The 56885-nt window shown below is 63.3% G+C and carries 51 protein-coding genes (1 of these 51 running past the window's edge); 22 read left to right on the top strand and 29 right to left on the bottom strand.

Translation table 11 applies throughout. The annotated features are described in order from the left end of the window. From HH302_RS18670 to HH302_RS18620, 11 genes are all read right to left on the bottom strand, one after another. A protein-coding gene (locus HH302_RS18670; RefSeq protein ID WP_172203874.1) for a TonB-dependent siderophore receptor crosses the window boundary here: on the bottom strand, nucleotides 1-943 show its start. 1247 nt of this gene lie to the left of the window's left edge; only the first 943 of its 2190 coding nucleotides appear in the window; it begins with the start codon at nucleotides 941-943; the stop codon falls past the left edge of the window. A 165-nt stretch (nucleotides 944-1108) separates the two neighbouring features. Continuing rightward, nucleotides 1109-3826 carry an ATP-binding protein gene (locus HH302_RS22800; protein WP_172203872.1) on the bottom strand — a complete coding sequence of 906 codons (2718 nt, stop codon included), beginning with the start codon at nucleotides 3824-3826 and terminating at the stop codon, nucleotides 1109-1111. Nucleotides 3827-3927: 101 nt separating this feature from the next. Further along, a complete protein-coding gene (glgX, locus tag HH302_RS18660; protein ID WP_172203870.1) occupies nucleotides 3928-6063 on the bottom strand; it encodes a glycogen debranching protein GlgX in 2136 nt (711 codons plus the stop codon). A gap of 156 nt (nucleotides 6064-6219) precedes the next feature. Continuing rightward, nucleotides 6220-8880, bottom strand: a complete 2661-nt coding sequence (locus HH302_RS18655) for a polysaccharide deacetylase family protein (protein WP_172203868.1) — start codon at nucleotides 8878-8880, stop codon at nucleotides 6220-6222. A gap of 93 nt (nucleotides 8881-8973) precedes the next feature. Then, on the bottom strand, nucleotides 8974-9681 hold the full coding sequence (locus HH302_RS18650; protein ID WP_172203866.1) for a protein-methionine-sulfoxide reductase heme-binding subunit MsrQ: 708 nt from the start codon (nucleotides 9679-9681) through the stop codon (nucleotides 8974-8976). Then, nucleotides 9681-10619 (bottom strand): protein-methionine-sulfoxide reductase catalytic subunit MsrP, encoded by a 939-nt coding sequence (msrP, locus tag HH302_RS18645; RefSeq protein WP_172203864.1) that lies wholly within the window; start codon nucleotides 10617-10619, stop codon nucleotides 9681-9683. The genes HH302_RS18650 and msrP overlap by 1 nt, the downstream gene beginning before the upstream one ends. A gap of 130 nt (nucleotides 10620-10749) precedes the next feature. After that, nucleotides 10750-11535: an anti-sigma factor gene (locus HH302_RS18640; protein ID WP_172203862.1), complete on the bottom strand. Its 786-nt coding sequence runs from the start codon at nucleotides 11533-11535 to the stop codon at nucleotides 10750-10752. Nucleotide 11536: 1 nt separating this feature from the next. Next, a complete protein-coding gene (locus HH302_RS18635) occupies nucleotides 11537-12040 on the bottom strand; it encodes an RNA polymerase sigma factor (protein WP_343073438.1) in 504 nt (167 codons plus the stop codon). 15 nt (nucleotides 12041-12055) lie between these two features. Next, on the bottom strand, nucleotides 12056-12439 hold the full coding sequence (locus tag HH302_RS18630) for a hypothetical protein (RefSeq protein WP_172203860.1): 384 nt from the start codon (nucleotides 12437-12439) through the stop codon (nucleotides 12056-12058). 86 nt (nucleotides 12440-12525) lie between these two features. Continuing rightward, nucleotides 12526-13155 (bottom strand): lytic transglycosylase domain-containing protein, encoded by a 630-nt coding sequence (locus HH302_RS18625; RefSeq protein ID WP_172203858.1) that lies wholly within the window; start codon nucleotides 13153-13155, stop codon nucleotides 12526-12528. A gap of 14 nt (nucleotides 13156-13169) precedes the next feature. Then, nucleotides 13170-14915 (bottom strand): proline--tRNA ligase, encoded by a 1746-nt coding sequence (locus HH302_RS18620; RefSeq protein ID WP_172203856.1) that lies wholly within the window; start codon nucleotides 14913-14915, stop codon nucleotides 13170-13172. Nucleotides 14916-15029: 114 nt separating this feature from the next. Between HH302_RS18620 and HH302_RS18615 the strand changes: the two genes are divergently transcribed. Both HH302_RS18615 and coq7 read left to right on the top strand, forming a co-directional pair. Then, on the top strand, nucleotides 15030-15569 hold the full coding sequence (locus HH302_RS18615) for an RNA pyrophosphohydrolase (protein WP_172203854.1): 540 nt from the start codon (nucleotides 15030-15032) through the stop codon (nucleotides 15567-15569). Next, the gene (gene coq7 / locus HH302_RS18610; protein WP_172203852.1) at nucleotides 15562-16182 is read left to right on the top strand and encodes a 2-polyprenyl-3-methyl-6-methoxy-1,4-benzoquinone monooxygenase; all 621 of its coding nucleotides are present in this window, start codon (nucleotides 15562-15564) and stop codon (nucleotides 16180-16182) included. The genes HH302_RS18615 and coq7 overlap by 8 nt, the downstream gene beginning before the upstream one ends. Nucleotides 16183-16258: 76 nt before the next feature. Here coq7 and HH302_RS18605 read toward each other — a convergent pair whose 3' ends face one another. Then, on the bottom strand, nucleotides 16259-16675 hold the full coding sequence (locus HH302_RS18605; RefSeq protein ID WP_172203850.1) for an OsmC family protein: 417 nt from the start codon (nucleotides 16673-16675) through the stop codon (nucleotides 16259-16261). 485 nt (nucleotides 16676-17160) lie between these two features. Between HH302_RS18605 and rplM the strand changes: the two genes are divergently transcribed. The 3 genes from rplM to HH302_RS18590 all read left to right on the top strand — a co-directional run bounded on the left by rplM (nucleotide 17161) and on the right by HH302_RS18590 (nucleotide 19241). Beyond that, nucleotides 17161-17589, top strand: a complete 429-nt coding sequence (gene rplM / locus HH302_RS18600) for a 50S ribosomal protein L13 (RefSeq protein ID WP_172203848.1) — start codon at nucleotides 17161-17163, stop codon at nucleotides 17587-17589. A 12-nt stretch (nucleotides 17590-17601) separates the two neighbouring features. Then, nucleotides 17602-18000, top strand: a complete 399-nt coding sequence (gene rpsI / locus HH302_RS18595; RefSeq protein ID WP_172203846.1) for a 30S ribosomal protein S9 — start codon at nucleotides 17602-17604, stop codon at nucleotides 17998-18000. A gap of 176 nt (nucleotides 18001-18176) precedes the next feature. Beyond that, a complete protein-coding gene (locus HH302_RS18590) occupies nucleotides 18177-19241 on the top strand; it encodes a porin (RefSeq protein ID WP_172203844.1) in 1065 nt (354 codons plus the stop codon). Between the two features lie 111 nt (nucleotides 19242-19352). Here HH302_RS18590 and HH302_RS18585 read toward each other — a convergent pair whose 3' ends face one another. The 4 genes from HH302_RS18585 to HH302_RS18570 form a co-directional block, all read right to left on the bottom strand. Continuing rightward, nucleotides 19353-22211, bottom strand: coding sequence for a valine--tRNA ligase (locus HH302_RS18585; RefSeq protein WP_172203842.1), 2859 nt, complete (start codon nucleotides 22209-22211; stop codon nucleotides 19353-19355). 94 nt (nucleotides 22212-22305) lie between these two features. After that, nucleotides 22306-22890: a hypothetical protein gene (locus tag HH302_RS18580; RefSeq protein WP_172203840.1), complete on the bottom strand. Its 585-nt coding sequence runs from the start codon at nucleotides 22888-22890 to the stop codon at nucleotides 22306-22308. Further along, the gene (locus HH302_RS18575; RefSeq protein ID WP_172203838.1) at nucleotides 22887-23318 is read right to left on the bottom strand and encodes a DNA polymerase III subunit chi; all 432 of its coding nucleotides are present in this window, start codon (nucleotides 23316-23318) and stop codon (nucleotides 22887-22889) included. The genes HH302_RS18580 and HH302_RS18575 overlap by 4 nt, the downstream gene beginning before the upstream one ends. Before the next feature lie 16 nt (nucleotides 23319-23334). Continuing rightward, entirely contained in the window at nucleotides 23335-24828 is a 1494-nt protein-coding gene (locus HH302_RS18570; RefSeq protein ID WP_172203836.1) for a leucyl aminopeptidase, read from the bottom strand. A 92-nt stretch (nucleotides 24829-24920) separates the two neighbouring features. Here HH302_RS18570 and lptF point away from each other — a divergent pair, with 92 nt between their 5' ends. Both lptF and lptG read left to right on the top strand, forming a co-directional pair. Then, on the top strand, nucleotides 24921-25997 hold the full coding sequence (lptF, locus tag HH302_RS18565; RefSeq protein WP_172203834.1) for an LPS export ABC transporter permease LptF: 1077 nt from the start codon (nucleotides 24921-24923) through the stop codon (nucleotides 25995-25997). Beyond that, a complete protein-coding gene (gene lptG, locus HH302_RS18560; protein ID WP_172203831.1) occupies nucleotides 25994-27067 on the top strand; it encodes an LPS export ABC transporter permease LptG in 1074 nt (357 codons plus the stop codon). The genes lptF and lptG overlap by 4 nt, the downstream gene beginning before the upstream one ends. A gap of 20 nt (nucleotides 27068-27087) precedes the next feature. Here the strand turns inward: lptG and HH302_RS18555 are convergent, their stop codons facing one another. From HH302_RS18555 to HH302_RS18540, 4 genes are read right to left on the bottom strand one after another with little or no spacing between them, the layout of a single operon-like run. Further along, nucleotides 27088-27537, bottom strand: coding sequence for an RDD family protein (locus tag HH302_RS18555; RefSeq protein ID WP_246479816.1), 450 nt, complete (start codon nucleotides 27535-27537; stop codon nucleotides 27088-27090). Between the two features lie 47 nt (nucleotides 27538-27584). After that, nucleotides 27585-28166 carry a DUF3106 domain-containing protein gene (locus HH302_RS18550; RefSeq protein ID WP_172203829.1) on the bottom strand — a complete coding sequence of 194 codons (582 nt, stop codon included), beginning with the start codon at nucleotides 28164-28166 and terminating at the stop codon, nucleotides 27585-27587. Beyond that, nucleotides 28136-28516, bottom strand: a complete 381-nt coding sequence (locus HH302_RS18545; RefSeq protein ID WP_172203827.1) for a DUF3619 family protein — start codon at nucleotides 28514-28516, stop codon at nucleotides 28136-28138. Before HH302_RS18545 ends, HH302_RS18550 begins: the two co-directional genes overlap by 31 nt. Further along, on the bottom strand, nucleotides 28513-29067 hold the full coding sequence (locus HH302_RS18540; RefSeq protein WP_246479889.1) for an RNA polymerase sigma factor: 555 nt from the start codon (nucleotides 29065-29067) through the stop codon (nucleotides 28513-28515). The genes HH302_RS18545 and HH302_RS18540 overlap by 4 nt, the downstream gene beginning before the upstream one ends. Nucleotides 29068-29211: 144 nt before the next feature. On the opposite strand from HH302_RS18540, the gene HH302_RS18535 reads away from it, so the two are divergent. From HH302_RS18535 to HH302_RS18515, 5 genes are all read left to right on the top strand, one after another. Then, nucleotides 29212-30921, top strand: a complete 1710-nt coding sequence (locus tag HH302_RS18535) for an acetolactate synthase 3 catalytic subunit (RefSeq protein WP_172203825.1) — start codon at nucleotides 29212-29214, stop codon at nucleotides 30919-30921. Nucleotides 30922-31062: 141 nt separating this feature from the next. Then, the gene (gene ilvN / locus HH302_RS18530) at nucleotides 31063-31554 is read left to right on the top strand and encodes an acetolactate synthase small subunit (protein ID WP_172203823.1); all 492 of its coding nucleotides are present in this window, start codon (nucleotides 31063-31065) and stop codon (nucleotides 31552-31554) included. A gap of 34 nt (nucleotides 31555-31588) precedes the next feature. Continuing rightward, a complete protein-coding gene (gene ilvC, locus HH302_RS18525) occupies nucleotides 31589-32605 on the top strand; it encodes a ketol-acid reductoisomerase (RefSeq protein ID WP_172203821.1) in 1017 nt (338 codons plus the stop codon). 182 nt (nucleotides 32606-32787) lie between these two features. Then, a complete protein-coding gene (gene pssA, locus HH302_RS18520; protein ID WP_206255676.1) occupies nucleotides 32788-33552 on the top strand; it encodes a CDP-diacylglycerol--serine O-phosphatidyltransferase in 765 nt (254 codons plus the stop codon). Between the two features lie 67 nt (nucleotides 33553-33619). After that, entirely contained in the window at nucleotides 33620-35164 is a 1545-nt protein-coding gene (locus tag HH302_RS18515) for a 2-isopropylmalate synthase (RefSeq protein ID WP_172203817.1), read from the top strand. A gap of 32 nt (nucleotides 35165-35196) precedes the next feature. Here HH302_RS18515 and HH302_RS18510 read toward each other — a convergent pair whose 3' ends face one another. Further along, nucleotides 35197-35562, bottom strand: a complete 366-nt coding sequence (locus HH302_RS18510) for a DUF2069 domain-containing protein (RefSeq protein ID WP_172203815.1) — start codon at nucleotides 35560-35562, stop codon at nucleotides 35197-35199. Further along, on the bottom strand, nucleotides 35559-36161 hold the full coding sequence (gene wrbA / locus HH302_RS18505; protein ID WP_172203813.1) for an NAD(P)H:quinone oxidoreductase: 603 nt from the start codon (nucleotides 36159-36161) through the stop codon (nucleotides 35559-35561). Before wrbA ends, HH302_RS18510 begins: the two co-directional genes overlap by 4 nt. Before the next feature lie 60 nt (nucleotides 36162-36221). Between wrbA and HH302_RS18500 the strand changes: the two genes are divergently transcribed. Then, on the top strand, nucleotides 36222-37418 hold the full coding sequence (locus HH302_RS18500) for a YihY family inner membrane protein (RefSeq protein WP_172203811.1): 1197 nt from the start codon (nucleotides 36222-36224) through the stop codon (nucleotides 37416-37418). Here HH302_RS18500 and HH302_RS18495 read toward each other — a convergent pair. Next, nucleotides 37406-38890: a hypothetical protein gene (locus HH302_RS18495; RefSeq protein ID WP_172203809.1), complete on the bottom strand. Its 1485-nt coding sequence runs from the start codon at nucleotides 38888-38890 to the stop codon at nucleotides 37406-37408. The two genes, HH302_RS18500 and HH302_RS18495, sit on opposite strands and share 13 nt — an antisense overlap. A gap of 182 nt (nucleotides 38891-39072) precedes the next feature. On the opposite strand from HH302_RS18495, the gene rpsP reads away from it, so the two are divergent. The 6 genes from rpsP to erpA all read left to right on the top strand — a co-directional run bounded on the left by rpsP (nucleotide 39073) and on the right by erpA (nucleotide 42724). Then, nucleotides 39073-39321 carry a 30S ribosomal protein S16 gene (rpsP, locus tag HH302_RS18490; protein ID WP_172203807.1) on the top strand — a complete coding sequence of 83 codons (249 nt, stop codon included), beginning with the start codon at nucleotides 39073-39075 and terminating at the stop codon, nucleotides 39319-39321. A gap of 23 nt (nucleotides 39322-39344) precedes the next feature. Beyond that, a complete protein-coding gene (gene rimM, locus HH302_RS18485) occupies nucleotides 39345-39851 on the top strand; it encodes a ribosome maturation factor RimM (protein WP_172203805.1) in 507 nt (168 codons plus the stop codon). Then, entirely contained in the window at nucleotides 39833-40657 is an 825-nt protein-coding gene (gene trmD / locus HH302_RS18480) for a tRNA (guanosine(37)-N1)-methyltransferase TrmD (protein WP_172203803.1), read from the top strand. The genes rimM and trmD overlap by 19 nt, the downstream gene beginning before the upstream one ends. A 76-nt stretch (nucleotides 40658-40733) precedes the next feature. Beyond that, complete coding sequence (gene rplS, locus HH302_RS18475) at nucleotides 40734-41114, top strand: 50S ribosomal protein L19 (protein WP_172203801.1); 381 nt, start codon at nucleotides 40734-40736, stop codon at nucleotides 41112-41114. Nucleotides 41115-41218: 104 nt separating this feature from the next. Further along, nucleotides 41219-42247, top strand: a complete 1029-nt coding sequence (gene argC / locus HH302_RS18470) for an N-acetyl-gamma-glutamyl-phosphate reductase (RefSeq protein WP_172203799.1) — start codon at nucleotides 41219-41221, stop codon at nucleotides 42245-42247. A 126-nt stretch (nucleotides 42248-42373) separates the two neighbouring features. Beyond that, entirely contained in the window at nucleotides 42374-42724 is a 351-nt protein-coding gene (gene erpA, locus HH302_RS18465; RefSeq protein WP_172203797.1) for an iron-sulfur cluster insertion protein ErpA, read from the top strand. 225 nt (nucleotides 42725-42949) lie between these two features. On the opposite strand, the gene folE2 is transcribed toward erpA, so the two are convergent. The 4 genes from folE2 to HH302_RS18445 all read right to left on the bottom strand — a co-directional run bounded on the left by folE2 (nucleotide 42950) and on the right by HH302_RS18445 (nucleotide 46958). Then, the gene (folE2, locus tag HH302_RS18460; protein WP_172203795.1) at nucleotides 42950-43777 is read right to left on the bottom strand and encodes a GTP cyclohydrolase FolE2; all 828 of its coding nucleotides are present in this window, start codon (nucleotides 43775-43777) and stop codon (nucleotides 42950-42952) included. Nucleotides 43778-43920: 143 nt separating this feature from the next. Next, nucleotides 43921-45798, bottom strand: coding sequence for a 1-deoxy-D-xylulose-5-phosphate synthase (gene dxs, locus HH302_RS18455; RefSeq protein ID WP_172203793.1), 1878 nt, complete (start codon nucleotides 45796-45798; stop codon nucleotides 43921-43923). A gap of 33 nt (nucleotides 45799-45831) precedes the next feature. Beyond that, nucleotides 45832-46725, bottom strand: coding sequence for a polyprenyl synthetase family protein (locus HH302_RS18450; RefSeq protein ID WP_172203791.1), 894 nt, complete (start codon nucleotides 46723-46725; stop codon nucleotides 45832-45834). After that, nucleotides 46722-46958, bottom strand: a complete 237-nt coding sequence (locus HH302_RS18445; protein ID WP_172203789.1) for an exodeoxyribonuclease VII small subunit — start codon at nucleotides 46956-46958, stop codon at nucleotides 46722-46724. Before HH302_RS18445 ends, HH302_RS18450 begins: the two co-directional genes overlap by 4 nt. 151 nt (nucleotides 46959-47109) lie before the next feature. On the opposite strand from HH302_RS18445, the gene HH302_RS18440 reads away from it, so the two are divergent. Further along, entirely contained in the window at nucleotides 47110-48207 is a 1098-nt protein-coding gene (locus HH302_RS18440) for an aromatic ring-hydroxylating dioxygenase subunit alpha (protein WP_216661985.1), read from the top strand. A 69-nt stretch (nucleotides 48208-48276) separates the two neighbouring features. Here HH302_RS18440 and HH302_RS18435 read toward each other — a convergent pair whose 3' ends face one another. Continuing rightward, on the bottom strand, nucleotides 48277-50112 hold the full coding sequence (locus HH302_RS18435; protein WP_172203787.1) for a TolC family outer membrane protein: 1836 nt from the start codon (nucleotides 50110-50112) through the stop codon (nucleotides 48277-48279). A 267-nt stretch (nucleotides 50113-50379) separates the two neighbouring features. On the opposite strand from HH302_RS18435, the gene HH302_RS18430 reads away from it, so the two are divergent. Then, on the top strand, nucleotides 50380-51069 hold the full coding sequence (locus tag HH302_RS18430) for a transglutaminase-like cysteine peptidase (protein ID WP_371814732.1): 690 nt from the start codon (nucleotides 50380-50382) through the stop codon (nucleotides 51067-51069). A gap of 9 nt (nucleotides 51070-51078) precedes the next feature. Beyond that, entirely contained in the window at nucleotides 51079-53025 is a 1947-nt protein-coding gene (locus HH302_RS18425) for an EAL domain-containing protein (RefSeq protein ID WP_172203785.1), read from the top strand. Between the two features lie 84 nt (nucleotides 53026-53109). Here the strand turns inward: HH302_RS18425 and HH302_RS18420 are convergent. After that, nucleotides 53110-56885: S-layer family protein (locus HH302_RS18420; RefSeq protein ID WP_172203783.1), on the bottom strand; the 3776-nt coding region annotated here is incomplete at its 5' end.

Raw genomic sequence — 56885 nt, 5'->3', positions numbered from 1 at the left:
CCTGGTCGGGTATCGCCGACTGCGGCGTGCCGGGGGCTGCCGACCCGATCGGCTTGGTGCCGAACACCTTGTGCTCCCAAGCCAGCTCCTCGCCACCCCGGGTATAGCGCAGCCAGGCGCGGAAGTTGTCGAGCTGGTAGTCCGCATGCAGCTTGAGCTTGGGTTGCCCGCGGAAGGCTGCATGGTTGTCGGGGTAATCGAACGGGGCGGGTTCGCCGGCCTTCACCTGCTGGCCCCAGGCGGTATTGAAGGTGTTGCCGTACACCACTGGCGCATCGTCGGGTTCGGCGCCTTCGTAGTTGGCGATACCGGCATACAGCAGCAGGCCGTGTCGTTCGCCGATCGCGATGGTCTTCTTCGCTTCCAGGCTCTGGAACTGCTCGATCGCACCGAGTTTCACCGTGGCGGCGTCGCCGCTCGCGTCACTGAAGCTTTCCGTCTGGATGCTGATCACCATCGACACCGCACCCGGGCCGTACACCACCGAGCCGGGGCCGCGCACGACGTCGATGCGCTGGATATCGTCGAGCATCGGCAGATCGCGTTCGCTCATGGCACCGAAATGGGTCCGCTCGTTCAAGACGCGCCCGTTCAGCACGATCAGGTACTTGTCGTCGCGGTCACCGATCAGCCCTCGCATGCCCATGTGGGGGGCTTCCCAATGGTGCGGCAGGTAGTGGAAGCTGGGTACGTAGGTCTCAAGCAGATCGAACAGATTGCGCGCCCCGGTGTCGCGGATCATCTGGCGATCGATCACGGTGACCGAGGCTGGCACGCGACGCGAGGTGGTCGGCGTGATCGTTGCGCTTTGTGGAACCGTTACGTTGCCAAGCTGGCCAAGGTCGAGTTCCAGCACTGAAGCATCGTCGGGGGCTTGCGCAGCGGCGCAGCAGGCATGAGCGGCCAGCGCGAGCAGGCCCAGCCGCGGTATGTGATGTCCCATGCTCCCCCTCCCGGATTGGCGTCGTGGTTGCGGGCTGTTTGCCGATGCGAGTCGGGACAGCGAATCTCTTTGTATTTGTCCGCAAGCTTAACTAACGGCAAGGTGGCGATGCACTTGAACCGGCACCCGCAAAGTGGTGGCGGCGCGAGGGCGCGGCTTCGGTGATCAGGGCGCGGCGAGTGGTAGTTCGAGCGTAACGATGCAACCGGCGCCGGGTGCGCTGTCCAGCGTCACGCTGCCGCCCAGTACATCGCACACGATGGTGTGCACGATGTAGAGCCCGAGGCCGCTGCCGCCAGTGCCAAGGCGGGTGGTGAAGAAGGGCTCGAAGGCGCGCGCCAGTTCCCGGTCGCTCATGCCGCGGCCGTTATCGCGCACGACAAGGCGCACGTGGTCGGCGCCACTGCGGTGTGCAGCGATTTCGAGCTCGCCGTCGGCGCGGCCATCGAAGGCGTGGATCAGCGCATTCATCGCAAGGTTCTCGATCACCTGCTCCAGCGCGCCGGGGTAGCCATCCATCTCGATATCCGGGGCGATCGCGATGGTCAGCGCCACGCCCTGCGGCCGAAGGCGCGGCTGCAGCAGGCTGAACAACTCGTCGGTCACCTGGTGCAAGAGGTAGTGGCGACGCCCCTCGGTCGACTGGTCGACCGCCACCTGCTTGAACTGCTGCACGATATGCGCGGCGCGCGAGAGCGACCGTTCGATCAGGCTCACCGTCTGCTGCGCGAGGTTGGTGAAATCCTGAAGTGCGCTGCGGCGCAGGCTACCGCCTTCGATCGTCCGGCCGAAGTCGCGCAACTCGCCGGCCAGGCTGCTGGCTGCGGTGATGCCGTTGCCGAGCGGCGTGTTGAGTTCGTGTGCGACACCTGCGACAAGGCGCCCAAGCGAGGCCAGCTTCTCGCTGCGCATCAGCTCCTGTTCGGCGCGCTGCAAATGCTGCTGGGCCACGCGGCGCTCGGTTACGTCGATGCCGACGCCGCGGTAGCCGACGAAGCGGCCGTGCAGGAACTGCGGCGCACCGGAAAGCTCCAGGTAGCGCAGCGGCCCGTCGGGCTGGGTCTGGAGCCTGAGTGCCACCGCATGGAAGGGCGCGTGGCGCGTCATGCGCGCGAGCAGCGGGGCGAGGCCGCTTGCGTCGTCCGTGCTGAGCGGCAGACCCTCCAGCGTGTGCCCGACCCAGTCCGCGGGGCGAATATCGGCGTCGGCGAGGCCCTTGCCGACGATCTCGACCAAGCGCAGATCGGCATCCATCGTCCAGTACCAGTCCGACGAGAGTTCGGTCAGCTCGCGGAAACGTGCCTGCTTGTCGCGCAAAGCCCGCACCAGGGGGCGGATCAGCGCGGTCAGCAGCCAGCCGCCGAGCAGAATCGTGGGCAGCGCAAACAGCAGCACGCGGTGCAACAGCCGGCGCAGCGGTGCATAGAATTCCTGCGCATCAACGGTGATCAACATCATCAAGCCATTGCTGCTGACCTTGCGCGATAGATTCAAGCGCCCCATCGGCCGATAGGCGATTACTGCCGTGCGCCCTTGCTCGTCGCGCAGCAGTTGTGGCGTGCTGGAGTCGCCCGCCTCGCCGTATAGCGTGGCGGCGTCGATGAAGCTGCGTACGGCGGTATCGCGCGGCATCCACAGCGCTTCCGGATTACGCGAGCGGAGGCAGCGCACAGCCCCTTGATAGAGCCCGCAAATGGCCATCTGCCCGGTGTTGCCGAGGTCGAAATCGGTCTCGGCGAGTTGCTCCCACGCCGGCACCGCGTGCTGGATCACGATCTCGCCGACGCGATTGCGTTGGGCGTCCTCAATGTCCAGCCGTTGCAGCGCGAACGGCACACCCTGATGCCACAGCAGGCTGACATCACTGCGCCGGCGGGTTGTTGACCACAACACGGTGCCATCCAGAAAGTCGCCATGACGCGCCAGTTCCTGCCCCCGCGCATTGCGGATCGACACCGCGCGCGCAATGCTGGCGCGGGCGGTTTGCGACGGGTTCGCCGGCGGTAGCAGTTCGTCGACCATTTGCTGCAGCTTGGCCACGGTCGCGGCGTCAGGCTTGTCGGCTTCATGCGCCAGCAGCGCACCGATCTGGCGATCGCGAACCAGCGGCGCCGAGTTCAGATGCAGCGCGTCGAGTGCCGAATAGAAGACGAACTGCCGGGTCTGCAGCGTCGCCTCAAGATGCTGGTAGAGCGCCGTCTCCAGCTCTGCCTGCAGCGCCGCGAAGCTGATCAGCCCGGTGGCGAAGGCGATCATCGTCAGCAGCCCGAGGCCGATACGGCTGATCAGCGACTCTTCGCGCTGCTCCCCTGGCCGCATCCGCGAACGCTCGCGCAGCAGCAGGATCGCGAGCATGAACATCGCACCGGCGAGCGGAAGCGCTTGAGGGCGCAGCGCGCGCTGCCCGTACATCAGATCGAGGTGGATGTGGTTGCTGGCAATGACAAGCGCGCCGCCACAGACCAGCGTCACGGCGGCCGGGGTCAGTAACCGGGCAAGCCGCGGAGCGGGGCGCTGAAGCGTCCAGGCCCAGATAGCCCACGCCGCGGCGCAAAGGATGGCCGGCCACGAGCGAGAAGCTTCCGGCCACAGGCGGCTTGCCAGGCTGGCAGGCGGCCAGGCGAGCACCAGTGGAACGAGCGTTAGAGCCACCACCAGAAGGGTCGCAGCGCGCAAACGCGGGGCATTGGTAATACGCGAACTGAGGGCCAGCGCCGCAGCCAGCGCCATGCCGCCTGCGCTTGGGTTCAGCCACAGTTCGCTGTGTGCAGGTGCTGGCAGCAGCAACGCCAGCGACGCTCCTAACACCAGCACGCCATAGAGTGCCAGCAGGGCCATCGTGCCGCGTCTGAGGACATCGAATGGCTCTGTGCTGACTGCCACTCACCGCGCTCCTGTCTGATCGGGCATGCCGAACGCTGCCCGTTACCGCAAGGCTATCGGCAAGGCGGCGCGCGACTTGAGCCGCGCGCCGCCGGCACGCGTCAACGTGAGATCAGCACGACTGTGCAACGCGGGTTGGCGAGGTAGTGGTCGTCGGGCTCAAGCAGCACTTCGGCACCTGCTTCGGCGAAATCCTCGTCGGCCGGAAGACTCGTGTCGATGATGCGATACCAGCGCATGCCGTCGCCCGCTGGCGGCAAGCGAACGTCTTGCAGTTGGCTGTCGGCGTTGAGGATGAAGAAGAGGTAATAGCGGCCGGCAGGCGAGATGATCTCGCCACCGTCGAGCCTGTAGCAGAGCGTGCGGGCTTGCGGGTCGTCCCAGCGCGGCGGGTTCAGGTCGGTGCCGAACCAGCTGATATCGGCGACACCGTCGCAGTTCATGTCGCGCCCGAGCAGGAATTTGCGCCGTTGCAGCACGGTGTAGCGCCGCGTCAACGCAATCGCGTTGCGGGTGAAGCGCAGCAGGCTGGCGTTGCGTTCGACCGCACCCCAGTCGAACCAGGCGAGCGGGTTGTCCTGGCAGTAGGCGTTGTTGTTGCCACGCTGGGTGCGGCGCACCTCGTCGCCCGCCAGCAGCATTGGTGTACCGAGCGAGAAGAACAGCGCACACAGGTGGTTGCGGATCAACTGGCTGCGCAAGCGCTCGATCGCGGGGTCCTCGGTGGGGCCTTCCACGCCACAGTTCCACGAGATGTTGTCGCTCGCGCCGTCGCGGTTGTCTTCGAGGTTGGCCTCGTTGTGCTTCTGGTTGTAGCTGACCAGATCGTTCAGCGTGAAGCCATCGTGGCAGGTGATGAAGTTGACGCTGTTGTAGGCCGAACGCCCATCATCGCCGTAGAGGTCGGCGGACCCGGTGACGCGTCGGCCCATGCTGCCGAGCTGGCCGGGATCGCCGCGCATGAAGCGGCGCATCGTGTCGCGGAAGCGGCCGTTCCACTCCGACCAGTCCACCGGAAAGTTGCCGACCTCGTATGTCCCCAGATCCCAGGGCTCGGCAATCAGTTTCACGCGTGAGAGCACCGGATCCTGCGCTACGGCATCGAAAAACGACGCCGAGCGCTGGAAGCCGCCGCGTTCGCGGCCGAGCACGGAGGCAAGGTCGAAGCGGAAGCCATCGACATGCATCACCTTGACCCAATAGCGCAGCGAATCCATCACCATGCGGATCACCGCAGCGCTGAAGAAATCGAGCGTGTTGCCGCAGCCGGTGGTGTTGTCGTAGAAGCGGGCGGGTGCGTCGGCCGGGCCCAGCAGGCCGTAGTAGCTGCGGTTGTCGATGCCGCGCATCGAGAGCGTGGGCCCAAGTTCGCTGCCTTCGGCGCTATGGTTGTAGACCACGTCGAGAATCACTTCGATGCCGGCTTCGTGCAGCGCCTTCACCATGGTCTTGAATTCGGCTACTTCACAACCGGGCGTGTGGCGGGTGCTGTAGCTTGGCTCGGGCGCGAAGAAGGCGAGCGTGTTGTAGCCCCAGTAATTTGTCAGCCCCCGCGCGGTCAGGAAGTCCTCCGCATGGAAGGCGTGCACCGGCAGCAGTTCCACTGCATTGATACCGAGCGACTTGAGGTAGGGGATCTTCTCGATGAAGCCAAGGTAGGTGCCCGGTGCTTTGACGCCGGACGCGGGGTCTGCGGTAAAGCCCTTCACATGCGCTTCGTAGATCACCATCTGCTCGAAGGGTATCGCGGGCGGTCTGTCCTTGCCCCAGTCGAAGTGCGAGTCCACGACAATCGCTTTGGGCATCGCCGCGCTGCTGTCCCGCGCGTCGAACGACAGATCCTTCAAGGGCGAATGCGGGTCGTAGGCGAGCAGTAGGTTGTCCGTATTCACCGGCTTGCCGGTGATCGCGCGTGCGTAGGGGTCAAGCAACAGCTTGTACGGGTTGAAGCGCATGCCATTGGCGGGGTCGAACGGGCCATCGACGGTGTAGCCATAGCATTGGCCCGCCTTGATCCCCGCCACGAATCCGTACCAGACGTAGCGTTCGCGCTCTGTCAGCTCGAGCACGGTGGTGACCGGGCCATTCGGTTCGTCGAACAGGTGCAGCAGCACGCGGGTGGCGTTGCGTGAGTAGAGGGCGAAGTTGACGCCTTCCGGCGTCAGCGTGGCGCCCAGCGGGTACCAACGGCCGGGTGAAACGGTGGGCGGCGCGTCCGGGCGGGCAGTTTCGGACATGAGACGATCCTCGTCAGGGCAGGCCATCGCCTGCAGCTACCTTGATCGTAGAAGGCCGGCGTGCCCCTCGCCATGCGATTCGCGTCCCCGCCGGACGGGAACCGCCCGCGGGCGCTCGGGGCGGCCCCTGGTCCGGCGCGCCCCGGGATCGTCAGATCAGAGCTGGCTGAGCTGTTGGCGGGCGTAATCCGAGCCGCTGCCGCTGGGGGCGAGTTCCAGGTAGGTGCCGAAGGCCTTGCGCGCACAGTCCTTGTCGCCCGATTGCGCGCAGGCGTCGCCCAGGTTGCGGTAGGCAATCGCGCGTGAGGGGTCCATCTTGATCGTGTTCTCGAACCAGCGCGCCGCCTCCTTGTACTTCTGCTGCTTCAGGTAAATGAAGCCGAGGTTGTTCGCGGCCAGTGCGAAGTCCGGGCGCTGCTTGAGTGCTTCGGTGAACTGCGCCTCAGCGGCGGCGTACTGCTGCTCGCGGTACAACTGCAGCCCGCGGTCGTTGGCGCGTTGCGCCAGTTGGCGAGCGTTCGCCGCGACCGGTTTCGGTACCGCCAGCTTGGTTTCGTTGCCTTGCAGATCCTTCACCACGACCGGCGCGCTGCTGGCAACGGTGGGCGCGGCTTCGGCGAGTTTCTGGTTCAGCGCAACGGCGTCGCGTGGCAGCTGTTCGGTGCTCGGGCTGAGGAACTCGTTGCCGGACTTGAGCTGGAACACGAACTCACCGCCCTGCGAGCCGGGCAGGCTGCCGAAGGCTGGTGTCTGCTGCGAGATACCGGCCACGGCCGGGGCGATGTAGGCCGCCAGTTCGGTGCCGGTAATGAAGCCGTCGCCGTTCAGATCGGCCTTGCCGCCCAGCGCTTGCAGCAGCGTCCAGGTAAACACCGAATGCCCGCCGGGGCCACCGTCCGCCACCAACTGGTCGGCACCGCCCGCGGTGAGCATCTGGCGGCCAATGCGACGTGCGTTCTCCTTCAGGAAACTGTTGTTGCCGCCGCCTCGGGTGAGCCCGAGCCCGCTGTAGCACGCATCCATCACGAACAGCACATGCTTGGCCGTGAGGCTCTCGGCGATGTTCTGGATCTCGGTCATCGGGATCGCGTCGGACGCCATCTGGGCCGGGTCGGAATCAACCGGGATGATGTAGCCCAGATCGCGGCCGGAGCTGAGCTTGCGGGTCGCGCCGTGGCCGGCGAAGAACACGAAGATGCGGTCGTTCTTCTTCACGCCGCCGTGGGCGAGCCGGTCGTGGAACGTCGAGAGGATCGCGTTGCGCGTTGCCTCGCCGTTCTTCAAGCTGAAAACCCGTTCGCTGGCGAAGCCGAATTCGTCGATCAGCGTCTGGCGGATCGCGTCGGCGTCGCGTGCGGCGTACTGCAGCTTGGGCCATTTGGCGTAGTTGTCGATGCCGACGACGACTGCCCATGAATCCTCGTAGCCGGTCGTGACGGTGGTCTTCTCCTCCGCCTGCGAGGCGGGCGCGCTCGCGGCGGTAAAGCCCTTGCCATCCCAGCCGGCGAAGCGGTAGCCCTCGGCCGTGAGCTGTTCGAGGATCTTGGGCAGCGCGGTGACGGTGCGCTCGTGGATGTCGTGGAACAGGATGATGCCGCGACCTTCCTTGGCGACACTCTTGAGCACGCGGTCGGCGATCGAGTTGGGCACCGGGTCGGCCCAATCCAGCGAATCGATGTTCCACATGATCGAACGCAGTTTCAGCGCGGCCAGTTCGTTCATTGCCTCGCGGCTGCTTGCCCCATACGGGAATCGGAAGAGGCCGGACGGCGCCGGGTCGACTGCCTTCAGCAGCAGGTCGGTGCGGCTGATCTCGGCTTTCAGCGGGTCGCCCGACGCTTTCGACAACTGTGCATGGCTGTAGCTATGGTTGGCCAGCACATAGCCATCCGCCTTCAGCCGCTTTGCGACGCTCGCACGCGCACCGAGCTGGGCCTTGCCTGCGTCGGACACCGTGCCGAGGTTGTTGCCGACCTCGAAGAACACCGCTGGCGCGTTGTATTGCTTGAGGATCGCGGCGATCTCTTCGGTGTAGGCGTTGTGCGGGCCATCGTCGAAGGTCAGCACCAGCGTCTTGGGCGGCAGGTCGTAACCGAATACGGGCTTTTCCTGGTCGTCATCATCCCCCTTGGCGGCGGGGTAGGGCACGATCTGCCCGTAGTCCTTCATGATCTGTTCGCGCGAGTACAGCTTCTTAAGGTGCGCGAGGTAGTCGTCCCACTTCTCGCGTTTGAGCGTGATCGCGCGCGTATCGAAACGGTCGAAGACCTGCCGTAGCTCCTTGTCGTACTGGTGTTCGATCTCCTGCATGGCGTCGAGGTCTTCGCCGACGCGTTTGTGCAGTTTGATCGCCGGCAGCGTGGAATCCTGCTGCAGGCTGAGCTCCAGCGCCTTGAGCAGTTCGCGGTAGGCGAGGCGGTCGGCATCGAACAGCCCTTTGCCGGATTCAATCTGTGCCAGCAGCGCTTCGAAGGTCTCGAAGCGACGGTCGTTGCCGGTGGTCGTTAACTCGGCGATCTGCGCTTCCAGTTTCGCGCGGTCGGCGAGGTTCTCGTGGAACAGCGCCTGGCCGACCTGATTGGCGGCGGCGCGCTCCTTGTCGCTCATTGCGCGCTCGTCCGCCAGCAGCACGATCAGCTTGCGATAGCGCTCCAGCAGCAACTGTGCGCCTGGCAGCAGATCGACGACCGGGGCGGCGCTGCTTGCCGGCGCAGTGGTCGTGGCCGGTGTGCTCGTGGCGGAGGCGTTGGGCTTGCAGGCGGCAAGCAGGCCGGCGCTCAGCAAGAGCGCGAGAACAGCGTGAGGGGCGAGGCGCATGGCGGCTTTGAAAAAAAAGAGTCGCCGCGGAGTGTACTGCGCCGCGGCGCCATGCATTGCGCATTGCGTCGCGGCTGCCGACCAGCGCTGAACTCAGCGCTGCACGATCGGGATGATGCGTTTGCCCAGCGGTGCGGCACGCGGCGCCAGTTGCCGGCGGCGTTCCTGCTCGCGCCACCAGGCGCGGGCGCCGAGCAGCAGCGCGAGGATCAGGCCATAAATCAGCGGCTCGGTGACGTCGCGCTTTACCAGCCACCAGAAGTGCAACACCGCCAGCACGCCGATCGCGTAGACCGAACGATGCAGCGCCTGCCAGCGCCGGCCGCCAAGTCGGCGGATCGCGAAGTTGCTGGAGGTTGCGGCGAGCGGCACCAGCAGCACGAAGGCGGCAAACCCCACGGTGATGAAGGGGCGCTTGACGATGTCCTTCGCGATCGCAGCCCAGTCGAAGAACTGGTCGAGCCACACATAGGTGGCCAGGTGCAGGCTGGCGTAGAAGAACACGAACAGGCCAAGCATGCGGCGCAGCCGGATCAACCAGTGCCAGCCGGTGAGCCGGCGCAGCGGGGTGACCGCGAGGGTGGCGAGCAGCAGGCGCAGCGTCCATTCGCCGCTGGCGCGCGTGATGGCTTCGATCGGGTTGGCGCCGAGCTGGTCGTGCCACAGCCCGTTCAGATACCAGCCAAGCGGCAGCAGGCACAGCATGAACAGCGCAAGTTTGGCGAGCGTGAGCTGTGCGTTGCTTGGCCCGCGGGGGGCGTTGCGGGCCGGGGCCGTCGGGCGGCGCGTTGCGGTTTGCATCAGTAGAACTTCCTCAAATCCATGCCGGCATAGAGTTTGGCGACTTGCTCGGCGTAGCCGTTGAAAGGCAGTGTCTTGCGCTTGCCGAACTCGCCCAGGCGGCGCTCGCTCGCCTGACTCCAGCGCGGGTGGTCCACCTCGGGATTGACGTTCGAATAGAAGCCATACTCGTTCGGCGCCGCCTTGTTCCAGGCCGTGCCCGGCTGTTTGTCGGTGAGGCGGATCCGAACCAGCGACTTGGCGCCCTTGAAGCCGTATTTCCATGGCACGACCAGCCGCAACGGCGCGCCATTCTGCGCCAGCAACTCTTCGCCATAGAGGCCCAGCGCAAGCAGGGTCAGCGGATGCATGGCTTCATCCAGCCGCAGGCCCTCGGTGTAGGGCCAGTCGAGTACGGGCAGTGCGAGGCCCGGCATGCTGGCGCGATCGGCGGCGCTTGTGAACTCGACGAACTTTGCACTTCCGAGTGGCTCGACCTGCTTGAGCAGGCTCGCGAGCGGAAAGCCGTTCCACGGAATCACCATCGACCAGCCTTCGACGCAGCGCATCCGGTAGATGCGTTCCTCAATCGGCGCCAGCTTCAGCAGATCGTCGATCGCAAAGGTGCGTGGCTTGGCGCAGAGCCCTTCGACGCGCACCGTCCACGGCCGCGTCTTGAAGCGGCCCACGTTGCGCGCCGGGTCGTCCTTGCTGGTGCCGAACTCGTAGTAATTGTTGTAGCTGATGATGCTGTTCTGCGGCGTGGGCTTCTCATCCGTGGAAAACGGACTCTTCTGGACGCTGCCGAAGGGCGCGGCGCCGAAGGCGGTGGGCGCTGCGAACGCAATGCCGCCAAGGCCGGCGGCGCGGACGAAGTCTCGCCGGCCGCGATAGAGCGATTCGCTGGTGATTTCGGACGGCGCGATCGGGTGCGCGTCGTCCTGAATGCGGATGAGCATGGGTGTCTCCGTGACGTCGGTAGGGCGGTGCAGCAGGCCTGGTGCAGGCGCGCAGGCGGATCCTGCTTAAGATGACCGGCGCTGGGGCCGCGACCTTACATCCCCTCCGACCAGAGCCTCGCGATTGCGTTCAACCCGGCGCGCCGCCCCGTTGCAGCTGGCGATAGACCAGTTCGGCAATCTGCAGCAGCGCTTCACGCGGCAGCTTGGCCGAGAGTGCATAGCCCATGCCGCCATCGACCCAGTAGAACACCGACAGCTCCTTCTCCGCCGCGAAGCGGAAGGCGGTCTCCGGCGACGCGGCGTTGTGCCGCACATACAGCGTAAGCCGTTGGCCGGCCTCGTTCTGGTACATGAACTGCGCCACTGCGCCGCCTTCGCTGCCGGGCAGCAGGCGCCCGCCGACCAGCATGAACCCGCTTGCGCCCAGTTCGGGCACGGTCAGCGGGCTGCCGAGCCGTTTGCTGAGCCATGCGACCAGATGCGTCTGCTGTTCGGCGCCGACCTCGACCGGATGCCGCACCTCTGGCACATACACCGCATGCGCGATGGCGGCCGCCCGTGGCAGGCCGGCAAGCGGGTCGCCTGCAGCCGGTGTGGCGGCCGGGCGGGGCAGTGCATAACCCAGTACGCCACCGAGTGCGACACAGGCAAGCGCGGCGGCAAGCTGCAGCGGCCAGCGTGGCCGTGGCGGGCGGGCGGCATCGAGCAAGCGTTGCGGAATCGGCTCGTCGAGCGTCGCGTCATAGGCTGCATGCAGCGCGTTGCGCTGGCTGGCCCAGGCGCTGGCGCGTGCGGCCAGTACGGCATCCTGCGCAACGATCGTGGCGATACGGGCCGAGGCCTCGGCATCGGTCTGACGGTCGACCCAGGCTTGCAGTTCGTCGGTGGAAATTGGGGTGTCTTGCTGGCTCATATCACTTCACCCGCTTGAGAGCAGGTTGCGGGAGCGCTTCGCCGCCAAGTAGGCGGCGTAATTGTTCGCGCGCACGGAACAGGCGGCTCATCACGGTGCCGACCGGAATGCCAAGTACCTCGGCCGCCTCGTCGTAGTGGAACTCCTCCAGCGCCACGAGCAGCAGTACCTCGCGCTGGGTATCGGGCAGCAGCGCGAGCGCCTGCTCCAGGTCGCGCCTGTCACCCCAGCGGTCCTGCAAGGGGCTGATTGGTGAATCGGGCAAACCGTCTTCACCCTCGTCCTGTTCAATCGCAGGACGGCGGACCTGGTTGAGCCAGATCCGGTGCATCACGGTGAACAGCCAGGCACGCGCATTACCGCCTTGCCATTGCCCAGCGCGCTCTAGTGCGCGTTGCAGCGTGTCCTGCACCAGGTCGTCGGCGCGCGTGCGGTCGCCGGCCAACGCCCGCGCGTAGCGGCGCAGGCGCGGGATTTCGGCGACCAGTTCTGCGTGCGACAGCACGAGCGCCGCTTCAGCTCAGGGTTTCACGACATGCCAGAGGCCGTTGAAGCCGTCGCCTGTGCGGTCGCCGGCCTTCGCGTCCTTGCTCCAGAAGTACAGCGGTTTGCCCTTCCAGGCCCACTGCGGCTTGCCGTCGTCGCGCTTGATCACACTCCAGTCGCCACCGCCCTTGGCGTCGGGCGCGGCGTACATCGGCGGCCAGTTGGTGGCGCAGGGGCCATTGCACACGCTCTTGCCGCTGTCGGCGCCATCCTTGTCAAAGGTGTAGAGCGTCATGCCGGAATGGCTGGTCAGGATGCCGTCCCGCACGGTTGCGGGCGTCGGTGCCTTGGTAGTCGTCGTGGCGCAGCCGGTGAGAAGCAGGGCTGCGGTGCAGAGGCAGGCGAGAGCTGTGCGCATGGCGGTGTCCTTCCGTGGGTGGGTACCTCACAAACACCTGGGGGCGCCGGTTTATTCCATCGCCGCCCCAAGTTCTGGCCGGGCTTCTAGTTCCGCGTTGGCAGCGTCTGCTGCGCGACCTTGCCGACCGGCTGCCAGCCCCACTGCCGCTCCCAGGCCGCCCGCACCATGTTCGGGTACTCTGGCCGCCCGAGGCTGCCGTTGTAGCGCCCGAGCGCGCGGTACAGGTCGCCCTTTTCGATGTCGAGGTAGTGGCGCAGGATCGTGCAGCCGTAGCGCAGGTTCGTGCGGATATGGAACAGATTCTGATCCGGCGTGCCGATCTGGCGCACCCAGAACGGCATCACCTGCATGTAGCCGCGCGCGCCGACACCCGACACCGCGTACTTCTTGAATCCGCTCTCGACCTGGATCAGGCCAAGCACCAGTTGCGGATCGAGGCCCGCACGCTGTGCTTCGTAGTAGACCGTCTTGAGGAAGTCGATCCGCTCTTTCGGATCCGGCATGCGCTTGATCAGGCGTTGCGACATCTCGCTGATCCAGGTCACGCGTTCGACCGGGCTCGGGAAGATCGGCTCCGGCGCGGCGCGGTCCGACACCGCGCCGTGCAGCGCCGCGCGCACGCTCGCCGATAGGTCTTCTTCCCGCTGTGCACCGGCGAATGCGGCCGGAGCGAGCAGGGCGATTACCAAGGGCAGGGCGTGGAGCGGTTTCATGCGCATAGCTTTGTTTACGACCCGACGCGCGCTTTCACGAAGGCCGCCAGCTCGGTGACTGCGACTTTCGTCGCTTCGGCGTCACGACGGCCCTGGTATTCGGCCTGGCCTTCCTTGAGCCCACGGTCGGAGAGCACCACACGGTGCGGCACGCCGATCAGCTCCCAGTCTGCAAACATCGCGCCCGGGCGCTCGCCACGGTCATCCAGGATCACGTCGATGCCGGCAGCCGTGAGTTCCGCGTATAGCGCATCGGCCGCGACCTTCACGTCTTCCGCTCGGTCGTAGCCAATCGGGCAGATCGCGACGGTGAAGGGCGCGATCGAATCCGGCCAGATGATGCCGCGGGCGTCGTGGTTCTGTTCGATCGCAGCACCGAGGATGCGGGTCACACCGATGCCGTAGCAGCCCATCTCAAAGTGCTTCGGCTTGCCGTCCTCGTCGAGGAAGGTGGCGTTCATCGCCTTGGAGTACTTGGTGCCGAGGTAGAACACATGACCTACTTCGATGCCGCGCTGGATCGCGAGCGTGCCCTTGCCGTCCGGCGAGGCGTCGCCTTCCACCACGTTGCGGATGTCGGCAACGACGTCCGGTTCCGGCAGGTCGCGACCCCAGTTCACGCCAGCGATGTGGAAGTCGACTTCGTTCGCGCCGGTGATGAAGTCGCTCATCAAGGCCACCGTGCGGTCGGCGACGATCTTGACCGGCTTCTTGAGTCCGACCGGACCGAGGTATCCCGGTTTGCAGCCGAAGTGCTCGACGATTTCGGCTTCGGTCGCGAAGCGGAAGCCGTCCTTCAATCCGTCGACCTTGCCGGCCTTCACTTCGTTCAGATCGTGGTCGCCGCGGACAAGCAGCAGCCAGACGGTGCTCTTCACGATTGCGCCGGTCTCGTCGACCTCATCGGTCGCCAGCACAAGGGACTTCACGGTGTTGGCGAGCGAGGTGCCCAGCAGGGCGGCTACATCGGCGCAGGTGCTCTTGCCCGGCGTCGGCACCTTGTTCAGGGCTTGCGTGGGCGCCGCGCGCTCTGCCAGCAGCGGCAGGGCTTCGGCGAGTTCGATGTTGGCGGCGTAATCCGACTGCGGGCAGTAGACGATCGCATCTTCGCCGGTTTCGGCGATCACCTGGAACTCATGCGAACGATCGCCGCCGATCGCGCCGGTGTCGGCCGCCACTGCGCGGTAGGTCAGGCCCAGGCGGTCGAAAATCTTGCGATAGGCCGCATACATGTTCTCGTAGCTCTTGCCTGCGGCTTCCACGTCACGGTCGAAGGAGTAGGCATCCTTCATCATGAATTCGCGGCCACGCATGATGCCGAAACGCGGCCGGCGTTCATCGCGGAACTTGGTCTGGATCTGGTACAGGTTTTTCGGCAGCGCGCGATAGCTCTTCAGCTCCTGGCGGGCGATGTCGGTCACCACCTCTTCGGAGGTCGGCTGCATCGCGAAGTCGCGTTCATGGCGGTCCTTCAGGCGCAGCATCTCCGGGCCCATCTTGTCCCAGCGGCCCGTCTCCTGCCAAAGCTCGGCCGGCTGCACCAGCGGCATCACCAGTTCGACCGCGCCGGCGCGGTTCATTTCCTCGCGAATGATGTTCTCGACCTTGCGGATCACCCGCAGGCCCATCGGCATGTAGTTGTAGATCCCGGCAGAGAGCTTGCGGATCAGGCCCGCCCGCATCATCAGTTTGTGGCTGACGATTTCTGCGTCGGCGGGGGCTTCCTTGAGGGTCGTGATGAAGAACTGGCGTGCGCGCATGTCGAATCGCTAAATCGGGGCAAACCGCCATTTTAGCTCAGGGGGCGTCGCTTTCCTTCGTTTGCCGCATGTGGAAGAATTCGTGGCAATTCAGCTAATTTTCAGGTGGTTCTCATGCTCGACCGGGACGGTTATCGCCCCAACGTCGGCATCATCCTGGTCAACGCGCGAAACGAGGTCTTCTGGGGTAAACGTATCCGTGAGCATTCTTGGCAGTTCCCGCAAGGCGGTATCAAGCATGGGGAATCGCCCGAGCAGGCTATGTTCCGCGAGCTCTTCGAAGAGGTGGGCTTGCGGCCGGAGCACGTGAAGATTCTTGGTCGCACGCGCAGTTGGCTGCGGTACGACGTCCCACGCCACTGGGTGAAAAGAGAGTGGCGTAATACCTATCGTGGACAGAAGCAGATCTGGTTCCTGTTGCGGCTGCTTGGCCGCGATTCGGATGTCTCTCTGCGGGCAACCGAGAAGCCGGAGTTCGACGCGTGGCGTTGGGCGGGCTATTGGGTGCCGCTGGAAGCGGTGATCGAGTTCAAGCGGCAGGTCTATCGACTGGCGCTGAATGAACTCTCCGGTGTGTTGTTCCGTGGCGTACATGCGCCCGAACGGCCGCCGGCCTACGCATTGAGTGAGGCGCATCCGAGCAATCATGATTGACGGCCTGATCATCGAATTCGATCGCGCGCTGCGCACGATCTTCGCGCCCGCACGCAGCGTGCGGCCGACCCCGGGTGCTGATCAGCCCGAGGCGGACTTGTCCGAGTCGGAGCGGGCGCATGTTGCCGGGCTCATGCGTGTCAATCACGTCGGTGAAATCTGTGCGCAGGCGCTGTATCAAGGGCAGGCGCTAACGTCCAGCGACCCGTCGGTCACCGAAGCGCTTCGCCACGCGGCGGACGAGGAAACTGAGCATTTGGCCTGGACGGAGCAACGTATCGGCGAGATGGGTGGGCGCAAGAGCTTGCTCAACCCGCTCTGGTACGCCGGTGCGCTGTCGATTGGCGTGGTGGCCGGCAAGTTCGGCGATCGCTGGAATCTCGGCTTCCTCGCGGAGACCGAACGGCAGGTCGAGGCCCATCTGTCCGGTCATATGGATCGCGTGCCGCACCAGGATGGCCGATCGCTCGCGATCCTTGATCAGATGCGCAAGGATGAAGCCGGCCATGCAGATACCGCTGTCGCGCTGGGCGCTGCGGAATTGCCCGCACCGGCTCGACTCGCGATGAAACTCGCTTCAAAGGTGATGACCACGGTGGCCTACCGGGTCTGAATCGTTTGGCTATGGCCACATGCGAGTAAAACAGAAACGGCGGCCGATGGCCGCCGTTGTCTTAGGCAGGCAGCGCTCAGTCTTCAACGACCTCGAAGTCGTGCGTAACTTCAGCCGTCTTGCCCAGCATGATGGAGGCCGAGCAGTACTTTTCGGCTGACAGGCTGACGGCGCGCTCGACCGCTTCCCGTTTGAGCGCCTTGCCGCGCACGATGAAGTGGTAATGAATGCGCGTGAATACTTTCGGGTCGGTCTCGGCGCGTTCGGCCTTCAACTGGGCCTCGCAGCCGGTGACAGCGTGCCGGCCCCGCTTGAGGATCGTCACGACGTCAAAGGCGGAACAGCCACCCGCGCCCGCGAGCAACAATTCCATCGGGCGAGGAGCGCGGTTCTTCCCTCCTGCATCGGCGGCGCCTTCCATGGTCACAAAATGGCCGCTTCCGGTGCTGGCAAGAAACGTCGCGTCATCAACCCACTTCACGCTGCATTCCATACTTCATCCTCTTTTGGTCTGGGGCTCAGGCTACGAGCAGGGGAGGGGCGATTCTACCGCTTGATCAAAAATGCTGCGCCGCATCATTGTTCGGCGCGAGCGGCCCGTGCCGTCAACTGAACGACAAGTCAGTCACTAAAATAGTTCATTAAAAATCATTGGCTTGGCGATGCATAAGGTGGGCTTATTTCGACATAAAGAGGTTCGTTCGGCGAGGGGGTTCGGAACCTTGCAATGCACAAGCCCGGCGCCCATAATCCAAACCGTAGTGATTGATTCGGTGCCGCAACAGCGAGCCGAAGCAATCCCGGGTTTGTCTCCTCCACCCTCCTCCTTTGGTGTGGACTTGGCGCAGCTCTTCGGGCTGCGTTTTTTTTTGTGTTTTTCGATCAGTGTTTGACTTTGGAAGAAGTTGGCGAGTAGAATTGCCGGCTTTCCGCATTTGGGCCTGGAACGGGTCCTAGAAGAAATCAAGGGACATTCTCATGAGGACGTTTTCTGCCAAGCCGCACGAAGTTAAGCGTGATTGGTACGTGGTGGACGCGACCGACAAGGTTCTGGGCCGTCTTGCCTCCGAAATCGCGCGTCGCCTTCGCGGCAAGCACAAGCCCGAGTACACGCCGCACGTCGATACCGGCGACTTCATTGTCGTCGTCAATGTCGAAAAGCTGCGTGTGACTGGTACCAAGTCGCTGGACAAGAAGTACTACCGTCACTCGGGTTACCCGGGCGGCATTTACGAAACCAACTTCCAGAAGCTGCAAGACCGCTTCCCGGATCGCGTTCTGACCAAGGCCGTCAAGGGTATGCTCCCGAAGGGTCCGCTGGGCTACGCGATGCTGAAGAAGCTGAAGTGCTACGCCGGTGACACGCACCCGCACAGCGCCCAGCAGCCGAAGGCCCTCGAAATTTAACGGAGCCGAGTAATGGCGATCGCGAATCCTTACAAGTACGGCACGGGCCGCCGCAAAACTGCTGTGGCACGCGTTTTCATCAAGCCGGGCAACGGCAACATCGTTGTTAACGGCAAACCGGTCGACGTGTTCTTCTCTCGCGAGACGGGCCGCATGATCGTGCGTCAGCCGCTGGAAGTTACCGAGACCGTTGGCAAGTTCGACATCCTGGTGAACGTCGACGGTGGTGGCGAGTCGGGTCAAGCCGGTGCGGTGCGTCATGGCATCACCCGCGCGCTGATCGATTACGACGAGACGCTGAAGCCCGCGCTGAAGAAGGCAGGTTTCGTGACGCGCGATGCGCGTGAAGTCGAGCGTAAGAAGGTCGGTCTGCACGGCGCACGTCGTCGCAAGCAGTTCTCGAAGCGCTGATCGCCGTTTCAGTTGCTCAGTCAAAAAGCCCGCGAAAGCGGGCTTTTTGTTTTTTACGCCAATCGAACGCGGGGTTTGGCGGTTTCGTCGTTTTGAAACATTTGCTGACTAAGCTTCTCCTGTTGCGTGTCACACACAAACGTGGCGCGCGCGTCACTTGAAACTGAGGAGAAGCAGTGAAACATCAGCAGAAGATTGCACTTGCCGCCGTTGCCCTGATCAGCGGTAGTGCTATGGCCGTCGATAGCAGCGTGACCGTGTACGGCCTCGTCGATATGGGCTATGCCTATCGCACTGACAACTACGATGCGAGCAAATCGGGTCGCAACGGCATCGATAGCGGCATCGCGAGCGGTTCCCGCCTCGGTTTTCGTGGCGTTGAAGAAATCTCGCCGGGTCTCAAGGGCAAGTTCGTGATCGAAGCCGGTATCAACGCGGACCAAGGGTCGGCCGCGCAGGGTGGCGCTGCTTGGGGCCGCCAGAGCTGGCTGGGTCTGGATGCAGGCGTTGTCGAGGCCCGTCTGGGCCGCCAGTACTCGCCGGAATACCTGATCTACGGTGACATCGATCCGTTCTCGCATGGTCAGGTTGCCAAGGCGAGCAACATCTTCCAGCACGTGAAGACGTACGACCGCATCAACAATGCGTTCTACCTCACGACGCCGTACTTTGGTGACGTCTTCTCGGTGGATGCGATCTACTCGTTCAACCGTGGTGGTGACGAGGCCGTTGCCAACGCGGGCGACAAGCGTTTCTACGCGATTGCGCCGAAACTCCAGTTCGGCAAGATGTTCAAGGTTGTCGCCAACTACAGCCACGACTACGACAAGGCCAAGTACACCACCGATACCGTGGTTGAACTCGGTGCGATCGTTGACTTCGGGGTGGCAAAGATCTCGGGCGCTTACGCCCAGCCGAAGCTCGAAAGCACGCCGGTCGGCGCTGCGAAAGAACCGAAGAAGTACAACCGCTACCTGCTGGGCGCGACCGTTCCGTTTGGTAACTTCTCGCTGCTCGCGTCCTATGCGTACTCCAAGGACAAGAACGATCTTGACGAGAAGGCCACGCAGATCGGCATTGGCGGCACCTACGCATTCTCCAAGCGTACCGACATGTATCTCGGCTTCGCGCGTATCGACGCGGATGACAAGATTGCCGTGAAGTACGGTGTGTCCGACGGCTCCAACACCTTCAACGACTACCGTAGCGGTTTCAACCTGGGCGTCCGCCACAAGTTCTAAGCATCAGGTGCTCGAGTCCCTTTACAGAGGCGCCGCTGGCGCCTCTTTTTTTTGCACCCAGAAAATGAAAACGGCACCGAGCGGTGCCGTTTTCATGAGTTTGATTAAAGGTCAGCCCAAGCGTCCCAGTTGCTCTCTGAGCTTCTCAAGCGTTGCTCCAAAATCGGCAAGCCGTTTCTTCTCCTGCTCGACCACCGCTGCTGGCGCGCGGGCGACGAAGCTTTCGTTGGCCAGCTTGGCGTTCGCCTTCACCACTTCGCCCTCAATGCGAGTGATTTCCTTCGTGATCCGCTCGCGTTCCGCTGCGATGTCGATCTCGATCTTCAGCATCAGGCGGAAGTCGCCGACGATCTGCACCGGGGCGGGCGAGGGTGGCAGGGCATCGCCCGCTGCCGCCACACTCTCAAGCTTGCCGAGCGCGGTCAGGTAAGGCGCGAAGGCCTCGACGTCGGCCACCGGGCCGGCGACGATCAGCGGCACCTTCTGCGCGGGCGACAGGCTCATCTCGCCACGCAGGCTGCGCACCGCGCTGACCAGCGCCTTGAGCTGCTCGATGCGGGCCTCGGCCTTGGCGTCGATGCGCTCGAGATTGGCGCGCGGGTAGGCGACCAGGCACAGGCTCTCGGCGTCCTTCTTGCCGGCGAGCGGGGCCACGGTCTGCCACAGCTCTTCGGTGATGAAGGGGATCACCGGGTGCGCCAGGCGCAGGATGGTCTCCAGCACGCGGAGCAGGGTGCGGCGCGTGGCGCGCTGCTGCGCCTCGTTGCCGGTGTTGATCTGCACCTTGGCGAGTTCGAGGTACCAGTCGCAGTACTCGTCCCACACGAGCGTGTAGATCTCGCTCGAGAGCAGGTCGAGGCGGAAGTCGGCGAAGTGCTGCGCGACTGCGGCCTCGGCGCGCTGCAGGCGCGAGACGATCCAGCGGTCGGCATCCGAAAATGCGAGGTAGCTGCCATCGCACTCGCTCGGCGCGTGCTCGTTCAGGCCGCAGTCCTTGCCCTCGGTGTTCATCAGCACGAAGCGCGTGGCGTTCCACAGCTTGTTGCAGAAGTTGCGGTAGCCCTCGCAGCGCTGCATGTCGAACTTGATGTCGCGGCCCAGTGTGGCGAGGCTGGCGAAGGTGAAGCGCAGCGCGTCGGTACCGAAGGCGGGGATGCCCTCCGGGTATTCCTTGCGCGTCTTCTTCTCGATCTGCGCGGCCTGTTTCGGATTCATCAGCCCGGTAGTGCGCTTGGCGACGAGGTCGTCGAGCTTGATGCCGTCGATCAGGTCGATCGGATCGAGCACGTTGCCCTTGGACTTGCTCATCTTCTGGCCTTCGGCGTCGCGCACCAGACCATGCACGTACACGGTCTTGAACGGGATCTTCCCGGTGATGTGCTTGGTCATCATGACCATGCGCGCCACCCAGAAGAAGATGATGTCGAAGCCGGTAACCAGTACCGACGAGGGCAGGTAGAGGTCCAGCGCGTCGTTGGACTGGCCTGGCCACTCGGGCGTCCAGTCCAGGGTGCTGAAGGGCCACAGGGCGGACGAGTACCAGGTGTCGAGCACGTCGTCGTCACGCCTCAGGGCACCGGTGTAGCCCTCGGCCGCAGCGACGGCTTTGGCTTCTGCTTCGTCGTGGGCGACGAAGACGCGGCCGTCGTCGGCATACCACGCCGGGATCTGGTGGCCCCACCACAGCTGGCGGGAGATGCACCAGTCCTGGATGTTGTTGAGCCACTGGTTGTAGGTGTTCACCCAGTTCTCGGGCGCGAACTTGATCTCGCCCGAGGCTACGCATTCAAGCGCCTTGCCAGCGATGCTCTTGCCATCCGGGCCGGCCTTGCTCATCGCGACAAACCACTGGTCGGTGAGCATCGGCTCGATCACGACGCCGGTGCGGTCGCCGCGCGGCACCATTAGCTTGTGCGGCTTGACTTCGCCCAGCAGGCCCAGCGCCTCGAAGCCGGCGACGACCTGCTTGCGCGCCTCGAAGCGGTCCAGCCCGGCCAGGTGCGCCGGCAGCGGCGTGCTGCCACTGATCTTGCCGCCGGTGACGACGGTGCCCTCGGCGGGCACGGCGCCTTCGAGCGTCAGCACGATGATCATCGGCAGGTTGTGGCGCAGGCCGACTTGGTAGTCGTTCTGGTCGTGCGCGGGCGTGACCTTGACGACGCCAGTGCCGAATTCGCGGTCCACATACTCGTCGGCAATGATCGGCACTTCGCGGCCGACCAGCGGCAGCGTGACCGTTTTGCCGATCAGGTGGGCGTAGCGCTCATCTTCCGGGTGCACCATCACGGCGGTGTCGCCGAGCATGGTTTCCGGGCGCGTGGTGGCCACGGTCAGCGAACCGCTGCCGTCGGTGAGCGGGTACTGCAGGTGCCACAGGAAGCCGTCTTCCTCTTCGGATACGACTTCCAGGTCCGACACTGCGGTGTGCAGCTTCGGGTCCCAGTTCACCAGGCGCTTGCCGCGGTAGATCAGGCCCTCACGGTAGAGGCGCACGAAGGTCTCGGTGACGATCTTGGAGAGGCCTGCGTCCATCGTGAAGCGCTCGCGGCTCCAGTCCGGCGAGGTGCCGAGGCGGCGCATCTGTTGGGTGATGGTGTTGCCGGAGAACTCCTTCCACTCCCACACCTTCTCGAGGAACTTCTCGCGACCCAGATCGTGGCGCGACACGCCCTGTGCATCGAGCTGGCGCTCGACGACGATCTGCGTGGCGATGCCGGCGTGGTCGGTGCCTGGCTGCCACAGTGTGTTGTGGCCCAGCATGCGGTGGTAGCGGGTGAGCGCATCCATCACCGTCTGGTTGAAGCCGTGGCCCATGTGCAGCGTGCCCGTCACGTTGGGCGGCGGCAGCAGGATGCAGAAGGCGTCGGGGTTGGACTTGTCCAGACCGGCCTTGAAGTAGCCCGACTGTTCCCAGTTTGCGTACCAGCGCCGTTCGATCTCGGCGGGCTCGAAGCTCTTTGCGAGTTCCATTATTTTCGTCTGGAAAATCAAAACCTTGGATTATAGCGAATGGACGGCCACCCCCGCCGCCGATGCGGTGCAGGGTGACGACCGTCCGCGGGGGTCAGTCTTGTTTGGGCGTGTTCAGCGTTGCGTCGAGCAACTCGGATAACTTGTGCGACAGATCCGGTACCAGCGTTGCCCGCATATGTGCCAGCGTCTTGATGCGCAGTCGTTCAACCATGCCGTCGACTTCGGCCGCGACGATCTGGGGCAATTCGTTGCTGATCCAGCTCTCGAGTGTCTGCGCGATGTGTGCGTCAAACTCAATCAGCTGCTCCGCTATTCGCATCTGCGCGGCCTGCGCCTGAACCGAGGCCTCTTCTCGCGCTGCTTTGGCGGCGGCTTCGGCGGCGGCTGCAATGATTGCGGGGTCGGGTTCGACGACCACCGGGGCGGAATCTGCGGGGGGCTCGGTGACGGGTTCCGTCGCGGCTGGGGCTGCGGCTTCGGCAACCTCATCGTCAAGCGCAATCTCGTCCGCGATGTCCTCAAGGACCGGAAGGTCCTCGCCGAGCACATCCGTCAAGACTGGCAGATCGTCGGCCAGCGGCAGGGTACTGGAGCGATGCCGATGAATCAGCGCATCGGCTTTCACCAGCAGTGTGTCCGACGCGTCCAGGTCATCGTTCGGAGTGATAGGCGTCATGAGCGCTCGCGTGCGGAAAGGTCGTTTGCTTCGGGTTCAAGTCCGCGCTCACGATAAAAGGCCCAGCGCGCGCGTGCGGGGGCACGGTCGGCGGGGTCCGATGTCACGATCTCGATGACCTGCGTAAATCGCTCGAAAGCGGGCGGAGCATCGTTGCCGAGGTTGATCAGCACATCCAGGTGCTGCGGATCTTCCAGATGGGTATCAATCAACACCGGTGTCTCGGCCGCGAGCGGTGAAGTGCTCATCACATGCGGCACGAACGCGAGCGGCTGAAACGTCCAGAGCAGCGCGTCGAAGCGGGTCGCCTGACCCGCTTCGGGCGCAAACACGGTGACCTTGCGTCCGTGCCGGTACGCGGCGGCCGTCAGGCGACAGGCCGCCGAGAGCTTGTCCGGCGCGTTGTGGAAGAAACGGACTTCGGTCACTGTGCGGGCGATCTCATCAGGCGCCGGCGCGCTTGATCAGGAACTGCGTCAGCAGCGGCACCGGGCGGCCAGTGGAGCCCTTGTCGGCACCGGACTTCCATGCAGTACCGGCGATGTCGAGGTGTGCCCACTTATAGGCCTTCGTGAAGCGCGACAGGAAGCATGCCGCGGTGATGGTGCCGCCGGCGCGGCCGCCAATGTTTGCCATGTCCGCAAAGTTGCTCTTCAGCTGCTCCTGATACTCGTCGAACAGCGGCAACTGCCAAGCGCGGTCGCCCGCTGCAACGCCCACGTCCAGCAGTTCGCGCGCGAGTTCGTCGTCGTTGGCCAGCAGGCCGGTCGTGTGGTTGCCCAGGGCAATTACGCAGGCGCCGGTCAGTGTGGCGATGTCGATCACGCACTCAGGCTCGAAACGCTCGGCGTAGGTCAGCGCGTCGCACAGGATCAGGCGGCCTTCGGCATCGGTGTTGAGGATCTCGATCGTCTGGCCTGACATCGAAGTGACCACATCGCCCGGCTTCACCGCTGAGCCGCCCGGCATGTTCTCGGTGCTCGGGATCAGGCCGACCACGTTGATCGGCAGTTCGAGTTCGGCCAGCGCACGGAAGGTACCCAGAACCGATGCGCCGCCGCACATGTCGTATTTCATTTCGTCCATGCCTTCGCCCGGCTTGAGCGAAATACCGCCGGAATCGAAGGTCAGGCCCTTGCCGACCAGCACGATCGGCTTGGCCTTCTTGCTCTTGGCACCGTGGTACTGCATCACGATGAAGCGAGCCGGTTCGTGCGAGCCCTTGGTGACCGACAGGAAGGAGCCCATACCGAGCTTTTCGATGCCGGCATTGTCGAAGGTCTCGACCTTGATGGACTTGAATTCCTTCGCGAGCTTCTTCGCCGTGTCGGCAAGGTGTGTGGGGGTGCAGACGTTGCCGGGCAGATTGCCCAAGTCGCGCGCCAGCGCCATGCCGGCTGCGATTGCGCTGCCCTGGGCTGCGCCGCGCGTGGTTTCAGCGCTCGGCTTTGCCGCGAAGGCGAGGGTGATCTTGCTGGCGCCGCGCTTGTCGTCATCCTTCTTGGCGCGCGGCGCGTCGTATTTGTAGGCGGTGTCGCGAAGAATCTGCGTCGCTTGAGCCGCAAGCCACTTGGCGTCGCGCCCCTTGAGTTCCACGTCAGCAAGCGTGACGACGGCGTCGCCGGCTTTCAGGCTTGCAAGGGCCTTGGCGGCGGCAGTCAGCGCGCTGCGATAGGCTTTTTCGTTGAATTCGTCTTCCTTGCCGTAGCTCACCAGCAGTACGCGTTCTGCCAGGACTCCGGGCAGGTGATGCAGCATCAGCGTTGCACCCGCTTTGGCGTCGAGATCGCCGCGAGCGATGAGTTTGGCTAGGGCCCCGGCACTGGCTTCGTCGAGTCGTGTGGCGATGGTGCCGAGGGTCTTCCCGGCGAATACACCGACCACGAGGCACGCGCATTTCTGCTTTTCCGGGGTTACGGATTTCGTGCTAAATTCCATCAATTGCTCCTGGCAATGGACGCTTGCGCGCAGAGCGGACGATTATCCCGTGTCCCTCCAGCGCCGTCAAAACCGCACCGGCGCTTACTCGAATGGTCTTTCAGCGCGCAGCCATGCGCGAATTCGCCGCCAATGCGGTGGCGATTTTCGTTGCACTGTTTTTCATCCTGCTCACCGTGATCCTGATCCGCCTGCTCAGCCAGGCTGCAGGCGGTCGGCTGCCGCCTGACGCGGTGCTGTCGTTGATCGGCTTCACCGCGCTCAATCACCTGGGCACCTTGCTTTCGCTAACGCTCTTCATCTCGGTGCTGATGTCGCTGACGCGTGTCTATCGCGACTCCGAGATGGTGGTCTGGTTTGCGAGTGGTGTGCCGCTGTCGGCCTGGATCAGTCCGGTTCTCAAGTTCTCGCTGCCAATCGTCGCAGTCATTGCGGTGCTTTCCGGCTACCTGTCGCCGTGGGCGCAGGGGCGGGCGCAGGAGTATCGCAAGCAGCTTGAAGCGCGCGACGACGTATCGAGCGTGTCTCCGGGAACGTTCCGCGAGGACACTGGTGGCCGGCGCGTGTTCTTCGTCGAATCGGTGGCGGAGAACGATGCCGAGGTGAAGAACGTATTCGTGTCGATGCCCCTGGCGGATCGCCTGCGGATCATCGTGGCTTCGCACGGGTCGGTTGAGGTTCAGCCGAATGGTGATCGTTTCGCGGTGTTGAAGGATGGCCGTCGCTACGACGGGCGGCCCGGAACGCCAGAATTCAGCGTTACGCGTTTCGATACCTACGCAATTCGGATCGAGGCGAAAGAGGTCGGCGTTCTCGAGATCACTCCGCGCATCACGCCAACCCCGCAGTTGATTGCGGTGCCGACACCGCAGAATCGCGGTGAACTGTCGTGGCGGCTTGGTTTGCCGCTCGCTGCGTTGGTTCTGACGTTGATCGCCGTGCCGCTCTCGTTCGTGAATCCGCGTGCGGGGCGGGCGGTCAACCTGCTCTTCGCGGTCTTCGTGTTTTCCACCTACATCAGTCTGTTGCAGGTCATGCAGGCATGGATCGGGCAGGGCAAGATCGGCTTCGGTGCGGGCCTCGCGGCCCTGCATGTGCCGATGGCTGTGCTGCTGATCGGCATGTTCGCGCACCGCATGCAGTTGCTGTCGCGCCTGTTCCGCCGATGAAAACCATCCGCCGTTACCTGAGTCTTGAGATCATCGCGGCGTCAGCGCTGGTGATGATCGCCTTTCTGGCGCTGTTCGGCTTCTTCGACCTCGTTGAAGAGCTCGATAAAGTCGGCAAGGCGGGATACCGCCTCAAGCACGCATTGATCTTTGTCGCGCTCTCGCTCCCCAGCCGTGCTTACGAGATCTTCCCGATTGCCGCGCTGATCGGCACGCTGTTCGCCCTGACCCAATTGGCGCGCAACTCCGAGATCACCGCCATGCGGGCGGCGGGTCTCTCTACGCGGCGCGCGGTGATCGTGATCGCCCAGATCGGATTGCTGTTTGCGGCCATGACCTTTGTGCTGGGCGAATTTGTTGCGCCGCCGCTCGAGCGCGTGGCGCAGAAGTGGCGCCTGCGCAGCACCAACTCGACCTTGCCACAGGAATTGAAGTCCGGCTTCTGGGTGCGTGACGGACGCCTGTTCGTCAATGCGCAGCGCGTTCAGCCGGACAAGGGCCTGGAGGGGGTGCGGATCTACGAGTTCGACAAGGATCTGCGCTTGGTGTCGCTGTCCGAAGCGGTTCGCGGCGAATACAAGCCGCGTGAGGGCTGGCGGCTGACGGATGTAAAGCGGACGCAGTTTCTCGCCGATCGAACGGTGCTTGAACGCTTGCCATCGATGCAATGGCAATCAGAGCTGACACCTGAACTGGTCAGCGTGGTCATGGTGACGCCGGAGCGAATGGCGTTGAAGACGCTGATCCCGTACGTGCAGCACTTGAAGGACAACAACCAGAAGACCGGCCGGCACGAAGTGGCGGTCTGGAAAAAGCTCGTTTATCCGTTCGCGTCCATCGTCATGATGTGTCTTGCGCTGCCGTTCGCTTTTATCCATCACCGCAGCGGGGCGGTGGGCGCGAAGGTGCTGCTTGGCGTGGTGATTGGCATGACCTTCCACCTGCTCAATGGGTTGTTCACCAACCTCGGCGTGATCAATGGCTGGCCGCCCGCGGTCAGCGCCCTCGCGCCGAGCGTCCTGTTCCTGCTCGCGACAGCAGGAATGCTCTGGTGGGTCGAGCGCCGCTGAGGCGGCGCTGTCTTGTTCGCCTATTCGCCGGGCCGGCCCGGCAGCAGTACGACGCAGGTGCCGGCGAAGCGGTCGTGGAGAAACTGGCCGTCGCGGTCAAAGAGACTCCAGATCAGCCCCGCGCCGAAGAACAACAACGACGGCCATGACAGCACGTAGCGCATGAGCCGCTGCGAGGCGTTCGGCAGTTTCCCGCTCTGCGCATCAACAATCTGCAGCCGCCACGTCTGCATGGCCAGGGTCTGCCCGTTCCGTCCCCACAGCACATAGAAGTACAAGCCGAGCACGCCGAAGACATGCATCAGGCTGACCCAACCAGGGGGCAGGGTCTTGGTCATCATGCCAAGAATCATCTGCGGTAATAGGAACGCGAACGCCAGCACGCCGAGCAGGAGCAGGGCTTCATAGAGCATGCAGGCAAGGCGTCGGCGCAGGCCGGCCAGTTCGGCGACGAGGCGTTTTTCGGTCACGGCGATCTTTGAGGAATGCCGCCGCCACAGGTGGCGGCGTGCGGTGGTTAATAGCGGGGGTAGAGCGCCTCGGGCAGTACCGGAGCGGGCTCAGGGGGCGGTTCGGCCGGTGGCGGCGGTGGCGGACGAAGCTCACTGCGGTATGGCCGCAGGTAGGGCGGAATCAACCACTCCTGCGGAATCGCGCCGCCGATGCTGGGCTTGGTGCGGGTGGCACGCGAGCGCAGTTTGTCCTTCTCTTCATCCGGCAGATTCTTGTAAGCATCCCATTGCTGCCGCAGGGCGGGGCGTTGGTCGCTTGGCAGCTTCTGAAGGCGCTTGTACTGATCGCGCGCCTTCTTCCGCTCTTCCGGCGTCAGTTGGGCCCAGGATTCCATCCGGCGCGTGATGCGATCACGCTCGTTGGGCGTCATTTCAGGAAAACGCGCAGCGATCCCGATCCATTTGTTGCGACGCGTTGGTCCCATCGCGGACCATTCTTTTTCCAGCGGCGCAAGAATCGCGCGTTGTTCCGGCGTCAGCGCGGCCCAATCCGGCGCTGGCGTCGCCGCACCCGCGAAGGGCGCTACGAGTAGCGCCAGGACAATCAGCCAGGCCCTCAGCTGGCCGAGTCGTCCGGCTTGAGCCATCGGTCAAATCCATGATCAAGATAGGCGTCGATCGGAAGGTCGTCCGAAAGCAGGGCGCTGTCGACCTCTTCGAGTTCCGAGCTCATGACACTGTCGCGAAGCGTATCCGCGGCGACCAGCATCAGAATCGCGGTGAGCGTTACCATCGCGAGGCGGCTGTGGGTATTCCACAGATCCGTCACGGTTCTGCTGACGCCAGCAAGGCTCAGCCCGCTGGTGCGGGCGCGTTGATGCTCCAGTGCGGCACGGCGAGCGAGTTGAAGGCGTGTTTCAACCTGCGGGCCAAGGCCGCTGAGGCTACGGTCAAGCGTCGCAACGATCCGCTTGGCGATAATGTCTTCTGTGTTCATGGCTCGATCCCCCGGGCACGCAATGCGGCCGCCAGCGTGTGCGTTGCCCTCGAGCAGTGTGTCTTGACACTTCCCTCGGTGCAGCCCATCGCCGCGGCCGTCTCGGCTATATCCATTTCCTCCCAGTAACGCATGAGGAAGGCTTCCCGTTGACGTGGTGGCAATTTCGCAATTTCCTGTTCAATCACGCCGAGCGTCTGCCGCTGCTCTTCCTGCAGGTGCGGCGCCTTGAATGCCGCAATGTCAGACTCGGCGCCCAGTGTTTCCAGCGGGTCCCCGCCGTCTTCCTCGCTGTCTGGCGAGAACGCAGACAGCAGAGTGGTCCACAGGTTTCGAACCTTGCTGCGCCGGAAATGGTCGTTGATCCCGTTTTGCAGGATGCGCTGAAAGAGCGCGCCGAATTCCTCGGCCGGCCGATCGCCGTAGCGTTCGGCCAGTTTCATCATGGCGTCCTGCACAACGTCGAGTGCCGTGTCTTCATCCCGCAGCGCAAAAAAGGCCTGCTTGAAGGCCCGACGCTCAACGCTGGAGAGAAAGTCTGAAAGTTCGATCCGGGAAGCCAGGTGAAACCTCGTGTGGCCGTCGCCGCTTCATGGTGTGCTGCAGCGAGGATGCCTTGACCAATCCGTTGCACACCGTTGACAATGTACCTCCCCCTCCCTCCGGAGGGGCTTCTGTCTTTTTTGGGTGCTGCAATGGTTTTGACTGGTGCGGAGATTGTAATCAGGTGTCTGCAAGAGGAAAAGGTCGAGTATGTTTTCGGCTATCCCGGCGGCGCCGTGCTTTTCCTCTACGACGAACTGTCCAAGCAGGACAAAGTTCGTCACGTGCTGGTTCGCCATGAGCAGGCCGCCGTACACGCTGCGGATGGCTACGCACGCTCCACCGACAAGGTGGGCGTTGCGCTCGTAACTTCCGGCCCGGGCGTCACCAACGCCGTGACCGGTATCGCGACCGCGTATTGTGATTCGATTCCGATGGTGATCATCAGCGGGCAAGTCCCGACTGCCGCCATTGGTCAAGATGCTTTCCAGGAAGTCGACACCGTCGGGATCACCCGTCCGTGCGTCAAGCACAACTTCCTCGTCAAGGATGTCCGCGACATCGCTTCGACAATCAAGAAGGCCTTTTTCCTCGCCAAGACCGGACGTCCTGGCCCTGTGCTCGTCGACATTCCTAAGGATGTCTCCGCGCACAAGTGCGAGTACGAGTATCCGAAGTCTGTGACCTTGCGCTCCTACAACCCGATCGTGAAGGGTCACCAGGGGCAGATCCGCAAGGCGCTCGGTCTGTTGCTCGAAGCCAAGCGGCCGATGATCTACGCGGGTGGCGGCGTGATTCTGGCTGATGCGGCGGACAAGCTGACAAAGCTGACCCGACTGCTCGGTTTCCCGGTTACCAACACGCTGATGGGGCTCGGTGGCTACCCGGCCACTGATCGCCAGAACCTCGGCATGCTGGGCATGCACGGCACGATCGAAGCAAACATGGCGATGCATCACAGCGATGTGCTGCTCGCGATCGGCGCTCGTTTCGATGACCGCGTGATCGGCAATCCGGCGCACTTCCAGTCCGAGCCGCGCAAGATCATCCACGTCGACATCGATCCGTCGTCGATCTCAAAGCGCGTGAAGGTCGATGTGCCGATCGTTGGCAACCTCGCCGATGTGCTGGACGACATGATCAAGATGCTGGAGTCGTCCGGCGATCGCCCGAATCCGGCCCAGATCGAGCCGTGGTGGAAGCAGATCGAAGAGTGGCGTAGCCGCAATTCGCTCAGCTACAAGAACAGCACCGAGGTTATCAAGCCGCAGTTCGTCGTCGAGACGTTGTGGAAGATCACCAACGGCGACGCGTTCGTGACCTCGGATGTGGGCCAACACCAGATGTGGGCGGCCCAGTACTACAAGTTCGACAAGCCGCGTCGCTGGGTGAACTCGGGTGGTCTGGGCACGATGGGCTTTGGTCTGCCTGCAGCAATGGGCGTTCAGCTCGCGCACCCGGAAAAGCCGGTCGCCGTAATCACCGGCGAAGGTTCGATCCAGATGTGTATTCAGGAACTCTCGACCTGCAAACAGTATCGTTTGCCGATCAAGGTTCTGAGTTTGAACAACCGCTATCTGGGCATGGTTCGCCAATGGCAGCAGTTCTTCCACGGTAACCGGTATTCCGAGTCCTACATGGATTCGCTGCCTGATTTCGCCAAGCTTGCCGAGGCCTACGGGCATGTCGGCATCCGCGTCGAGAAGCCGGGCGATGTGGAAGGCGCCATCCGTGAGGCGTTCAGCCGTAAGAACGATCTGGTCTTCCTGGACTTCCAGGTGGATCCGACCGAAAACGTGTTCCCGATGGTTCAGGGCGGCAAGGGTCTCACCGAGATGATCCTGTCGTCCGAGGATCTGTAACACCCGCGCACCGTTAGAACGGGGTGCCGCTCAACCGCGGCGGCACCCGCCCAGCGCGCTTACCGGCATGCTGGGCGGCGGAAGGTCACCCGAGGGCTTTCCGTGGCCGTACTGCAGTGTGCTCACAAGCAGGCAACACTTATGAGACACGTCATTTCATTGCTGCTCGAAAACGAGGCTGGCGCGCTGTCGCGTGTGTCCGGGCTGTTTTCTGCGCGTGGCTACAACATCGAGTCGCTGACCGTAGCGCCGACCGAAGATCCTTCGCTTTCGCGAATGACGATCGTGACGTCGGGTTCGGATGACATCATCGAGCAGATCACCAAGCAGCTGAACAAGCTGATCGACGTGGTCAAGGTGGTCGATATTTCCGAAGCTGCGCATATCGAGCGCGAGCTCATGCTGGTCAAGGTGCGAGCGACGGGCAAGGATCGCGAAGAGATGAAGCGCATGGCGGAAATCTTCCGCGGCCGCATCATCGACGTGACCGATTCGAGCTACGTGATCGAGCTGACTGGTACGCAGGACAAGCTCAATTCCTTTGTCGGCGCGATTGATCGTGACCTGATTCTGGAAACAGTGCGCTCCGGCGTCTGCGGTATCGGCCGCGGCGACCGCGTGCTCAAGATCTGATTTGCCCCATTCACACGCTATTCAAGGAAATACCATGAAGGTTTACTACGACAAGGACGCCGACCTCTCGCTGATCAAGGGCAAGCAGGTCACCATCGTTGGCTACGGCTCGCAAGGCCACGCACACGCGCAGAACCTGCGCGATTCGGGCGTCAATGTGACGGTCGGTCTGCGCAAGAATGGTGCCTCGTGGGCCAAGGCTGCTGGCGCTGGGCTGAAGGTTGCCGAAGTGGCGGATGCGGTCAAGAGCGCGGATCTGGTCATGATCCTGCTGCCGGACGAGAACATCCCCGAGGTTTACAAGAACGACGTTGAGCCGAACATCAAGCAGGGCGCTACGCTGGCCTTCGCGCACGGCTTCAACGTGCACTACAACCAGGTCGTGCCGCGTGCTGATCTGGACGTGATCATGGTTGCGCCGAAGGGCCCGGGCCACACCGTGCGCTCCGAGTACCTGAAGGGTGGCGGCGTGCCGTCGCTGATCGCGGTGCATCAGGACAAGTCGGGCAAGGCGCGCGATATCGCCCTGTCCTACGCTGCAGCCAATGGCGGCACCAAGGGCGGTGTGATCGAGACCAACTTCCGCGAAGAGACCGAAACCGACCTCTTCGGCGAGCAGGCCGTGCTGTGCGGCGGCGCCGTTGAACTCGTGAAGATGGGCTTCGAGACCCTGGTCGAGGCTGGCTATGCGCCGGAGATGGCCTACTTCGAGTGCCTGCACGAGCTCAAGCTGATTGTCGACCTGATGTACGAAGGTGGCATCGCCAACATGAACTACTCGATCTCGAACAATGCCGAGTACGGCGAGTACGTGACCGGGCCGGAAGTCATCAACGCCCAGTCGCGTGAAGCGATGCGCAATGCGCTCAAGCGCATCCAGACCGGCGAATACGCGAAGATGTTCATCCTCGAAGGAAAGACGAACTACCCGTCGATGACAGCACGTCGTCGCCTCAACGCTGTGCACCCGATCGAAACCGTCGGTGGCCAGCTGCGCGACATGATGCCGTGGATCAAGGCGAACAAGCTGGTTGATCAGTCGAAGAACTGATTGATCTGAGGCTTGCGAGACGGCCACCTGCGGGTGGCCGTTTTCATTTTGGCGCACGAGCGCCGTGGATTGCAGTGGAAGCGCTCTGGTACCATCGGGCGCTTGTCCATTTGAGGGCAGCGAGTGTTTGCGGTGGCAGATTTGCCTGCAAGATGCTGCTGTTCCGACCGATCAGAATCCGCATGACCAAGTTGCGCCCACCCCGCCTGATGCCACGCGATACCCTGATTCGCCGCCGCGGCATCTACATCCTTCCCAATCTGTTTACGACCGGTGCGCTGTTCGCGGGTTTTTACGCCATCGTTCAGGCGATGAACGGGCGTTTCGAGAACGCGGCAGTCGCGATATTCGTGGCAATGGTGCTCGATGGGCTCGATGGTCGGGTTGCGCGCCTGACGCACACGCAGAGCGAGTTTGGCGCCGAATACGATTCTCTGTCCGACATGGTGTCGTTCGGCGTCGCGCCGTCGCTGGTGATGTACGAGTGGGCGCTGAAGGATTTGGGCAAACTGGGCTGGATTGCCGCGTTCGTCTATTGCGCGGGCGCGGCGCTCCGTCTGGCGCGCTTCAATACGAATATCGATGTCGTGGATAAGCGCTATTTTCAGGGGTTACCGTCGCCTGCCGCGGCGGCGCTGGTTGCCGGATTCGTCTGGATCATGATCGGTCATTCGATCGATTCAAGCGAAATCCGCTGGATCGCCTGCGTTGTGACCATCTTCGCGGGCCTGACGATGGTCAGCAACGTGAAGTTCTGGAGCGGCAAGGACATCAACCTTCGGCGCTCAGTCCCGTTTGCGGTGGTGCTCGCCATGGTCGGCGTCTTCCTGGCGATCTCAAGCTATCCGGAAGGCGTGCTTTTCGGCTTGTTCGTCGCGTATGCCTTGTCGGGCTATGTGATGGCGGCCTGGCGCTTGGTGCGCCGTAAGCCCCTAGCGGCAAAGTGATTTGAATGCGTGATCCGGCTGAGCGGCCGGCGACTGTTGGGCTGAGCTTGGCCCGGGAGAGGATGCAATGAAGGATCGTCTGGTTATTTTCGATACGACGCTGCGCGATGGCGAGCAGAGCCCCGGCGCGGCGATGACGCGTGATGAGAAGTTGCGTATCGCGCGTCAGCTTGAACGCCTCAAGGTGGACGTCATCGAGGCCGGCTTTGCTGCCGCGAGCCCGGGCGATGCCGAGGCGATTCGCGCCATTGCCGAGGTCATCAAGGACTCCACCGTCTGTTCGCTGGCGCGAGCCAACGAGCGCGACGTCCGAGCTGCCGGCGAGGCGATACGCCCGGCGGCGCGCGGCCGCATTCACACCTTCATTGCCACCAGCCCGATCCACATGGAAAAGAAGCTGCGCATGCAGCCCGACCAGGTGGTCGAAGCGGCTGTCGCGGCGGTGAAGCAGGCGCTCCAATACACGGACGATGTTGAATTCTCGGCCGAGGATGCTGTTCGCTCCGAGATGGACTTCCTGGTGCGTATTTTCGACGCCGTCATCAAAGCCGGCGCCAAGACGATCAACGTGCCCGATACGGTTGGTTACGCCGTCCCGGCCCTGTGGGGGGATCGTTTCCGATCCCTGATCGAGCGTGTGCCTGGCGCCGACAAAGTGATCTGGTCGACGCACTGCCACAACGATCTGGGTATGGCCGTCGCGAACTCGCTCGCCGCTGTTCAGGCCGGTGCGCGCCAGGTCGAGTGCACGATCAATGGTCTCGGCGAACGGGCCGGCAACGCCTCGCTCGAGGAGGTGGTGATGGCGGTGCGGACGCGCCCCGACGTGTTCGCGGTCGAGACGGGCATCGATGCGAGCCAGATCGTGGCGTGCTCCAAGCTGGTGTCGACGATTACCGGCTACCCGGTTCAGCCGAACAAGGCGATCGTCGGCGCGAACGCGTTCTCGCATGAGTCCGGCATCCATCAGGATGGCGTACTCAAGCATCGCGAAACCTACGAGATCATGCGGCCGGAGGATGTGGGCTGGACGACGAACCGACTGACGCTGGGCAAGCTCTCTGGGCGTAACGCCTTCCGCAAGCGGCTTGAGGAACTGGGCATCGTCATCGAATCGGAAGAGCAGCTGAATCATGCCTTCGCACGCTTCAAGGATCTTGCCGACAAGAAGAGCGAGATCTTCGACGAAGACTTGCAGGCCTTGATGTCTGACGAGGCGCAAGAGCTCGAACGGGAGCACTACAAGCTGGTGTCGGCGCGCTTCCATTCGGAGACTGGCGAAACGCCGACTGCGGCGCTTACCCTTGCGGTGGATGGGCAGGAAGTGAAGTCCGAATCCGAAGGTAGCGGGCCGGTCGATGCCGCGTTCCGGGCGATCGAGGCGGTTGCCAAGAGCGGCGCGACGCTGCAGCTCTACTCGGTCAATGCAATCACGACCGGTACCGATGCCCAGGGCGAAGTCACCGTTCGGTTGTCGCGCGAAAGCCGTGTGGTCAACGGCCAGGGGGCCGATACCGACATCATCATCGCCTCGGCGAAAGCCTATCTCAATGCACTGAACAAGCTGCAGGCCGGTTCTGAGAAGTTGAACCCGCAAGCCGAAACGGTGTGACTGACAATCGGGCGCCGTTGGCGCCCGATTGCTTAGAGGGTGCTGGCGCCTTTGCTCCGTGAAGGCGCGCTGTAGCGGGAGTACGCTGCGCAACTTGCGAACAGCGCCACTGACAGCGCGGTTTCGAGCGCGGCGAGCCAGACCGACAAGCCGCGATCGCTGCTTGCCCTCACCACGCCCTCGGTGAAATAGAGCCAGATCATCAGGGTCGTCCACTGGAACGTATAGCGACGGCCGTGAAGCATCCCGCGCAGCGGGAATAGCAGCGGCAGCACTTTCAGCACCAGCCATGAACCGCCTGGCCGCAGCGGAGCGAGCCAGAGCTCCCAGGCGACGCTAAGTGCGATCAGGCTGAGCAGCAGGGCGACACTGAACCATTGCAGGCGCCGGATGTTCATCGCGCGACTCCGGTGAGGCGCGCCGCGACATCCGCCAATCGACGTCCCTGTGCGAAAGCGAGGCGGCGCTCGGCGTCCGACAGACGCGCGTCGCCTTGTGGCCCCGAGACATGACTCGCGCCGTAGGGCGACCCACCGCTTTGCGTGCTGTGCAGATCACCTTCGGTGTAGGGAAGGCCCAGCACAAGTGCGCCATGGTGAAGCAGCGGAAGCATCATCGACAGCAAGGTGGTCTCCTGTCCGCCGTGCAACGTGCCGGTGGACGTGAATACGCAGGCGGGTTTGCCTGCAAGCGCGCCCGACAGCCATTGTGCGGACGTGCCATCGAGAAAATACTTCATCGGTGCGGCCATGTTGCCGAAGCGCGTCGGGCTACCCAGCGCGAGTCCGATGCAATCTTCAAGATCGGAATGCTCCGCGTAGGGCGGGCCGTTTTCCGGAATCGCAGCCCCAGGCGTTTCGATGTTGCTGCTGACCCGTGGTACGGTGCGCAGCCGGGCTGCGACAATGCCAGTGGAATCAATGCCGAGTGCGATCTGTTCGGCGATGGCGCGCACCGAGCCTCGATGGCTGTAGTAGAGAACCAGGATTTCTTTCATCGGAGATGGGTCGATAGAATGCGGGCGGATTATACGCAGGGCAGGGAGTGGGGCCGCTGGATGGAGGAAGTTCGCCGATTTCTCGAACTGCTGATTGAGCGCTTCAAGGAAGTGCGCGGCTCGTTGGTCGCAAGCAGTCTGACCTTTACGACGCTGTTGTCGCTGGTGCCTCTGGTTGCCGTGAGCTTTACGGTGATGGGGCAGTTGCCAATGTTTGCGCAGCTCGGCACCACCCTGAAAGTTTTCCTCCTCACCAACCTCCTGCCCGACAAGGCAGGAAAGGTGATTGCCACCTACGCGGTTCAGTTCTCGCAAAAGGCGAGCGATCTCACGCTTTTTGGCGGTGTCGCCCTGATCGCCACGGCCGTGTTGCTGTTGATGACGATCGACCGCTCGTTCAACGCAATCTGGCAGGTCAAGCGGCCGCGCCCGGTCTGGAATCGGATCGCCTTGTTCTGGCTTGCGATCACCTTCGGACCGGTCGTGTTGGCCGCGAGCATTGCTGCAACCACGTATGCGGTGACGGCGTCCCTTGGCGCGGTGGATGAGCCGGTCTGGCTACGCAGCATGGTGTTGCGCCTGATGCCGGTGCTGCTGTTTTCGGCGCTCTTCGCCTACCTGTTTTTCGCGATGCCGAACCGCCGGATCAATCCACGGCACGCGATCGTTGGCGGCGCGTTCGCGGGCGTCGGTATCGTGCTGTTGCAGCGCTTGCTTGGCATCTACTTCGCTCGGTTCCCGAGCTATACGCTGTTGTACGGCACGTTCTCGGCGATACCGATCTTCCTTGTGTGGCTTTACTCGACATGGCTGGTGATTCTGGTTGGTGCCATGGTTACGGCGGTGATTCCCGATTTTCTCGCGCGCCGCAGAGTGCTGCCGCCAACGGTTGCTGGCCGCTTCTACGCGAGCACACGGCTACTTGCTGCACTCGAGCAGGCGCAGCGGGCGGGCGTGCTGTCTACGCTCTCTGAGCTTGCTGCCGCGTCGCGACAGCGGATCGAAGAGACCGACGCGATGCTCGAATCGATGCGCGAAGCCGGTTGGGTCTGCGAGAGTGACGACGGTGGCTGGCTGCTGGTCGGAGCCGCCGGTACCGTCAGCCCAGGTCAGCTCTTCAGCCGCTTTGTGTTGTCCGCCGCCGATGTGGCGCGGCTCGCTAGTGGCGATCAGTCTGGTGCTGCGCAGTCGGCACAGCAGATGGCGGCCGCTCTTGCGCGTGCGCTTGATCGACCGAACACGGATCAGATTGGATAGGGGTCGATCTCGAACTGGAACAGTTCGATGTTGGCGGTCTGCATGTCAAGGCTGAGCAGCCGGCCCTGAGCAATGTAGATGCGGTCAAGGTCCGACACCAGCGCGAATCGCCGCGAGGTGTAAGTGCCGGTTGGGGCGAGGATGGCCGGATGGTGGCGCAGTGCGGGCATTGCCGGCAGTACCAGTGCTCGCACCATCTTGCTTGGACGCTCCCGCGCGCCGCGGAAGCCGACCGTCACCGGCGTAGCGCCCGTCGAGACGATCTGCAGGCCAAGCTCGATCTGCGACGGGTTCTCGCTGCGAATCCAGCGCACCACGCACACACTCCACGGCTGCTCATCGTCACGTCTTAGCGCCACGGCCGTGCCGGCTGCCAAGCCCGCTGCGACGCCTGCCACATGCATGATTGCAAAGCCACCCGGGCTTTCGTTGATGACCTGCCATTCCTGTACCGCGCCGTCACGCTGTGGCGTATCGCCGCGCATGATGTCCCAGATCGCCGGGATCCCGGTGCATGCCTGAACCGTGTACTGCGTCTTGCGGCGCGGCTGCTCGCGTTTGACGGGAATCGCCCATTCGCTGCGCAGTCGCTGCAGCAGTGACAGGGGTTGCACCCCCACTGCGACGCGGGGCAGGTTCAGTTCAAACGGTTGTTGGCCCGCCTCCAAGCGTGCGAGGTGTTCGGCCGCCCGCTTTGCGAGTGCGGTCGGCGACGCAAAAACCAACTGCTGCCCCGCAGGCGGTGCGCGACGAACCACAGCCTGGGGCCCGTCGTCGCTCACTGCTGCAATCCAATACCAACCGTTGTCGGGGGCCGCAGGTGCTTTGAGTTCGAGCTGCAGCAGCGTTGCCACCCGATTCAGGTACTCGCAGATCCAGCCGATCTCCGCTTGCGAGAAGCGTTCGAGTTGCAGCGTTCCGAGCGAGACCAGTCGTTTGAACGCAAATTGCGCACTTTCGCCACTGGCGTCGGTCGGCACAGGTTCGTCGCCGGCGGCCGATATCAGCGAAACCGACAGCGGCCAGAGCTCTGCGACATGCATGCCACCGGAGAGCCCGGCAATTTCCCATGCCTCGCTCAGCATACGCAGGCCTCGCGCGGCCAGCGTTTCAATCAGCCGCGGTTGCGGCCGAATCGCGCCACTGCGAACGTGACCGGCCACCTGCAGGAATCCGCCGGCGATTGCGCACATCGCCTCGACCACTTGGCGGGCGGTGGTGTGCAAATTGCGATCCAGCGGTAGCCCGGCTTCACATAGCCGAGGTTTGAGCTCACTTCCTGCTCGCAGCGCGCGACCGTAAAACAACTCGATGCAGCGATGAAACTGCGTCGGCGCTACGCCAGGCGTCGCCAGCTGGTCAAGCTGCCGGCGAATCTGCACCGCCTCGTCGGCCAGATCCGCAGACGGTTGCGTGGCGAGCCAGTCCAGGATCGCTGAGGTGCTACCGGATTCGGCGGTGGTCGAGGTCATTGCGGGGCGGTCAGGTTAAGTCCCGCTATTCTATTAGCGAATCCTGAAAGTTCGTCGACCCTTGTGTGGGTCGCAGAGCTGCCGCGGTCGGCTGGAAGCTCCACGTACGGCTGTCCTTGCAGAGTTTGCGTGGATCTGGTATTTTGGCGAGCTTTTCTGCACACCGCATACAGGATTTCGACATGGTTGTGATTCGCCTTGCCCGGGGCGGCGCCAAGAAGCGCCCGTTCTTCAATATCGTTGCAACCGACTCGCGTAGCCGTCGTGACGGCCGCTTCATCGAGCGCGTTGGCTTCTACAACCCGATGGCCAGCGAATCCGAAAAGGGTCTGGTCGTTAACGCCGAGCGCCTTGCCTACTGGCAGAGCAACGGCGCGCTGCTGTCGCCGACCGTTGAGCGTCTGGTCAAGGGCGCAAAGGTCTCGGCCTGATTGATTCGCTGGAGCGGGCGCCGATGATAGTGCTCGGTCGCGTCGCGGACCCGTTCAGCATTCAGGGTTGGGTCAAGGTTCATGCTTTCGGGGATGATCCGATCTCTTGGCGCACGATGCCGCAGTGGTGGCTGTGCGCGGATCCTGATGCGCCAGAATCAGCTTGGCAGCCGTACCGCCTTCGTGGTTGCAAGGCGCACGGCAAAGGAATAGTCGCGGCGTTCGTTGGCGTGGCAGACCGCACGGCAGCTGAAAAGCTGGTGGGCCTGTACATCGCCGCGCCGCGTGAAGCACTGCCCGCAACCGGACTGGACGAGTATTACTGGGCTGACCTGATCGGCTTGGCGGTCGAGAATACCGCTGGTGTCGCGTTGGGTTCGGTCAGTGGCTTGCTGAGCACCGGGGCGCATGATGTGCTTCAGGTGCAGGACGGCGACACGGAGCGGTTGATTCCGTTCGTTGGCGCCTATGTGCTGGACGTGAATCTTGCCGAAAAGCGGATTCGCGTGGATTGGGAAGCCGATTGGTGATCTCGATCGCGCAGCGCCCTCGCCATTACGGTGTGGTGACGCTGTTTCCGGAGATGTTCTCTGCGCTGACCGGAAGCGGTATCACGCGGCGGGCGATTGATCGGGGATTGTGGCAGCTGGATTGCTGGAATCCGCGTGACTACGCGTTCGATAATCACCGCACGGTGGATGACCGCCCCTACGGTGGCGGCCCCGGGATGGTGATGCTGGGGGATCCACTTCAGGCTGCAATCGAGGCCGCCAAGTCCGCCCAGTGCGAACGAGTTGGTCGCGCTGGCAAGGTGGTGTACCTGTCGCCGCAAGGTCGTACGTTGAACCACGATCTGGTGCGCGAGTTGGTTGATGAGGATGCGCTGGTCTTACTGTGTGGGCGTTACGAGGGCGTTGATCAACGTTTGATCGACCGCCATGTCGATCTGGAAGTGTCGATCGGCGACTTCGTGGTGTCAGGCGGTGAGTTGCCGGCGATGCTGCTGATTGATGCGCTGGTGCGGCATTTGCCCGGGGCGCTGAATGACGCGGCATCTGCGGTTGAGGACTCGTTTGTGGATGGTCTATTGGACTGCCCGCATTACACCCGGCCGGAGATGTGGCAAGACGACCCGGTGCCTGAGGTCTTGTTGTCGGGTGACCATGCGCGGATTCGGCGCTGGCGTCTGAAGCAGGCGCTTGGGCGGACCGCTGAACGGCGGCCGGATCTGCTCCAAGCGCGCAGCTTGAGCAAGGAAGAAGTGCGACTGCTGGCTGAATACCGGCAGGAGCAGGCGGAAGCGCCAAAAACTGGGAATGGCAACGTTTCCGAATGAAGAAAGGCACGTACCAGGTGGCGACCTGCTCTGCGTGTGAGGCCACTGGCCACTGATCAATCTTAGGAGATACGCGATGAATCTGATTCAGCAACTGGAACAAGAAGAGATTGCCCGCCTTGGCAAGACGATCCCCGAGTTCGCCCCAGGCGATACCGTGGTCGTTCAAGTGAAGGTCAAGGAAGGTAACCGTGAGCGTCTGCAGGCTTACGAAGGTGTTGTCATCGCCAAGCGTAACCGCGGCCTGAACTCGGCTTTCATCGTCCGCAAGATTTCGTCGGGCGAAGGCGTCGAGCGTACGTTCCAGACCTACTCGCCGCTGGTTGCCGCGATCGAAGTCAAGCGTCGTGGTGACGTGCGCCGTGCCAAGCTGTACTACCTCCGCGATCGTTCGGGCAAGTCCGCACGTATCAAGGAAAAGCTGCCGACCCGCGCTGCCGCGAAGGCAGCCGAGTAATCGGTCGCCACGCAGCACTCGCTGTGTCGCACAACGCCCCGCGAGTCGGGGCGTTGTCATATCTGGCGCCTTAGAATGTCTCGTCGAATTACGGAGTTGGAACCATGATCAAGGTTGGGATTGTCGGCGGCACCGGTTACACCGGCGTCGAATTGCTCCGCTTGCTCGCGCAGCACCCGGATGTCGAACTTGCGGCGATTACGTCGCGCTCCGAGGCGGGCATGCCGGTTGCCGACATGTTTCCGAGCCTGCGTCGCCGTGTGAATCTGGCTTTCCAGGACCCAGCAAGTGCCGGGCTGGATCAGTGCGATGTGGTGTTCTTTGCGACCCCGCATGGCGTCGCAATGGCACAGTCGCCGCAGTTGCTGGCGGCGGGCACCAAGGTGATCGATCTGGCGGCCGACTTCCGGCTCAAGTCGCTCGACGAGTTCAGCAAGTGGTACAAGATTCCGCACACCGCGCCAGACTTGTTGGAAGAGGCCGTATACGGCTTGCCGGAGCTGAACCGGAAGGCGATCGCCTCTGCGCGTGTGATCGCGAATCCGGGCTGTTATGCGACCGCGGTTCAGCTGGGTTTCCTGCCCCTGGTCGAGGCCGGCGTGGCCGATCTGGACCACCTGGTCGCGAATGCTGCATCCGGCGTGTCGGGAGCTGGCCGCAAGGCGGAAGTCGGTTCACTGTTTGCCGAAGCGAGCGACAACTTCAAGGCCTATGGCGTGGCCGGCCATCGCCATCTGCCTGAGATTTGCCAGGGCTTGGAGCAGGCCGCCGGTCGCAAGGTCGGGCTGACCTTCGTGCCGCATCTGCTGCCGCAGATCCGCGGCATTCTCGCAACGCTGTATGCACGTGTTAGTCCGGATATCGACGTACAGGCGCTTTATGAGAAGCGCTTTGCGGGGGAGCCTTTTGTCGATGTGATGCCCGCAGGCAGCACGCCGGACACCCGCTCGGTACGCGCTTCGAACATGGTGCGGATTGCGGTGCATCGCCCGCAGGGCGGCGATACGGTGGTCGTGCTGGTTGCCGAAGACAATCTGGTCAAGGGGGCTGCCGGTCAGGCGGTGCAGAACATGAACCTGATGTTCGGGCTTGAAGAAACGGCTGGCCTCACCCATATCCCGGTATTGCCCTGAACAATCTTCCGGTGCGGTAGAGCAACTGCAGCGGGTGGGGAACGCGGGGCCGTTTCACCGGTCGAACGGTTTGACGCCTCGCGCCCCAAAATCCATAATCAAACCCTTCTGAATCAGGAGTTTGCAATGACTACAGTGACTGAAGTGCCAGACTTCCTGGTCTTTACCGACAGTGCTGCCAGCAAGGTCAAGGAGTTGATCCTCGAAGAGGGCAACCCGGATCTCAAGCTGCGTGTGTTCGTCAGCGGCGGCGGTTGTTCGGGCTTCCAGTACGGCTTCACTTTCGACGAGATCACCAACGACGACGATACCGTGGTGACGAAGGAAGGCGTGACGCTTTTGATCGATCCGATGAGCTACCAGTACCTCACCGGCGCTGAGATCGACTACACGGAAGGTCTTGAGGGCGCTCAGTTCGTCATCAAGAACCCGAACGCCACCAGCACCTGTGGTTGCGGGTCGTCGTTCTCGGTCTGAGTTTTTCTGGGCGTAACGCCGCATCGCGTGGCGTTACGCTTGCTGGCCCCTTGGGCCGTAGGTTTGCCTGGTTCGGTGGGATCCGGCTCACGGTGCAATGCCGTGGCACGACAGGCTGGTCTGAAGTGAATCCGGTGGGTTTGCGTCGAACGAGGCTTTAGCGGGCGGTCCCGCGCGACACCGGCAGGCATTGCGGATGCCCGCGCCTGCCGGTTTGATTTGCGCTCAGGCGACGGCTGAGGTGCGCTTATCGCGCTCGATCAGCGCATAGGCGCTGTGGTTGTGGATCGACTCGAAGTTCTCGCATTCCACGACATAGGCGTAGATTCGCGCTTCGGCGTTGAGGCGGCCAGCGACGTCACGCACCATGTCTTCGACGAACTTCGGGTTGTCGTAGGCGCGTTCGGTGACCCATTTTTCGTCTGGCCGCTTGAGCAGGCCGAACAGCTCGCATGAGGCTTCCGACTCGACGAGCTGGACGATCTCTTCGATCCAGACACGCTCTTTTGCGAAAGCGGTGACCGTGACGTGGGATCGCTGATTGTGCGCGCCGCGCTCGGAAATCTTCTTCGAGCAGGGGCACAGGCTGGTGACCGGCACCAGTACCTTCATCGTGAACTCACACTCACCGCCCGGCTTGATCTCGCCCACGAAGGTGACTTCGTAGTCCATCAGGCTCTTCACGCCGGACACCGGCGCAGCCTTGTTGATGAAGAACGGGAAGGTCATCTCGATGTGGCCGGTCTCGGCTTCCAGTCGTTCGACCATTTCGCGCAGCATCGGCTCGAAGGACTCGACCGAGATCTCCTGGTCGTGACCGTTCAGGATCTCGATGAAGCGTGACATGTGGGTGCCTTTGAAATTGTGCGGCAAACCCACATACATGCTGAACGTCGCGACCGTATGCTGAACCCCGCCACTGCGGTCGGCAACCTTGACCGGATGGCGGATCGACTTGATGCCAACCTTGTTGATTGCGAGCCGGCGGCGATCTTCCGTGCTCTGAACGTCGGGCATCGGCGCGGCGACGTCGGGGGTGTTCTTGGTATCCATACGTCCTTTCCTGCCGGGCGCGCGTCGGATTGGCCGGGAGGAGGCGTGGTCCTGCGTGGGCTGGGTGTGCGCCCGGATTCTGGCTAGTTGGGGGCGGATGGCCCCCGAATCAAGGCGCCATCCTAACATTCCCGACTAAGTTACTAAACTATTGCGGCGATAGTTGCGAGCCGTGAGCGCACCCGCTCAATGATCTGCTCGGGGGTGAGGCCGATTTCAGTGAGCAGTTGGCCCTGGTCGCCGTGATCGACAAAGCGATCCGGCAGGCCCAGGCGCATGTGCGGTATTGCAATGCCCATTTCTTCCAGCGCGCGGGCGACTTCCGAGCCGGCGCCCCCGATTACCGCGTTCTCTTCCAGCGTGACCAGTAATTCGTGGTTTGCTGCGACGTCGCGCAGCATGTCGAGGTCCAGCGGTTTGATGAAACGCATGTTGACGACACTTGCGTCCAGCGCCTCACCGGCTTTGAGCGCGGCCGACAGCAGGGTGCCGAAAGCGAGCAGGGCGACGCGCTTGCCGTCGCGACGACGCTCGGCTTTGCCGATCGGTAGCGTGGTCAGTGCCGCATCGGGCACGACACCGGTGCCACTGCCGCGCGGATAACGGACGGCGGTCGGGCCGTCGTGGCGGTAGGCCGTGGTCAGCATCTTGCGGCACTCGTCCTCGTCCGCCGGTGCCATGATGACCATATTCGGTATGCAGGCAAGGAAGGAGAGGTCAAACGCGCCATGGTGGGTGGCGCCGTCGGCACCGACCAGACCGCCGCGGTCGATTGCGAGCATCACCGGCAGGTTCTGCAGCGCGATGTCATGGATCAACTGATCATAGGCGCGCTGCAGGAAGGTCGAATAGATCGCGACGACGGGCTTGGCGCCTTCACAGGCGAGACCCGCAGCGAAGGTCAGCGCGTGCTGCTCGGCGATACCAACGTCGAAATAGCGATCGGGGTGCTCCTGTTCGAAACGCACCAGGCCGGAGCCTTCGCGCATCGCAGGGGTAATCGCCATCAGTTTCGGGTCCGCCTTGGCCATGTCGCACAGCCAGTCGCCGAATACCTGGGTGAACGTGAGCTTACCGGCGGCTTTGCCGGCGCCGGTTGCGATGCCCTCTGTCTGGTCGAACTTGGCGACACCGTGGTACAGGATCGGGTCGTTCTCGGCGAGCTTGTAGCCTTGGCCCTTGCGCGTGATGACATGCAGGAAGAGCGGACCCTTCAGGTCACGCAGGTTCTGCAGCATCGGCACCAGGGCGTCGAGATCGTGTCCGTCGATCGGGCCGAAGTAGCGGAAGCCGAATTCTTCAAACAGCGTGCCGGGCATCATCATGCCCTTCACGTGCTCTTCGGTGCGCCGCGCAAACTCGAAGACTGGTGGCGGCAACTGCTCCAGGAAGCGTTTGCCGATGTCGCGCGCGCCGTTGAAGATGCGGCCCGAGAGCAAGCGCGAAAGATGCTTGTTCAGCGCGCCAACCGGCGGCGAGATCGACATCTCGTTGTCGTTCAGGATGACGAGTACGTCGCTGTCCGCCACGCCGGCATTGTTGAGCGCTTCGAACGCCATGCCGGCGCTCATTGCGCCATCACCAATCACGGCGATCGCCTTGCGCGCCTCGCCGCTGCGCTGTGCCGCGATCGCCATGCCGAGCGCGGCCGAAATCGAGGTGGACGAGTGTGCGGTGCCGAAGGTGTCGTATTCGCTTTCGCAGCGGCGCGGGAAGCCGGAGATCCCTTGATAGAGCCGCAGCGTCGACATTGCCTTGCGGCGACCGGTGAGGATCTTGTGGCCGTAGGTCTGGTGGCCCACGTCCCAGACAATGCGGTCTGCCGGTGTGTTGAAGACGTAATGCAGCGCGATGGTCAGCTCGACCGTGCCAAGGTTTGACGAGAGATGTCCGCCCGTTTTGGATACCGAGTCGAGCAGAAAGCTGCGCAATTCGTCGGCCAGCTGGGCAAGGTCCTTGCGTTCGAGCTGGCGCAGGTCGGCCGGGTGCTCGATGCGGTCAAGCAAGGGATAGGCGTTCATGTGTTACGAAGTCCCCAAATTCTTGTCGTGTCGTCAGAAGGAACGGTCCACGATGTAGTCGGTCAGCTGGGCTAGGCGACGGGCGCGTTCGCCGAACATGGCGAGGCTGGCGTGTGCGTCACTGCGCAGGTCCGCGGCAAACCGTTTGGCCTCGCTCGACCCGAGCAGGGTCACGTAGGTCGGCTTGTTGTTGGCGGCATCCTTGCCGGCGGTTTTGCCCAGAGTGGTGGTGTCCGCTTCGGCGTCGAGGATGTCGTCTACGACCTGGAACAACAGGCCGATGGACTTGCCGAAACGATCGAGCGCCTGCAGTGCGTCAGGGGGAACGTCACCGCACAGCGCCCCGAGTTGGACCGAGGCGCGGATCAGCGCACCGGTCTTGTGAAGGTGCATGACTTCGAGCGATTCGCGATCCAGCGTCTGGCCGACCGATGCAAGGTCGATCGCCTGGCCGCCGGCCATGCCGCGCGAACCGGAAGCGCGCGCAAGCAGCTGCAGTGCTTCGAGTTGGCGACGGCTATCGTCGAACAGATCCGGTTCGGCGAGAACCAGGAAGGCTTGCGTCTGCAATGCGTCGCCAACCAGCAGCGCGGTCGCTTCGTCGTATTCGACGTGCACCGTTGGCTTGCCGCGACGCAGCACATCGTCGTCCATGCAGGGCATGTCGTCATGCACGAGCGAATAGGCATGGATCATTTCGACGGCACAGGCCGCATGATCCAGGGCGCGAGCGTTGGCGCTGGCGAGTTCGCCCGCCGCGTAGACGAGCATCGGGCGCACCCGTTTGCCGCCACCCAGCGTGGCGTATCGCATGGCGTCGTGCAGGCGCTGCGGCGCGATGCGTGCATCCGGCAGCAGGCGTTCCAGCGCGGCTTCGGTTTCGGCCTGGCGTTGCCGCATCCATGCGGCGAGCTGCGGATCGCTCATGACGCGTTGCTTTCGTCGCCGAAGGTTTCCAGGCGCCCGTTCTCAAGGATGCGGATACGATTCTCGGCCTCGCTCAGCGTACCCTCGCAGTAGCGGAGCAGCCGGGTGCCGCGTTCGAAATGCGCGAGCGCTTGTTCCAAAGGCAGATCGGGGGCTTCCATGGCGGCAACGATCGATTCAAGCTCGGTCATTGCGGCTTCGAAAGACTTGGGTTTGTCGCTGGTCTTTGCCATCGAGGATGTCTTGGCCGGAAGGCGTGGAGTTCCTTGGCGGGAGCGGTATCATGCCCGAGCCAAAGACCTTTTCGTAGGTTGTTGGTTTAATTATACTTTAACGCTTTTTGCTCGCCGGCCTTGCCGGCAGTGGAGGTTGGGGATACCCATTATGTCTCTGCGTGAACAGCTGGCACCGGCGGTGTCGCAATTGCCCGTGTCCTGGTATTTCGATGAAAAGGTCTTCGAGCTGGAGCAGCGCCTTATCTTCGATGCCGGCCCTGGCTACGTGGGGCATGAACGCATGGTCCCCGAAGTCGCTGATTATCGCTCGATCGAGTGGCTGGACCACGCGAAAATGCTGATCCGCAACAACGATGCGGTGTGGCTGATGTCGAACATCTGCCGTCATCGTCAGGCGATCATGCTGCAGGGCTCGGGCAAGGCGAACAACATCGTTTGCCCGATCCACCGCTGGACCTACGACAACGCGGGTGAGCTGATCGGGGCGCCACACTTTCCGCAGAATCCGTGCCTTCACCTCAATAAGCAGAAGCTGGAGTCCTGGCACGGCTTGCTGTTCAAGGGGCCGCGCTCGCCGAACGTCGATTTGGCCGGCATGAAACTCGCCAGTGAGCTCAACTTCGACGGCTATGTGCTCGACCACGTCGAGATCCACGAGTGCAACTACAACTGGAAGACCTTCATCGAGGTCTACCTAGAGGATTACCACGTTGCGCCGTTCCACCCTGGCTTGGGCAACTTCGTTACTTGCGACGATCTGACCTGGCAGTTCGGCGACTGGTATTCGGTGCAACGCGTCGGCATCACCTCACTGGCGAAGGCGGGCTCGCCGAGCTATGCGAAGTGGCACAAGGCGGTGCTGGACTACTATGGCGGCGAGGTACCCAAGCACGGCGCGATCTGGCTGACCTACTACCCGAACATCATGGTCGAGTGGTATCCGCATGTCTTGGTGGTGAGCACCGTGATTCCGCGTGGCGTCGACAAGACCACGAACGTCGTCGAGTTCTACTACCCGGAAGAGATTGCCGCTTTCGAGCCGGAATTCATCAAAGCTGAGCAGGCCGCCTACATGGAGACCTGCATTGAAGATGACGAGATCGGTGAGCGGATGGACCGTGGCCGTCGCGCCTTGCTGGCGGAGGGGCGCAATGAAGTGGGCCCTTACCAGACGCCGATGGAAGATGGCATGCAGCACTTCCACGAGTTCTATCGTCGTGTGATGGGCGAAGCGCTGGGCGCGTGATTTCGGTGCGACGGATGGGCAAAAAGAAAAGGCCGCCAATTTGGCGGCCTTTTTTCATGCGAGCTTAGCTCAGGGTTTCGGCTGCCCTTGAAGCTCGATGACAACGCGACGATCGGGGGCCAGGCAAGCCACGTACTCCGCGTTGTCGCGGTTCTTCGGATTGATCTGGTCACACTTCGCGAGCGGATCGCTGCTGCCCTTGCCGACCACTTCGAATTTTTCCGCCGGCAGACCCTTCTTGACCAGATAGTCGCGGACGGTAGCGGCACGGCGTTCTGACAGTTTGCGATTGAACTCGGGCGCCCCCAGGCGATCGGTGTAACCGGTCACCGTGATGCGGTCGATCTTGAAGCGGCTGGCGTCGCTGACGAACTTGTCGAGCGGGCCAGTTCCCTCCGGCCGTAGCGCATCGCTACGGTAATGGAAGAGGGCGTCGGCGCCTTGCTTGCTGGTCAGCGCTGCGGTGCGAGCGCGCTCGGCGAGCGCGTCGCTTCGAGCAGGTCGGTTTGCAAGGGCTGCCGCGGTATCGAGCGGCTTGGGAATCACGACGTCGGTTGCACAGGTGACTGCCGCGTCCTCGGCCGGGGCCTCACGGCGATCTTCTTCCGGTGCTTCTTTCGCCAGCGGGGCGAGCTTCAGCGCCGGCAGCAGGCGGTGTGCCTGCGCAAGGAGCCGGTACTCGGCAACGATGGCGTCGGTGCGCGCGCGGGTCAGCGAGCGGCGAGCCTCGAACAACTCGTTCTCGGTATCAAGCAGATCGAGCAAGGTGCGCTGTCCGATATCGAACTGTTGGCGATAGGCGTCGCGGGCCTTCTCGGTGGAGAGCGCGTGCTGCTCCATGTAGGCAATCTGCTCGCGCAGTGCACGCACATCGTTGTAGGCGATACCGGTCTGTTGTGCGACATCGCGGCAGGTTTTGTCGCGCAGATCGATTGCCTGGTAGTACAGCTCGGATGACTGCTTGACGCGCGCCTGATCGGAGCCGCCACGGAAGAGGTTGTAGTTGAGGACGACCTGCGCCTGCGTCGAGTTGTAGTTACCGGGCGCGCCGTCGAGGTTGCGGTCCCAGTTCTGCCCGACGCGCAGCTCTACGCTCGGCATGTAGCCTGCGCGACGCAGCTCGGTTTCGGCACGTGCAGCACGTAGTGCGGCGACCGCAGCCTGGAAGGAGGGGTTCGCGGCAACCGCGTCGGTGACCGGATTCGTACCCTGCGGCAAGGCGGTGCTGACATCGGGGAGCGAAGCGAGTGTCGCGCCGGGCATCTGGCCGACAATGCGGCGATAGCGTTCGGTGACGTCGTGCAGGTTTGAGGTTTCGGTCAACCAGTTGGACTGCGCGAGGGCCAGGCGGCCAGCCGCCTGCTCAAGGTCCACCCGCCGGCCGACACCGGCTTTGACGCGATCTTCGATCTGGCCGAATACCTCGCGGTGCGTGGCCCAGTTGTCGCGCGCAAGCTCCTCGAGCTTGCGATAGCGAAGCACATCGGCGTAGGCCTGGGCGGCCCCGAGCGCGACATCATCGGACGTGGCGAGCAACTCGTAGTAGCGTGCGAGCTTGCTGTAGCCGAGTCGTTTCACGTCGCTCGACGTGGCGAAACCATCGAACACCAACTGTCGCAGCGTGACGCTTGCGCCGGGGCGGTTGAACCAGCCGGTATCCACGCTCGGATAGTCGCGGCGCTCCTGGCCGGCAAAGGCCTCGACGTCCACGCGGGGAAACCAGTTGCCCCGCGCGGCACCCTGTTCGTTTTCGGCGGCCCGAAGCGCGTGGTAGCGCGCCATGACTTCGGGGTTCTTCATGATCGCCTGCTCGACGGCTTCCGGCAGGCTGTTCCCGGCAAAAGCGGGGCTGACAAAGGCTGTAGCGACGAGTGCGGCAAGAAGCGAATATTTCGCCAAACGCATGGGTGATTGTGTCCTGTCTGCAATGCAAAATCCCAGCGCCAGGGTGGCTGGACGGGATATGTCGCGCGGATTATTCACGTAAGATCAAGAAAAACAAAGGCTTGAAGGCGTTATCGTGCCGTATTTCACACATAGGCTCGCGGATTTAACGGGTGTTTGCGAAATTAGCGATTTCGCATCGCCGGCGGCGGTCAAGACTGCCGAACATCTGTCGATCATCCTTATTGATTTGCCTGTCTGAAGAAGATTGCGCCGAGCCGGTTTCTGGTGACTTCCGTTCGTATCAAATCCGCCTTCGCCCGCAGGGCTACCGCACGCTTGTGGGGTGCCTTGGCGTGCGTTGTGCTGGCGGCGAGCGCCATGCTCACGCTGGCGGACGACGCGTCGCTCATCGCCTTGGCCAAGCAGCGCTATGGTGCCGCGGCGGGCGCGCTGGTTCAGGAGTGGCGCGAGTTCATCGTGGCGCAGAAGGGCGTGCCGGAGGCTGATGCACTCAAGCGGGTCAACGACTTCTTCAATCGGCGGATCCGCTTTGCCGATGACGCCGAGATCTGGCGCCAGCCGGACTACTGGGCAACCCCGATCGAAATGATGGGCAAGGGCGCAGGCGACTGCGAGGACTACACCATTGCCAAGTATTTTTCGCTGCGCGAGCTGGGCGTGCCGGCCGCCAAGCTGCGGCTGATCTATGTGAAGGCACGAATCGGCGGCCCTGCCAGTTCGATCACGCAGGCTCACATGGTGCTCGGTTACTACGAGACGCCGGATGCGCAGCCGCTGGTGCTGGACAGCCTGATCGGCGAGATCCGACCCGCAGCACAGCGCCCGGATCTGGTGCCGGTATTCAGCTTCAACGCCGAGGGCGTATACGCCGGCGGCGCGGTCAGCTCGATCGAACGGCTGTCGCGATGGAAAGACCTGCAACTCAAAATGAAGGCCGAAGGCTACACGCCCTGAGGAGAAACGATGTCATTGCTCCGCCAACTCTGGATCACGGTGATTTTCGCGAGCCTGCTCGCTTGGCTTGGCAGCTTTGCTGTCAGCACCGTGACCGCGCGCAACTATCTCGAACAGCAGTTGCTGGCGCAAGGCGCCGATGCGGCGACCTCGCTTGCGCTGTCGATGACGCAGAACGCGAAGGATCCGGCGATGCGCGAATTGATGGTGACCGCGCTGTTCGATTCCGGCCATTTCGAGTTGGTGCGATTCAGCGACGTCGGCGGCGCAGTGAGTGTGGAGCGGCGCCAGCAGGTAGTGGAGACCGATGCGCCTGCGTGGTTCGTGCGCATGCTGCCGATCGAGGCCAAGCCTGGTGAAGCGTTGGTCAGCGACGGTTGGAGCCAGGCCGGCAAGGTCACCGTGATCGCCCACAAACGCTTTGCCTACGATGCGCTGTGGCGCGGCACCTTGCAGCTGTTGGGAGTGATGCTGGTGATCGGCGCGCTGCTCGGTTGGGCCGTGACGCGGATGATTCGCTGGATCCGCCGGCCGATCAACGAGATGGTTCAGCAAGCCAAAGCGATCGGCGAGCGGCGCTTCGTCACGATGCCTGAGCCGAGGGTGGTGGAACTGCGCAGTGCAGTGCGCGCGCTGAATCTGATGGTCGAGCAGGTCAAGGCGATGTTCGCCGAGCAAGCCAACCGCATCGAGGATCTGCGCTCCGATGCTAACCGCGACAGCATGACGGCGCTTCCCAACCGCAGCTTCTTCAGTGGCCGCCTGCGCAGCGAGCTGGATGGTGACGATAGCGCGCCGAGCGGTGCGCTGGCCTTGGTTCGTTTGTCCGAGCTTGCCGAGGTCAACCGTCGGCTCGGCCGCGAACGCACCGACGCACTGATCCGCGCCACTGCCGACGTCCTGCGGGAAGTGGCTGGCGGGCGGGAGAGCCATGTCGTGGCGCGCCTGAACGGCGCCGACTTCGCATGGCTGATGCCGGGCGCCGCCGCGACCGAGGCCGGCGAATGGGCCTCCACCGTCGCACGTGGCCTCGAAGCCCTGCACCGGCACGGCCATGCAGACCAGACGCCGGTGGCGCACATTGGCGTAGCCCGCTACAAGCGCGGCGACGAGTTGGGTACCGTGCTGGCGCGGGCCGATGCGGCCTTGATGGCGGCGGAGAGTGCCGGCCGCAGCGAGCCGGTGGTGAGCCTGGACGACGCGCCACTGGCCGCGCGCACCCATGACGAATGGCGCCAGTTGTTGAGTGACGCGCTGCGCGCCCGCGGCTTTGCGTTGGCGACCTTTCCGGTGCTGCATGTCGATGGTCGCGCCTGGCATGACGAAGCGATGATCCGCATGCGCGCGCCAGACGATGGCACGCCCTGGACCGCAGGCCAGTTCATGCCGGCGGCAGATCGTCTTGGCATGACCTGTGACCTCGATCTGCTTGCGGTTGAGCTGGCGCTGCAGCGGCTGCAGACGCACAGCGGTGCGATTGCGGTGAACCTGTCGCCGATCTCCTTGCAGGATTTGCGCTTCCGCGAAGGGCTGCAACGCCTGCTTGCCAGCGCGCCGGCCGCTGCGCGCCGGCTGTGGGTGGAAGTGGCCGAAGCGGGGCTCGATCAGGGGCTTGCTGGCCTCGCGGCGGTATCGCCGATCCTTGCGCAGTTCGGCGTCAAGCTCGGCATCGAACACTTCGGTCGCCATTTCTCGGCGATTCCGCGGCTCTACGCCCAGCGCGTTGACTACCTGAAAATCGACGGCACTTTTGTTGCAGGCATTGAGGACAACGCAGGCAACCAGCGATTGGTGAAGGCAATTGCCGACGTCGCGCGCGGCCTGGAGATCCAGGTGATCGCCGAGCGGGTGCACACCGATGCCGAATGGCACACCTTGGCCGAGCTCGGGGTCGCGGGCGTCACGGGGCCTGCGGCAAGCCGGCGTGCGAGTGCCGCAGCGGGGCGTTCGCAGTAAGCGGGAAAAACAACGGGCAACGCCGTGGCGCTGCCCGTTGCAATTGAGTGGCCTCTTCGGGTTGGGGCCGTCAGGTTTCCAGCTTCAATCGACGATCAAGGTGCCGTTCTTGATGAGCGTCTTGAGGAGGGTGCTTTCGTCGCCAGCCGTGACACTCGTCGCCGTGTAGAGGTTCACCCCCTGCAGCACGATCGTCTGGTCTTCCGCGCCAGCGTTGAAGGTTCCGCCGGTGAAACCACCCGATTTGCTGATGTGCAGAACGGTGGCGAGGGTCGCACCGCTGCCGGTTACCTCGACGTCGATGTAGTTCAGCAAGTTCGAAATCTCGACCGCCGAGGCGGCGTTACCGGTATTGCCCGAACTGGTGTGCTCGCCTTGCAGCAGATCGCGCAGATCCAGCACATCGCCACCGCCTGTCGGCACGCCAGCCGTGCCGGACTGGATATTGTTGTATCCGCCTCCGTAAGTGAAGTCGGTGATCTTGTCCACCGCGGGCGTGCCCGTGGGCCCAGCATCGGCAAGGTGCCAGACAAACACATCCGATCCGCTGCCACCGGTCAGCGTGTCATTGCCGCCGCCACCCACGATGTAGTCGTTGCCGCCTCCACCGCTGATCACGTTGGCCGCGCTGTTGCCTTCGATCCGGTTATTCGCCGAGTTGCCGGACAAGTTGATGGCGAACGAGCCTTCGGCGGTCAGGTTCTCGAAATTGCTTGCGAGCGTATAGGTCGTCACCGTCGGATGTGCGGCGTAGTACGTGCTGTCGAGGATGACGGTGTCCGTCCCTTCGTTGGCGTTCTCGACCAGGGTGTCGGTGCCGGTTGTCAGGCGATAGGTGTCATCGCCGGTACCGCCGGTCAGCGTGTTGGTGCCGGCACCGCCTGTGAGGAGATCGTTGCCGATCCCGCCGTTCAGGATGTCATTGCCGGCTCCGCCGTCGAGCGTATCCGCGCCGCCGTTGCCGATCAGCGTGTCATCGCCGTCCCCACCTGTCAGCCAGTCGCGGCTGGTACCACCGGTGATCGTATTGTTCGATGCGTCGCCGTCGAGAATGCTGCCGGTGCGCAGTTGCCACGAACCAGAGGCGGCGTCGTACACCAGATCCTGAATCCGCGGATCGACGAGCGTTGGCGCCGACTCGTTGGTAAATAGCGCGGTGTTGGTGAGCGCCATCACCTGGTAGCTCGATGCTGGATCGCCGCTGGCTTTGTACTCGATGCGCAGACGCGCATTGCCGCCTTGCTCCCAATAAAGCAGCTCGAATGCTTGCAAGCCGCCGTTCAGATCGCCAAGGGCAACGTTGGTAAAGATGCGCGTGGTGGGGCCCTGGTTGCCGTCATATTCCAACAGCGTCTGTCCGGCGACATTGAGGCGGAAGCCATCATCGGCGGTGACGCGGAAGTCATACGAGCCGTGCTGGACGTACATCTGGCCAGAGAGGCGAATTGCCGCGTCCGTGGTGAGGCCCAGGCCCGACGTGCCGCCGGTATTGCCGGCGCCTGTCTGAACGATGCCGGTGGGCTGGTCCTGATCGAGGAAGTTGCTGAGCCCACGTGTCGTCGAGTTGGCGTTGCCGTCACCGGTGGGCAGGGCCGAGCCAGCAGCCACGTTGCTGTTAGAGCCCAGCGCCGAGTTCACCGTAGGGTTGAAACCGTAGTCCAGCGAGCGGGCCTTGAACGCCACGTCGGCGGCGTTGGTGGTCGCCGTGGCCGAGCTGCCGACCAGGTTGTTACTGCCACCCGCGAGGGCGTTGCGGCCGTTGATGATGGTGTACATATCCTCAACCGAGTTGAGGTTGCCCGCCACCAGATGGTTGCCGAAAGTGGCCGTGCCATCATCACTGTGCGTACGGTAGCCGCTTCCAGGGCTGGCCGTTTCGTTGTAGCCGAAGAACTCCCCGTTAAGGCCGGTGGCATTTACGCTGACCACAGACGGCGTGCCGGCGGTGAGATCCTGCGTGCCGGTCACGGCCACGGTCAGCGTCGTGGTGGCAGTGCCGCCGTGACCGTCGCTGATCGTGTAGGTGAAGACATCGTTGGCCACCTGCCCGGCGGTCAAGTTCTGCACCGCGGTACTGGTGTTGTTCAGCGCGTAGTTGTACGTGCCGTCACTGTTGAGCGTCAGGGTGCCGTAGGTGCCCACGATCGCAGTTCCCACGCCGCCAGCGGGTGCGGTGGCCGGCGTTCCACTGGTGACACCGGTGACGGTGAGCGGGTCACCATCGACATCGGTGTCGCGACCAGGGGCTGTGGTGATCACGTTGCCGGTTGCCGTCAGCGTGGTGTCCTCCTTGACCGCCGCGGTATCGGCTGCGGCCACTGGAGCGTCATTGGCGCCGTTGATGGTGACGCTGATGACTTGCGAGGCCGTGCCATCGGCCGACTTCACCGTGATCGAGTCGGTCAGGGTCTGACCGACGCCGAGCGACTGGATTGCGCTCTGTGCGTTGTTGGCCGCGTAAGTCCAGGCTCCGGTGCTGGTGTTGAAGGTGAAAGTGCCGTAGGTGCCGGCGAGCGAAGCCGGCGACTGGAATACGGCCTGACCTGCATCCACGTCGGTCACGGTCAGTGCACCTGACGCGATCAGGTTGCCACCAGACACTGCAGCATCTTCCGTCACCGAGCCCGTTGCCGAGCCGGTGATTGCCGCGTTGTCGTTAGCACCGGTGACCGTGACGTCGATGGTCTTCGACGCCGACCCGTCAAGGCTGCTGACCGTAAGCGTGTCGTGTACCACCTGGGCGCCAACTAGCCCCTGCGTGGTGGCCTTCGTGTTGTCGAGCGTGTAGGTCCAGGCACCCGTCGTTGTGTTGAAGGTGAAGTTGCCGTAGGTGCCTGCCAGCGATGCGGGAGCCAGGAAACTCGACTGACCCGCATCGGTGTCGCTGATGATCAAGTTGCCCGACGTGGTCGGCGTGCCTGCCGTTGCGTTGTTCACGCCGCCAGCTTCCGTAACCGATCCCGTCGCGGGCCCCTGAATCATTGCCACGTCGTTGGCGCCGTTGATTGTGACGCTGATGACCTGCGACGCAGTGCCGTCCGCGGACTTCACGGTGATCGAATCGGTCAGCGACTGACCTGCGCCGAGCGACTGGATCGCGGCTTGGCTGTTGTTCGCAGCGTAGGTCCACGCGCCGGTCGTGGTGTTGAACGTGAAGGTGCCGTAGGTGCCGGCCAGCGTGGCTGGGGTTTGGAACACGGCTTCACCCGAATCCACGTCGCTCACTGCCAAGCTGCCCGACGCAGTGAGGTAGCCCGAGGTGACGGCAACGTCTTCGGTCATCGTGCCGGTTGCGGTGCCGGTGATCGCGGCGGTGTCGTTGGCACCGGTCACGGTCACATCGATCGCCTTGGTCGCGGTGCCATCCAGGCTCGTGACGGTCAGCGTGTCATGCACGATCTGGCCGTTGGTCAGTGCTTGTGTCGCGGCCTTGGTGTTGTCGAGTGCGTACGTCCAGGCGCCGGTCGCGGCGTTGAAGGTGAAGGTGCCGTAGGTGCCGGACAGCGAAGCCGGGGCCACAGCCTGGAAGCTCGATTGACCGGCATCGGCATCGGACACGGTGACCGTACCGGACGCATTCGGCGTGCCGGCGATCGCATTCGCCACACCACCGGCTTCCACCACCGTGCCGGTGGCGGTGCCACCGATGGTGGCGCCGTCGTTGGTGCCGTTGATCGTGACGCTGATGACCTGCGAGGCCGTACCGTCCGCGGACTTCACCGTGATCGAATCGGTCAGCGACTGGCCTGCGCCGAGCGACTGGATCGCGGACTGCGCGTTGTTCGCAGCGTAGGTCCATGCCCCGGTCGTGGTGTTGAAGGTGAAGGTGCCGTAGGTGCCAGCCAGCGTGGCAGGCGTCG

It is taken from the genome of Niveibacterium sp. COAC-50, from assembly GCF_013184235.1.
GTDB lineage: Bacteria > Pseudomonadota > Gammaproteobacteria > Burkholderiales > Rhodocyclaceae > Niveibacterium > Niveibacterium microcysteis.
The sequence above is the reverse complement of the archived record's forward strand: the minus strand, read 5'-3'. Positions and strand labels throughout refer to the sequence as shown.

Coding starts and splice junctions, on each gene's coding strand:
- glgX (WP_172203870.1), bottom strand. CDS start 6,063: ATGTCCGAAACTGCCCGCCCGGACGCGCCGCCCACCGTTTCACCCGGC.
- HH302_RS18655 (WP_172203868.1), bottom strand. CDS start 8,880: ATGCGCCTCGCCCCTCACGCTGTTCTCGCGCTCTTGCTGAGCGCCGGC.
- HH302_RS18650 (WP_172203866.1), bottom strand. CDS start 9,681: ATGCAAACCGCAACGCGCCGCCCGACGGCCCCGGCCCGCAACGCCCCC.
- msrP (WP_172203864.1), bottom strand. CDS start 10,619: ATGCTCATCCGCATTCAGGACGACGCGCACCCGATCGCGCCGTCCGAA.
- HH302_RS18640 (WP_172203862.1), bottom strand. CDS start 11,535: ATGAGCCAGCAAGACACCCCAATTTCCACCGACGAACTGCAAGCCTGG.
- HH302_RS18630 (WP_172203860.1), bottom strand. CDS start 12,439: ATGCGCACAGCTCTCGCCTGCCTCTGCACCGCAGCCCTGCTTCTCACC.
- HH302_RS18625 (WP_172203858.1), bottom strand. CDS start 13,155: ATGAAACCGCTCCACGCCCTGCCCTTGGTAATCGCCCTGCTCGCTCCG.
- HH302_RS18620 (WP_172203856.1), bottom strand. CDS start 14,915: ATGCGCGCACGCCAGTTCTTCATCACGACCCTCAAGGAAGCCCCCGCC.
- HH302_RS18615 (WP_172203854.1), top strand. CDS start 15,030: ATGCTCGACCGGGACGGTTATCGCCCCAACGTCGGCATCATCCTGGTC.
- coq7 (WP_172203852.1), top strand. CDS start 15,562: ATGATTGACGGCCTGATCATCGAATTCGATCGCGCGCTGCGCACGATC.
- HH302_RS18605 (WP_172203850.1), bottom strand. CDS start 16,675: ATGGAATGCAGCGTGAAGTGGGTTGATGACGCGACGTTTCTTGCCAGC.
- rplM (WP_172203848.1), top strand. CDS start 17,161: ATGAGGACGTTTTCTGCCAAGCCGCACGAAGTTAAGCGTGATTGGTAC.
- rpsI (WP_172203846.1), top strand. CDS start 17,602: ATGGCGATCGCGAATCCTTACAAGTACGGCACGGGCCGCCGCAAAACT.
- HH302_RS18585 (WP_172203842.1), bottom strand. CDS start 22,211: ATGGAACTCGCAAAGAGCTTCGAGCCCGCCGAGATCGAACGGCGCTGG.
- HH302_RS18580 (WP_172203840.1), bottom strand. CDS start 22,890: ATGACGCCTATCACTCCGAACGATGACCTGGACGCGTCGGACACACTG.
- HH302_RS18570 (WP_172203836.1), bottom strand. CDS start 24,828: ATGGAATTTAGCACGAAATCCGTAACCCCGGAAAAGCAGAAATGCGCG.
- lptF (WP_172203834.1), top strand. CDS start 24,921: ATGGTCTTTCAGCGCGCAGCCATGCGCGAATTCGCCGCCAATGCGGTG.
- lptG (WP_172203831.1), top strand. CDS start 25,994: ATGAAAACCATCCGCCGTTACCTGAGTCTTGAGATCATCGCGGCGTCA.
- HH302_RS18550 (WP_172203829.1), bottom strand. CDS start 28,166: ATGGCTCAAGCCGGACGACTCGGCCAGCTGAGGGCCTGGCTGATTGTC.
- HH302_RS18545 (WP_172203827.1), bottom strand. CDS start 28,516: ATGAACACAGAAGACATTATCGCCAAGCGGATCGTTGCGACGCTTGAC.
- HH302_RS18535 (WP_172203825.1), top strand. CDS start 29,212: ATGGTTTTGACTGGTGCGGAGATTGTAATCAGGTGTCTGCAAGAGGAA.
- ilvN (WP_172203823.1), top strand. CDS start 31,063: ATGAGACACGTCATTTCATTGCTGCTCGAAAACGAGGCTGGCGCGCTG.
- ilvC (WP_172203821.1), top strand. CDS start 31,589: ATGAAGGTTTACTACGACAAGGACGCCGACCTCTCGCTGATCAAGGGC.
- pssA (WP_206255676.1), top strand. CDS start 32,788: ATGACCAAGTTGCGCCCACCCCGCCTGATGCCACGCGATACCCTGATT.
- HH302_RS18515 (WP_172203817.1), top strand. CDS start 33,620: ATGAAGGATCGTCTGGTTATTTTCGATACGACGCTGCGCGATGGCGAG.
- HH302_RS18510 (WP_172203815.1), bottom strand. CDS start 35,562: ATGAACATCCGGCGCCTGCAATGGTTCAGTGTCGCCCTGCTGCTCAGC.
- wrbA (WP_172203813.1), bottom strand. CDS start 36,161: ATGAAAGAAATCCTGGTTCTCTACTACAGCCATCGAGGCTCGGTGCGC.
- HH302_RS18500 (WP_172203811.1), top strand. CDS start 36,222: ATGGAGGAAGTTCGCCGATTTCTCGAACTGCTGATTGAGCGCTTCAAG.
- HH302_RS18495 (WP_172203809.1), bottom strand. CDS start 38,890: ATGACCTCGACCACCGCCGAATCCGGTAGCACCTCAGCGATCCTGGAC.
- rpsP (WP_172203807.1), top strand. CDS start 39,073: ATGGTTGTGATTCGCCTTGCCCGGGGCGGCGCCAAGAAGCGCCCGTTC.
- rimM (WP_172203805.1), top strand. CDS start 39,345: ATGATAGTGCTCGGTCGCGTCGCGGACCCGTTCAGCATTCAGGGTTGG.
- rplS (WP_172203801.1), top strand. CDS start 40,734: ATGAATCTGATTCAGCAACTGGAACAAGAAGAGATTGCCCGCCTTGGC.
- argC (WP_172203799.1), top strand. CDS start 41,219: ATGATCAAGGTTGGGATTGTCGGCGGCACCGGTTACACCGGCGTCGAA.
- erpA (WP_172203797.1), top strand. CDS start 42,374: ATGACTACAGTGACTGAAGTGCCAGACTTCCTGGTCTTTACCGACAGT.
- folE2 (WP_172203795.1), bottom strand. CDS start 43,777: ATGGATACCAAGAACACCCCCGACGTCGCCGCGCCGATGCCCGACGTT.
- dxs (WP_172203793.1), bottom strand. CDS start 45,798: ATGAACGCCTATCCCTTGCTTGACCGCATCGAGCACCCGGCCGACCTG.
- HH302_RS18450 (WP_172203791.1), bottom strand. CDS start 46,725: ATGAGCGATCCGCAGCTCGCCGCATGGATGCGGCAACGCCAGGCCGAA.
- HH302_RS18445 (WP_172203789.1), bottom strand. CDS start 46,958: ATGGCAAAGACCAGCGACAAACCCAAGTCTTTCGAAGCCGCAATGACC.
- HH302_RS18440 (WP_216661985.1), top strand. CDS start 47,110: ATGTCTCTGCGTGAACAGCTGGCACCGGCGGTGTCGCAATTGCCCGTG.
- HH302_RS18435 (WP_172203787.1), bottom strand. CDS start 50,112: ATGCGTTTGGCGAAATATTCGCTTCTTGCCGCACTCGTCGCTACAGCC.
- HH302_RS18425 (WP_172203785.1), top strand. CDS start 51,079: ATGTCATTGCTCCGCCAACTCTGGATCACGGTGATTTTCGCGAGCCTG.